The sequence below is a fragment of the Pseudaminobacter soli (ex Zhang et al. 2022) genome, assembly GCF_014595955.1.
Classification (GTDB): Bacteria; Pseudomonadota; Alphaproteobacteria; order Rhizobiales; family Rhizobiaceae; genus Kumtagia; species Kumtagia pseudosoli.
Map to the genome: position 1 here is coordinate 1 of NZ_JABVCF010000010.1, position 56,510 is coordinate 56,510.

The window sequence follows — 56,510 nt, forward strand, 5'->3', positions numbered from 1 at the left end:
GGCGCTCACCGTCGCCCTACAATAAGGGGGTCAAAATTGGACGCCGATCAGGGGTCAGTTTTGCGCGCCGATTGACACTCACGAAGTTGAACGAACACGTCGATCATGAGGGGAAACGCTGATCGACCAGAGAGTCAGTCTAGTGAGACCTGCGGCGGCCTTGGACAACCACTTTGCTCAGCAGTTCGTGCAGCCAATCATCAAGAGAGCGGTTCGCGGGGCGGTCGTCGATGGTCGCAATTGCCAGCCGGAGCGCGCTTTCCACCAGTTCGTCCGCTTCTTCCTGGTCATGGGTGATGACTGCGGCTGCCCGTCTCAGCTTCGGGATACACGTGTCAGCCTCGCCGGTGCTACGTTCATTGGATCTCCGCGTGCAAGCAGCCGGTTCGGCGTTTTCCATCGAGTCCGCGGGACGCAACTTCGCATCGAACAGAAGCACCGAGAAGCCCATGGCCAGCGCATGGGAGGCAACGAGCTCCGCAAGTTCTGCATCCGAAATCTCAGGTTCGGGTATCGAGCCGCGGATCTTTTTCACCGCTTGAGCCAAGGAGAGCGCCTGATCCCGGGAGGCTGCCTCCAAGAAGTTCAGATTGCATTGGCGGTCGTCGCGGTATTGATCATCTGCCCAATCTTTTTTCTTGATCTTAAGAAGATGGGGTCTTGCGGCAACAACATGGGTTATTTTTTCGAGTGGAGCATTGTTCCGATTGGGCCAATGGCGGAAACTTTCGAGTAGGACCGCTCTTGGCGCAACCACCACGACCCCAGTGATCGCCGGGCATGTCTGCTTCTAGGAAACGGCGCAACTGATTTCTACGGCCGCCAAGTGGGCGCAGAGCTGCCGCTCGCAACGCGGACCGGGAGGGCACCGATCGGTTAAACGCGTGAATACATTCTCACCAACCAAGCCGTCGCGCACTTAGATGGTAGCTGCGGGCTTGGCACCGGACGACGCGTATATGACCGTTTCGCAAATGCAGGTACAGCAAACACCAGCACGACTGCGGCCAAGGCAGGTTTGTTGCTTACGCGAAACTATCTCCCTCCTAGCAACACGACTCTATCGGGAACCCTTCAACACGCCCAATCGCGTCAGCTTCCCCTGTCGCCAGGGCAATGCCGTCGAAAAACCGAAATTTGGCTGACGCCATGCCGGCGAGGACCGTGAAGGCCGTATGGGCGCCAACGAAAGGCAATTCGCAGCGCTGCAGCCAGCAGGTGCTGCCGCCTGAGCCCCATAGCCGCGACATCAAATACGGGCCCAACGTTATCCTTCTTGCCTGACGGATCGCCTCTGGCGTCGAGGCGCCCCAATACAGAGCTCCATCGTTTCGAACGACAAGGATGCTCCCATCAAGGCCTGTGATCAATTTCCTGGCCCTCTGCTCCGCACCAATCGTAGATACTGAGCGCCATCACCTTGATGGCGGTGATGTAGTCATCGATGGACACGTATTCGTCGTTGGCGTGCATCACCGCCGTCGAGCCGGGTCCAAAGATCACCGTCGGTGTGTTGCCATAGCTGTTGAGGAAGCGCGTGTCGGCAGCACCCTGGCGACCGCTGATCACCGGCTGGCGGCCTGTGATCTCGGTAAGGTTCTTCCCCACAAGATCCACAATGGCATGGTCGCGCGGGATCTCGGACGCTTCGGCGTCATAGCCGACGAAGCGCACCACCGGCGGATGATCCTTCATCCACTCGTCCTTCGCCGCGACCTCGGCGATCTTGGCGACTAGGCTCTGCTTGACGCCTTCATGGTCCTCGCCCGGAACCGTGCCGATCGAGCCCTTGAGCACGGCGCTCGCCGGGAAGGCGCTCGGATAGTTGCCGGCCTGGAAGCTGCCGATGATGCAGGGCAGCGAGTCGAGCGCATTCGGATAGAGCGGGTGCTTCACCGTCGCAACGCGATGGTCCTCGAGTTCCTGGACCGCCTTGACGATCTTGTTGCCCAGTTCGATGGCGCTGATGCCGAGGTAGCGCTGCTGGATGCCGGCCGGCTTGCCCTGTACGTCGATTTGGAACCAGATGCGGCCGATGCAGGCCGGCTGCACATGCAGGTCGCTGGTCTCGCCCGAAATCCCGGCATCGGCCTTGTAGCCGCGGATCACGGTGTCCAGCGTGCCGTGACCGGACACCTCCTCGTCGATGACGACGTTGATATAGACGTCGCCCTTGAGCTTGACGCCAGCCGTCTTCAGGAACTCGACCGCCAAGATGTGGCTGGCTACCCCGCTCTTCATGTCGCAGGAGCCGCGGCCATAGATGCGACCGTTCTCGATCTTGGCCGACCACGGGTTGTCGCTCCAGCCCTCGCCGTTGCCGACCGGGATCACGTCGGTGTGGCCGTTGAGCAGCAGCGAGCGGCCGCCGCCGGTGCCCTTGGCCGTAGCCACGATGTTGGGTCGGCCCTCGTAGCCGCGGTCGACCGGGCGATAACCGGGATGCTTCTTCAACCCCTCCCAGTCGGTCTCCCACATGTCGACCTCAAGCCCGATGCCGTTCATGTAGTCGGCGACAAAGGCCTGAATCGCCGCCTCGTCGCCGGTCACGCTCGGGATCGACACCATTTTCTGCAGAAACTCGATCGCCTTCTCGCGGTTCTGGTCGATCGTATCCAGGATGGCCTGGCGCTGGTTGGTCATTCGAGAACTCCAAAATGAAAGCTGGCTGGAGCGCGGCCGCGCGGCAATGGACGCGGCCGTGCAGGATCATTTCATCTGGTTGGGAAGCCAGAGAACGACGTCGGGGAACGCAATCATCAGCCCCATCAGAAGAATGTTGATGAGGATGAACGGCACCGCGGCCCGATAGATGTCGCCCATGGTCGTGTTGGCTGGTGCGATGCCCTTCATGACAAAGAGCGACAGACCGAATGGCGGCGTGATCGTCGCCATCTCGAGGTTCACCATCATGATGATGCCGAACCAGATCGGGTCCCACTGCATCTGATGAACGATCGGCAGGAAGATCGGGATGGTGACCAGAACGATCGACGTCTGTTCGATGAACATGCCGAGGAACATCACGATCAACTGCATCATGACGAGCAGCAGCAACGGGTGCACCGGCATCTCGTTTGCCAGGCTGGTGATCGCCGCGGTCGCACCTGAGTAGCTCAGCAGTTGGCTAAAGGCGGCGGAGCCCGTCAGGATGATGAGGATCATCACCGACAGTTGCGTCGCGGAGCTCACGCCCTTGACCAGCACGCGCCAGTTGAGCTTGCGGTAGAGGAACGCCAGCACGAAAGTCAGGAAGGTGCCGATGGCGGCCGCTTCGGTCGGCGTCGCCGTTCCGAAGAAGATCAGTCCGATGATCATAACGACGATGCATACCGGCGGCACCAGATATAGCGCAGCGTCGCGCAGCCGCCGAGCAATCGGAACGCGCGGTGCGTAATAGGCCGGCGCCTCGTCCGGCCGCAGCTTCGCCCTGATGATGATGTAGCCGATGCACAGGACGGCGAGCATGAGGCCGGGCACGATGATACCGATCAGGATCTTCGCTACCGAAAAGCCGCCCAGGCTCGCCAATACGATGGCCAGCGTGCTCGGCGGAATGAGGATTGCGAGCCCGCCGCTAGCCAGGATCGGACCAATCGACATCGACTTCGCGTATCCGTGGCGTTCCATCTCGGGCGTCAGGGTCGAGCCCAGCATCGCGACCGATCCCATGGCCATGCCGGTTAGCGTGCCCAGTACGGCGCCGGCGCCGATCGCCAGCACGGAAAGGCGGCCTGCCACGAAGCCAAGCCATTGATCGAGCACCTCGATCATGCGCTGCGCGATGCCAGAGTAGAACATGATCGATCCCATGAGGATGAACATGGGAACCGGGACAAGGACGAAGGTCGAGATCGAGCTATCGATGCTCAGGATAAGCTGGTTGAAACCGGAAACACCGCCCCAGAGATAGAAGACACCGGCCAGGTTCACGAGCAGGAAGGCAATGGCGACCGGCAGCCCGATCACCATGAGCACCGCGAGGCCGACAAAGAACGATAGAAGAAATTGCCACCACTCCATGGCTCAAGCCTCCATGCGGGGAGTGTCGGATTGAACGGCCTCGCCTTGCCAGAAACGGGCGGCGCGCCGCAGGAATTCGATGCCGAGCAGGAAGCAGCCGAGCGGAATGACCCAGAGATTTACCGCGCGCGGGATTTCCAACTCCGCCGCCACAACGATCCCACGATGCAGCGAGAGCATCACACCCTTGGTCCCGAACCATGTGAGGACGAAGCAGATCGCAGCGCCGAGGAGTGAACTGGTGGTCATGACGAGGCGCCGGCTCGCCGGCCGCAGATTACTAGTCACGATGTCAACGGAGACGTGCCCGTCCTGGCGCAGCACCCAGGCCGCGCCGAAGAAGGTGAGGTAGACCATCATCGTGCCGCTGATCTGGTCTATTCCCAGAATGCCGTGGTTGAAGAACGCGCGCAGCGCGACCTTGACCACTGTGGCAAGCATCATGGCCACGAGAATGACGCCCGCCAGAATGGCGCCAGCATCAAGGAGTCGGTCGAGAAGCCGTCCGATCGATTTCATATTGTCCGCCAGTGCATGACTGAGTGAAAAGCCCTGCGGACGGAGCCCGCAGGGCTCTTTCGATTATTTTGATTCGAACAGCGCCTTGATCTCGCCGATGTGCTTGGCATCCAGCGCCGTCTCGTAATAGGCCCACAGCGAATCCCTGGCGACGGCGTCCCAGCGCTTGGCCTCCTCATCGGAGAGCTTGACGATTTCCATGCCGGCCTCGACCATAATCTTCTGCTGCTCCTCCTGGTTCTTCTGGAACCAGTCCAGAGCGAAGCGCTGGGTTTCGGCTATGGCCTTGAGCAGGATGTCCTGCACCTCCGGCGACAGGCTTTCCCATTTGTCGAGATTCATGGCCACGCTGCCGCCACTGCGGTACATGGGCTGTTCGATCATGTATTTAGTGACGTTCTGCCATCCGTAGCGAGTGAAGGCATCGGCGACCGGCCAGGAAAAGCCCTCAACTGTGCCACGATCCATAGCAAGGAAGATTTCGGACGGCGGCAGGGTGACCGATTCCGCACCGGCGGCTTGGACAAAATGGCGGGTCAGCGGCGCGACGCGCAGCTTCTTCCCCTTCAGGTCATCCACGGATTTGACCGGGAAATTGGTCGAGACGTAATGGGCACCTTCGCCTGGATCGCCGGCGGCATGGCCGAGATGGCGCACGCCCTTGGCGGCGTAGAGTTGGACCATGTAGTCGTATAGGGGCGAACCCGGCCCGCCGTCGGGAATGGTGAGGGGCGAAAGCTCGGTGATGTCCCCGCCCGGCACAATGCCCGCCCAGTAGTTCGGAGCCCCGTACCATACGTCGAAAACGCCATTGACCAAGGCTTCAGGCTGATCAAAGGGCGGCAGAACGTCGTCAGCGCCGACGTATTGCACCTTGACCTTGCCTTCACCGAGACGGTTCACATTCTCCATGAAGTTCTTGCCGACCTCGGCGGTCGGCGAAAATCCATGGGCCCATGCACCCACCATCTTCAGCGTCACGACATCGTCGGCGTGAGCTGCGACGCTACCCAGCATCGCAAGTCCGAATGCTGCCGCGCCCCAAATTTGGGCAAAACTTTTCATTGGAATTCCTCCTCGGCGGTCCGCGCGAAACGCATTTGCGCGACCCCGCTCTCCCCTGTTGCCGGCAATTCTCCTCAGCCAGCGCCGATCTCACATAATGCGCCAATCCCAGATTTGTCTACAATTTTTTTTCCATTGCATACAAGACTTACGTGGCATAGCCTTCGGCGCGGGATTAGGCTGAAACAATCCGGCAGGCGCAGCGGCTTCTTGCGGATTTTCAGGATCCTAGTCGATTGTTAAGGGGAACCGATGAGGCCAGCGACATTCGAGTACCATCGCGCTACTTCGCTTGAGCACGCGCTGCAGTTGCTCGGCGAGTTCGGCGAGGAAGCCCGCCCGATCGCAGGTGGGCAAAGCCTGGTTCCAATGATGAATTTCCGGCTCGCCAGACCCGGTCATCTCGTCGACATCAATCGACTTCCGCTCAATGCGATTGAGATCGTCGGTTCCATGCTCAGGATCGGAGCGCTGACGCGCCACGGCGCCTATTTCGACCACCCGCTAATCGCAAGGCACTTTCCTGCCTTTCTCGATGCGGTGCACTACATCGGCCACCCCACTATCCGGCGCAACGGTTCCATCGGCGGCAGCATCTCGCATGCGGACCCGACCGCGGAACTGCCGGCCGTCGCGGTGCTCCACGATGCCGACATCGTCGTCCGTTCGGCGGCGGAAGAGCGCCGCATCAAGGCGAGCGAGTTCTTCGTCAGCGCCTACGTCACGGCTCTCGAGCCAGGCGAAATGGTCGTGGCAGTGGAATTTCCGATCCCGCCGGCGGCATCGGCCGGGAGCTTCGTAGAGATGAGCGAGCGCAGCGGCGACTTCGCGACCGCGTCGGTCGGTATCGTGCTCGAGCACGAGGGCGGCCGGATTGCCAAGGCGGCGATGGTGTGCTCGGGCGCAGGCCTAGTGCCAATCCGAGCGCCCGATGTGGAAAGCCATCTGCTCAACCGAGCGCTCAATGACCCGCATGCGGAAGAGGCCGGCCGGATTTTCGCGGCCTCGATAGATCCCGTCGACGACCATATCGCATCCGCGGCGTACCGGCGCAGCCTCATCGCAGAGCTGACGCGCCGCGCAATCGAGACTGCCTGCTCCAGAGCACTGGGAAGATCATGATCGAGATCACGCTTGAGGTGAACGGTGTCACCAAGACGCTGAGCGTCGAACCGCGTCGACTGCTGGCCGACGTGCTTCGGCAGGAGTTCAATCTTTGCGGTGTCCACATCGGATGCGCGCACGGGGCCTGCGGGTGCTGCACTGTCCACCAGGACGGCACGCCCAGGCTCTCCTGCCTGACGTTCGCCGTCCAGTGCGATGGAGCTTCGATAAGGACTGTCGAGTCGCTCGGAGGTCCGACCGCGGAGCATTCTCTCCAGCAAGCATTCCGCAGCGAACATGGCCTGCAATGCGGTTATTGCACGCCGGGATTCCTGATGACCCTCGTGCCCTTCGTGGATGAGATGGTGGAAATCGGACGCAGGCCTGACGACGAGGAGATCAGGGAAGCGATGAGCGGAAATATCTGCCGCTGCACAGGATACCACGGCATCGTGGCGGCCGTTCGCAAGGCCATCGACGACGGTCTCGGTGAAGGGAGCGTGGCATGAAGGCGGGTCGACCCAGACATATTGGCGCGCGGGTCCAGCGCTTCGAGGACATCCGCCTCCTCTCCGGCTCGGCGCGCTATATTGACGACGTCCGCCTGCCTGACATGCTGCACCTCATGTTCGTGCGATCGGACACGGCTCACGCCCGCATCCGTTCGGTCGACACCTCCGCCCTGTCGGATCTCGAGTTTCCGACATGGGTGTTCACTGGCAAGGACACGGCCGGGCTGTCGATGAAAGCGCATCAGGACTATCCGGAGATGCAGTATTCGGAGCAGCCGCTGCTCGCCGAAGACAGAGTGCGCTTCGTCGGCGAGCCGGTCGCAGTCGTTCTCGCAGAGGACGCCTACAAGGCGGAGGACGCAGCAGAGCACATTTTCGTCGACTACGAGCCGCTACCGGTCGTCGGCACCATGGAACAGGCGCGCGATGCTGCGATCCCGCCTTTGTTCGACGGGTGGAAGAGCAACGTCATCGTCCAGCGGCAAATGAAGGGGGGCGACCTGGAAGCAGCCAAGGCGGCCGCCGCCCATGTCGTCAAGCGCACCTATCGGACGCAGCGCCAGGCCGGTGTTCCGATGGAAGGCCGCGGGGTGGTCGCTCGCTACGACCATTCCGACCGGGTCCTGACCGTATGGTCGTCAACCCAGATGCCGCACCTCGTGCGCACCTACATTTCGGAGGAGCTTGGTCTTCCTGAATCCCGTATCCGCGTGGTCGCGCCCGACGTCGGCGGTGGTTTCGGCGTGAAGGGCCAGGTTTATGCCGACGAAGTGCTGATTGCGTGGGTGGCGATGAAGACCGGCCGCCCAGTGAAGTGGATCGAGGACCGGCGCGAGCACCTGATCGCCAGCATCCATGCCCGCGATCACGAACACACACTCGAGGCCTATGTCTCGGCCGACGGCCGCCTGCTCGGCCTGAAGGCCGACATCACGGTGGACAACGGCGCCTACTCTACCTTCCCGTTCACCTCGGCCGGCGAGCCGGGCATGGTCGGCAAGGTGCTTCCCGGCCCTTATGACTTCCATGCCTACGAGGCCACCTTCAGGGCGGTTGCCACAAACAAATGCGCGATCGGCACCTATCGCGGCGTGGCCCGCCCGTCCGCGGTCTTCTCGCAGGAACGGCTGATGGACGACATCGCCACCGAGTTGGGGATGGACCCTTTCGAATTCCGGCTAAAGAACATCATCCGCGAGTTCCCTTACCGCAACGTGCTCGGCTTTACCTACGATGCCGGCTCCTATGCGGAATCCCTGGAAAGAATGCGCAAGCTTCTGGCCGAAGACGTAGCCCAGGCTGCCGCCTCGCACGGCTCCCGCACCAAGCGCATCGGCGTCGGGATAGCCTGCTTCATCGAGCAGACGGCCCACGGCACGCCGGACTTTACGCGCCGCCGCGTGCCCATTGAAACAGGCTACATCGCGGCTCGGGTCGAGATGTCGCCGGATGGCGAGGTCACCATCGATCTCGGCCTGCAGAACCACGGCCAGGGCCTCGAGACAACGATGGCGCAGGTCGCAGCCGACGCGCTAGGGGTGCAGCCGGAAAACGTATACGTGCGCCACGGCGACACGCTGACGACGCCCTATTCAGTCGGCACCTGGGGCAGCCGTGGCGGTCCGCTCGGAGGCGGCGCCGTTCATATCGCGGCGAGCCGCATTGCCGACAAGCTGCGTGCGATCGCCGCGCATTTGCTTCAGGCCAGGCCCGACGAGATCGAGTTGGCGGACGGCCTCGCCTCGGTGCGCGACAATCCCGGGAGGCACATCAAGATCTCGAGGCTCGCGCGCATCGCGCTGCGCAATGTCGACCAGCTTCCGGAAGGAATGGCGCCGGGACTGGAGGCCCAGTTCAGCCTCGACGGACCGCGGGACGGCACCTACTCAAACGCGGTGCATGCGGCTGTGGTGGAGATTGATGTGCCTACGGGCAAGATGAAGCTTCGCCGCTTCGTGGTGATCGAGGATTGCGGCACGATCCTGAATCCGCTCGTCGTCGACGGTCAGGTGCGGGGCGGCGTGGTGCAAGGCATCGGTTCGGCCATGTTCGAGCACTTCATCTACGACGGTGAGTGCCAGCCGCTCACCACCAGCTTCGCCGACTACCTCATGCCGTTGGCGCCGGAAATCCCCAATATCGAGGTGCATCATATCGAGACGCCAACCCCGCTGACGCCGCTCGGAGCCAAGGGCCTTGGCGAAGGCGGAGCCATCGGGCCCGCGGCGGCCATCGCCAATGCGGTTTCGAATGCACTTGGCGTCAACGTGAGTGCCACTCCGCTCAACGGCAACGCAATCTGGAACCTGTCCCGGCATCTTCGCGACGCATCCTGAGACCAAGACCGGAGCGCTCACGAAGCGGCGCCCCGGAATATCGCAAACGGAAAGGCCGGCGAAGCCACAGCTTCGCCGGCCTTTCTATATCCGCGGGCATCTTCAATTCAGATGACCGGCGCAAAAAAGTGCTGGTGCCCTCCCCTTGGAGGACGCCAGCACGAAAAACGTTTGTTCAGGTAGTCGTCATCAGACGCTTACGCATGCATCGCGGCGGGCAGCGGTCTTCCATGCAGGAGCGCTTCATAGACATCGGGATCGGTGGCGCCTTCGGTACCGATGAGCAACACGCGCGAGGCGGCGTCGAGGCCGAGGGTAGCGCGGAGCGTGCTGTCGCCGGTCGCGGCCAGAAGCCCCGCTAGTCCCGCGGCGCCGGACTCACCAATGCGCAGTTCCGGGTCGCCGGACAGCGGGCGCGCCAGGCGCTGCAAAGCCTCCACGGCGGTCTCATCTGGCACGTCGATATAGAAGTCGGCGGCCTTTTCCAGGATCTCCCAGGCTGTCAGCGACGGCTCGTAGCATTCCAGCATTGCCATCACAGTGGCCTCTCCGGCGGCGATCGCGGTCCGGCGCCCCGTCTCGGCGCTGACCTGCAGGCAGTTCGCTCTGTCGGGCTCGACCACGACCAGCTTCGGGCGCGAAGCCCCGTGCCGGTCCAGAAGATGGCCCGCGACCGCCGCGGCCAGCCCGCCGACACCACCCTGAACGAAGACATGCGTATAGGGCCGCTGCGCCTGGGCGAAAATCTCGTCGAGCATCAGCGTGTAGCCCTGCATGACCAGGCTGGGAATCTCGGTATAGCCTTCCGAGGCGAAATCCGAGACGACGGTCCATCCCTCCCGGCGCCCGGTCTCGCTCGCTTCCGCGACCGACTGGTCGTAATTGCCGGCGGTCCGCCTGATCTCGGCTCCGAAAGCGGCGATCGCCTTCTCGCGACCGGCAGAAACGCCGCTGTGGAGGAAGATTACGCAGCGGCATCCGAACATCTGGGCACCAGACGCAACAGAGCGTCCGTGATTACCGTCCGTCGCACAGCAGACCGTGAGGTCGGCCGCCAGCTTCCGTACCTCGTCACTCAGCAGCTCTGACGGGTCAATGGGGCGGCCGAGCCTAGGCTCGCAGTGCTCGCGCACGAGCCGCGCGACCGCATAGGCGCCGCCGAGGGCCTTGAAGGAGCCGAGCCCGTAGCGACGGCTTTCGTCCTTGATGTCTATCCCCGCAATCCCAAGGCTTGCCGCAAGCGAGGGAAGGCTTGTGAGCGGCGTCGGTTCATAGGTTGGGAAGGCGGGCAGGAACTCGCGTACGGTCTCCGATGCCTTGGCGCCAGCAATCGCAGCCTCCGCCATGCTCAGGGAGGCGTTCCGCTTCGATGAGCGGTTTTCGACTAGTTTCATCTCTTGGACCTCGCTTGCTCGCGCCGGTCGCAGTAGCGCCGGCCGCAGGATAATCGTCTCCCATCCCGGCGGAGACTCGCGCCGCCGGGCAAAGTTCACCTCGAAAAGGTCGAACCTATTCCCTGTTCTCGGTTTCCAGCGACAGCAGAACGTCGGCGGCCGCCCCCGCCACCAGGTCGACGTGCTCGCGCATCAGTCTGGCAGCAAGGTCCTCTTCACCGGCAGAGATCGCTTCGACGATCCGGCCATGCTCGACCACCGACTTCGCCATCTTGCGCGGTGTCGTGATGTGGCGGCGATAAACATTGAGCCGATTACGCAGCTTTCGGCTTTCCGTTTGCAGGAACGTACTGCGCGAGCCTCGGAAGATCGCGTCGTGGAGTTCGTTGTTGGCCGCGTAGAAGCCTTCCTGATCCCCCGCTTCAGCACACTTGGAGCACTCCTCGTGCCACTTGCGCATTTCGGCAGTTTCCTCTCGCGTCATGCGCCGGGCGGACAGACGCGCCGAAAGACCCTCGTACTCCGCCATCACCTGGAACATTTCGATGAGTTCGGCAGTGGTGAGGCGCCGCACCGTGGCGCCCTGGTTCTTGCGGATCTCGACTAGCCCGCTGGAGGCCAGATGGCGAAGCGCCTCGCGCACAGGGGTGCGCGAGACTTCGAAACGGCGCGCCAGCGACTGCTCGTCAAGTCGGTCTCCCGGCTTCAGGATGCTGTTGAGGATGTCATCCTCGAGAACGCGCACCAGATTGTCTGCCGACAATCTGGTTTCCTTCTCCTGGTCCATGACTTCGCTCACCGAACACCCCTAGAACAGTCGCATCCGATGTTAGATGCATCCTTGCCCAATTTGATGCAAGCACCCGCTGTACGTGCTTATTGCTGAACGGTGATCACGAGGCAGGCGCTCTCTTCCTCGCCTTCGTTGATCGTGTAGTGCGGATCGCGCGGCTCGAACAGCACGGCTTCGCCCTGCTTTAGAGTGAAGCGTTCCTTGCCGGTATCGAAGGTCATCTCGCCCTTCACGACGTAGAAGACCTGCGACCAGTCGTCGTGGTGGTGCAACTCACCGCCACCGCCCTTCGGCGCCTTGGAGAGCTGGACGGAAAAGTTGCTGCCACGAAACGGCACGATATCCAGCACGTTCAACCCGCCAAAGTGGTTCGGCGGTGTAACTCCGGTCGCCGCACCGTTCTTCCAGATGTTCATGTCGCTCTCTCTCGATCCTGCAGCGCCCACTAGGAGATGTAGGCCATGTAAGGGCTGATAACGCTACGCACCGGCACCTGGATGATCGCCGGCTTGCCGCTGGCGATCGCATCGCCGAGCGCTTGCGCGATCTCGCGTTCATTGCGCGCGAGATATCCCTTTCCACCAAGTCCCTCGGCAACCTTGGTCCAGTCGCGGCGGGGCAGCTTCATTTCGTAAGTCTCGCCGAAGCTCTGCTGCTGCGGCAGCGCTATTGCCCCCCAGCTCTCGTCGTCGAGCACCACCACGATGAAGGCCCGACCATAGCGCTCCGCGGTATCCAGTTCCGAGACGTGGAAGCCGACACCGCCGTCGCCGACGAATACGATCACAGGCGCCTCGGGATCCGCAAAGCTCGCCCCGGCGCCATAAGGAAGCTCCGCGCCCAGCGCACCTGACTGACCAGCCCGCAGATAGCGGCCAGGCGCGAAGACGCGTAACCGAGCATCCGCCCAGAAGTCGATGTTGCCATGGGATGTCACGAAAATCGCGTTTTCCGGCGCGGCCGAACTGACCGCATCGATTGCAGCGACCGGGTGCATCCCGTTAGCGTCACCGTCGCCGAGTTGAGCCTTGCGTTCCTCGCTCCAGGCGGAGACGAGACCGTCGCACCAAGCGCGGTCTGCCTGTAGTGCCGGCATTCCTGCGAGCAATTCGATGAACGCGGCTGGCGAGGACGCAATGCCAAGCTCCACGCGCCGGTTGCGATGCAGCAGTTCCTGGTCCGAGCAGACCTGGATTATGCGGGCCTGCGAGCCCACGCTGTCGCCAAACTCTAGGTCGAACTCGAAATGATGGCCGAGCAGGAGGATGCAGTCCGCCTCCTTCATGGCCCGCCGAAGCGTTGCATTACAGGGAGCGTAGGCCGGTCCCATCCAGCGCTCATGGCGCTCATCGACGATGCCACGGGCAAGGCGCATGGTGGCAAAAGCAAGTCCGTGCTTCTCGACGGCCTCGACGATCTTTCCGGAGCGGCTCCAGAAGAGTTCGTCGCCGAGGATCAGCAGAGGACGAGCGGCGGCGGCAACAAGGGCGCGCGCGGCATCGGCATCGGCCGAGGCCAGCCCCGGGATCCCAGGATTTGCCGGCGCAACACTGGCGGGCCTGCCCTTCAGCGGAGCCGACAGGATGTCGGTCGGCACCTCGATGAAAACCGGACCGGGGCGGCCCGCCCACATCTTGCGCCACGCAATGTCGAGATACTCCTGCAGCCGATCCGGGTCCGTGCAGCGTGCAGCCCATTTGGTAACGTTCTTCATGATCGGCAGCACGTCGTAGGCCATGCCTGCACCGCGTTCGGCCGAACGCGTTGCGGCTTGTGCGCCGACGATGATGACCGGAGTGCCGGCAAGCATGGCGACAAGCCCCGGAGTCACGGCGTTGGTGACGCCGGGACCAAGAGTGACGACTGCCGCACCCGGCCTTCCGGTCACGCGCGACTGCGCTTCGGCCATGAAGCAGGCCGCGGCTTCGTGGCGAGCGTGAACCAGCCGCACCCCTTGATGCGCGCAGGCGCGATAGACCGAATTGATCGGCCCACCGGAGACGGAGAACACATTCCGTATACCGGCTTCCTTGAACCAGGCGACGATGGCTGCGCCGCCATCCATGGTCTGGGCGTCGGCACCTTCCTTAGTAGGCACGGGATTTTCCTCCGTCGAGTGCAATGGCAGTTCCGGTGATGAAGCCGGCGCGTTCGGATGCCAGCATGGCGACCATTGCTCCGAAGTCGCTCGGATCGCCGAATTTGCGCGCCGGCACCTCGTCCAGCCACAATTCCTCGGCCGCCGCCCGATCGAGCCCGTCGCGCTCCATGCTGGCCTTGATGAGGTCTTCCATGCGGTCCGTCGCGAACGGGCCCGGGCACAGGCAGTTGACCATGATGTTCTCGTGCGCAAACTCGATCGAGAGCGACTTCGCCAGCCCAACGACCGCAAGCCGCAGCGAATCCGATAGCACCATGTTCGGCTGAACGACCTTTACGCCCACCGTCGTGACGAAGACGATGCGCCCAAAGCCACCGGCCTGCATGTGCGGGAGCACGGCATGGGAGAGATCCACCAGCGGCAGCAGTATCTCGTTGAGCGCGCTCTCCCAACCCTCGCGCGGCACGCTGAGGAACGGGCCTGACGCCGGCCCGCCGGTGTTGCCGACGAATATGTCGAGCCCACCGAATTCGCGGGCGACCGCATCGACTCCGGACTTCAGGGTCGCCCGGTCGGAGAGGTCCATAGCCACGCCCATCGCGCCGGATGCGCCGGCCTGACGGAGCTCTGCGACGAGGCCCTCCATGGCGGCAACGTTACGCCCTGCGACCGCGACCTTGGCGCCCTCCGCCGCAAGCGCCAGTGCTGACGCCCTGCCCAAACCGCGGGAAGCGGCAGTCACCAGGGCGCGCTTCCCCTCCAGACCAAGCTTCATTGGGTATTACTCCGATGGGTCAATGTGCAGTCTGGCTACCAGCGTGTAAACACGATGTCAATTCATGTAGACAATCTTTTTTATTTTGCATACAACCTTGCCAGAACCGGCCAAAGAGACGGCATCAATGGAGCCCTACATGATCGAACGACCCCTCATCCCCATCGTCGTCGGCAACAAGGTCCTCAACGAGGGATCCGACGGAATCGGCCAGTCGTTCGACCCTGCAACCGGCGAGTTGGTTGCCCAGTTTGCGCGGGCGGGACAGGTGGAAGTCGAGATGGCCGTCGCCGCTGCGCGCGAGGCGTTCGACAATGGTCCGTGGCGTCGCATGCGGCCGTTCGAGCGGGGTCGCATCCTGCAGCGAATCGGCGAACTGATGCTGCAGCGGCGCGGCGAGATCGCGCGCAAGGAAAGCCGGGACAGCGGCAAGCCCCTGCGGGACTCCTATTGGGAGGTCGACTGCTCGGCGCGCTTTTTCGAGTTCTATGGCGGCGCCGCCGACAAGATGCACGGCAATTCGATCCCTCTCGGACCGGACTGGTCGGACTGGACCGTCAAGGAGGCGATCGGCGTCAGCCTCCACATCATCCCGTGGAATTATCCTTTCCAGCTGATCGCGCGCGGCGTTGCGCCCGCGCTTGCGGCCGGCTGCGCCGTGATCATCAAGCCCTCGGCCGACACGCCCGTCACGGCCTATGAATTCGTTAAGATCTGCCAGGAAGCCGGCCTGCCCGAAGGGTTGGTCAACCTCGTGAACGGCCGCGGCTCGCTCGCCGGTGACCTGCTCGCGCGGCACAAGGGCGTGGACCAGATCACCTTCACGGGATCCGTCGCCACCGGAGAACGCGTGCTGGTCGCCGCCGCCTCGCATGCAATTCCCTGCAACATGGAGCTTGGCGGCAAGTCACCGCAAATCCTGTTTGCAGACGCCGATCTCGACAGGTCGCTGCCGATCGTCGCCGGTGGCTTCCTTACCCATTGCGGGCAGGTCTGCAACGCAGGCACCCGCCTGTTCGTGGAACGCAAGATCCACGACCGCGTCGTCGAGCAACTGCACGCGCGCATCAGCAAGATGACCCTTGGCGCGGGCATCGACGATCCGGACATGGGGCCGCTCATCAGCAGGGCGCACAGGAGCGATGTGGAGCGCTACTATGACGTTGCCCGTGAAGATGGAGAGCTCCTCCTCGGCGCCGAGCTGCCGCAGGCACCCGAACTTGTCGATGGCGCCTTCGTTCGCCCCGGTCTCGTGGTCGGCGCGGGCAACAATACTCGAATCGCACGTGAGGAAATCTTTGGCCCGATCCTGACGGTGATACCGTTCGATACGGCCGAGGAGGCCATCTCCGGCGCCAACGACTCGCCCTTCGGGCTCGTCGCCGGCGTGCACACCACCAACATCGACAAGGCGCTTGGCGTCGGCGAGAAGCTGCGCGTCGGCCAGGTCTGGATCAACTCCTTCGGCGTCGGGCTCGATGTCGAGTTCCCCTTCGGCGGCTACAAGCTGTCCGGCTTCGGCCGCGAGAAGGGCCTAGAGGCGCTGGCCGCCTACCAGCAGATCAAGAACATCGCGATCCATCATCCGCTGCCGCGCTGATTCGGCGAGGCTGCCCCTCCGCCGGAAGCGCCGCATGATCGCGGGGCTTCCGGAGGGCGGCCCCGCGAAGCGCATCCCTCTCCCATCGCATCCAGTCGTTAGAAGGAACTCACATGTCATTGGTCATCGAGGGCGAGGAGCGCATCGCGGCGCCGATCGGCAGGGTTTGGGAAGCTATCAACGATCCTGAGATGTTGAGATCGTCGATCCCGGGGTGCACCGAGCTTGCCAAGACGTCGGACGACACCATGACCGCCACCGTGGTGCTGAAGATCGGTCCGATAAAGGCCACCTTCGCCGGGCAGGTCACCCTCTCCAACCTTCAGCCGCCGAGCGGACTCACCATCTCCGGTGAGGGAAAGGGTGGCATCGCGGGCTTTGCGAAAGGCGGCGCGGACGTCTCACTGAGCGAGGACGGCCCGGACACCACGATCCTCAAATACCAGGCGAAGGCCGATGTCGGCGGCAAGATCGCGCAGCTCGGCAGCCGGCTGATCGTGTCGACCTCGAAGAAGCTCGCTGAACAGTTCTTTTCGAACCTCAGCAAGGCGATCTCCTGACCTTCAGTCCCTTGCACCCTGAGGGTCGGGGTTTCGCACCGGGGCCTCGAGGTTCCGTAAGTGGCAATTTCGCCAGCCACGCGTCCCCTACCCTATCCGACAACCTGGACAACGACCGTTTTCCCTCTGGGCCGTCGTTGAAGGTTGGGCCTTACCAATCGGCTCTAAGAACCCCATGCTGCACGAGGCGCAGGAGGAATCACTTCACATTCGGAAGCGGCCCTCGACTGAGCGCTGTCTGGCGACGGGAAAGCCCGATGATCCACGCGCGCAGCTCCATGCCAAGCGGCTTTTCCAGAGCGGAGCGCTGCCACGCAAGAAAGTAGGTTTGCTTCAGCTGTAGGCGCAGATCGAAGGGGATTGCCAGCCGCCCAGCAACGAGGTCGTCATAGATCATGGAAAGCTGGGCGAGAACGAAGCCGCGTGTTGATCGCCGCATCGATCGCCGCGCTCGAGATCGAGAACATCAAATCTCCGGAGCGCCGCGGCGAAATCTCGCCGATGCTAGCCGCCCAATCGTTCCAGCTGGGAGGCTGCTGATAGCCGGATTCCCATTCGATTCCGAGCAAGGAACGCGCCAGGATGTCGCTGGGTCGGTGCACGGGGTTCGCAGCAAGGAACGCCGGTGAGCAGCAAGGCACGACCCAGTCGGTAAACAGCTCGGAATAAAGCTCGAAGGACCGGACCCGGTCTCCATAGGAAATGCGGAAGTCGATCGGATCGGCATTTGGCGCTGGTTCTGCACCTGTCGCCACAAGTCGGACGTTCGCTGCGGATTCAGCCTGCCAGTCGACGAGTTTCGGGCCGATCCACTTGCTCGCCAAGGATGGTAAGCAACTGACCGTCAGACTGCTCCGCTCCCTCATGCTGTGAAGTTCGTTCTGTGCCTCGCGAAGCTGGTCGAACGCCTTGGTGACGCGGGCATGATAGATGCGGCCCCAATGCGTGAGCGCAATGTTTCTGCCGTTTCGCTCCAGCAGCCGAATGCCGAGAATTTCCTCTGCCCGTTTGATCTGCTGGCTGACAGCGCCGCTCGTCACGCCAAGTTCGTCCGCGGTCGCACTGACGCTGCCGTTACGGCCGAGTGCCTCGAACGTCTGGATGGCACGCAATGGCGGAAGTTTTCTCAATCGGCTCCCCCCCCAGAATTCTCGCTTTAGCAGAACTAAACCAAATCGCAATTTCAATCATTTTGCTTCGGGCTGGCCCCTGGCTATGATTCGAATGTCCGGCCACCGTGGGAGCGGCTTAGGAAGCGAGTGCTTCGCCGGGCTGAACTGAAATACGGAAATTTGCAGGGGTGCCTCGTTGGCGGCCATTCGATGGCTTGACCAGTCGAAGTCGCTCGCCTGCGGCCATCGTGGCAAGGAGGGCATAAATGGTTGATGTTCGCAGGGTGCGAGGCGGTAGCGGTCTGGACGAGATCAATGACGAACTCGACCAGATCCTCGACTCCGTCGTCGAGAACACGCGGAATGCCACGGAGGCGTTCTTCGCATCGTATGACAAGAATCCAGATCCGCAGATCCTGGCTGACTGGCTGACGCCACGCGCCTGGCGCGAGATCGACTACGTGTTCCTGCTCAATGAACAAATTCGACGCTATGGCCTCGCCTTCGAGCGCAAGCACATCACGCTGCTGGCAAAGCAGTCCTTCCAGGAGGCCGAGCACTACGAGATGGTCGGACAGGCGATCGAGTCTCTCGGCGGCAAGGTCCCGACCTCGGCACCTCCGGAAGCTCGCCCCTGGAGCGAGTTTCTATGGGAGTGCCTGGAGCGCCATCCTCTGGCGGCGATCGCTGCATGGAATTGTTCGGAAACTTCTGCGTCCGGAAGCTTCGAGCCAACGTTCAGGGCGGGCGCCAGGCACGGCTTCGACGAAGTTGTCCGGATCTACAAGCAGATCGAGACCGACGAGAAATTCCACGTCGGCCTCGGACGGCAGGTGCTCGCGGCCTACGCCAAGACTGACAAGGATCGCGACGAGATCCTGCGGGCGATGCGCGGCATGCGCGACATAGCCTGGAAGACCTTTACGCCGGAATCCGTCTCCCAAGCACGCGCCGGCTGACCTCTGCCACCCGACGCCTCGGCTTCTTCTCCCAGCAGGGCAACGGCAATCAAGTGAATGACGCAGATCAGTAGCATGACGACATTCAATCCGCAGTCTGGCGGCAAGGCGAGCCAGTTGTTCGACATGACCGTTGCAGAACTGCGCTTGGTCGCCGATGGCGTGATCGCCATTGAGTTGGCAGCGCCGGACGGCGGTGACCTGCCCTCCTGGGAGCCTGGAGCACACATCGACGTACTGCTGCCGAATGGCTTGGTCAGGCAGTACTCACTGTGCGGCGATCCTTCCCTGCGCGATCGCTGGAGGATCGCCGTGTTGCGCGAACCTTCCAGCCGGGGTGGGTCGAGTTGGCTGCATGACCAACTGCAGGAAGGGCAGCGGATCGCCGTGGCCGCACCCCGCAACAATTTCAGGGTCGTGGAATCCGAACGTTATCTGTTCGTCGCCGGCGGGATCGGGATCACGCCGATACTTCCCATGGTCCGTTCAGTTGCTGCAAAGGGCAAACAATGGACGCTTCTCTATGGGGGGCGTAGCCGCCGGTCCATGGCCTTCCTCGAAGAGATCGAAGGCTTTCAAGGGGGCGCATCCCATATCATCCCACAGGACGAGTTCGGGCTGCTGGATCTCGACAGCTTCCTTGGAGAGCATCAGCCTGACACGGTCGTCTATTGCTGTGGCCCGACGCCCCTGATCGAAGCAGTGGAGCAGAGATGCCGCAACTGGCGACAGGGCGCTCTACACCTGGAACGCTTCGCGCCAAGCGAAAAGGCAAAGACTCGAGAGAAGGGTAGTTTCGAGGTCGAACTCGCCCGCTCCGGCCGGCGCATCGTGGTTCCGCCTCATCGCAGCATCCTCGATGTACTGGAGGAAAACGGCTGCAAAGTCACCAACTCATGCCGGGCCGGCATCTGCGGCACTTGCTTGGTGAAGGTCCTTTCCGGCGTTCCCGATCATCATGACGATGTGCTCAGTCTGGATGAGCAAGCGGCGGGAGACGCAATGCTCGTCTGCGTCTCACGCGCTAAGAGCGACCGTTTGGTGCTGGACCTCTAGGCCAGTTTGGAGGGCCTAAAGATCGTTTGGCGAGGAGTTGCCGAGAGGATGTAAGCAAGATCAGCATACGCGCCGGAGTTGCATACAAAATTACAACAATTGCATGCGCGAGACTTCTCTGTGATGCTGCGAGTGGGAAATCGCTTTGGGCGATGCCGTTTCGGGGATGTGTGCGCCACCGAATGGTTGTCCGGTCAATCGCGCACGATTGGGAGGGAAATGATGGTAGAAACCGACAAGGCGATGCAACGGCGCGTTGCTATCGCAAGCTTAATTGGCACCACCATCGAGTTCTATGATTTTTACATTTACGGAATTGCCGCGGCGCTTGTCTTCAATGGTATCTTCTTTCCGAGTCTCGATCCCGCGGTCGGTATGATCGCTGCGTTCGCGACGTTTGCGGTAGGCTTCGTTGCGCGCCCGCTTGGCGCGATAGTCTTTGGGCATTATGGTGACCGCATCGGCCGCAAGGCCATGCTGGTCGCCTCACTGTTGACGATGGGCGCAGCTACGGTGCTGATCGGCTTACTCCCCACCTATGAATCCATCGGCATTGCAGCCCCCATACTGCTTTGCCTCCTCCGGTTCTTGCAGGGTATCGGGCTCGGCGGAGAGTGGGGCGGAGCGGCCCTCGTTGCGACCGAATTCGCCCCGAAGAAGCGGCGGGGACTGTTCGGCTCTCTGCCTCAGTTGGGCAGCGCCCCAGGGTTCCTCCTCTCAAACGGAATCTTTCTCTGTCTCAGCCTTCTGCTGACGGATGAGCAATTTTCAGCCTGGGGCTGGCGCATTCCGTTCCTGCTCAGCACGGTCCTTATCATTTTTGGTCTATACATACGGTTGAGCATTGCCGAGACGCCGGTCTTCCAACGCGTTCTCGACAAGGAAACTCAGTCCAGCGTACCTATCGTTAGCGTCCTGAAATCGAACTCCCTTCAGGTCATCCTTGGGGGTATGTCTACGGCCATCACCTATGTTCTGTTCTTCACCACCGGAACGTTCGGACTGTCTTACGGAGTGAAGACACTGGGTATCGAACGCTCGCAAATGCTGTCGCTGACGATCGTGGCAGTCATTGCAATGGCGGTCTCCACACTCGTTTGCGGCATGCTCGGCGACCGCTTCGGGCGTCCTCGCGTAATCATGATCTCGGGCGTCGTGGCGATCATCTGGTCATTCTTCTTCTTCCCGATGCTCGATACGCGCGAACCGGTTCTGATCGCTGCGGCGTTCTCGATAACGCTCGCTGTGATGGGTGGCATCTACGGCCCCATGGGGGCGTTCCTGCCGGAGTTGTTCAAGCCGAGCGTTCGCTATACCGGCGCGGCTCTGGCCTACAGCCTTGGCGGCATCTTCGGCGGAGCATTGGCACCGATCATCGCGACCGATCTTGCGGCAACCTTCGGCTCCCATTCGATCGGCTACTATCTCGCGGCGATGGCCCTGGCCAGCATAGTGTGTGTCGTGATCCTGCGTGGACGCATGCCGACGAACTTCGCGGAGGAGGACTATTCTACCGAGACCGCAAGCAACCCGGCCGGCTCCGTTCGCGCCGCGCTACCTGCCAACTGATCTCCCCCTGCGGGCATCGGGTCTCGCTCTCCCGAGACCCGTCACTGCATAGGAGCCTCAGGACAGCAGCGCGACCCCCGCGCTGCTGTCAAACAGTGGAGCATAGGGGCGACCACTGACCGCATCACAATCTATAGGCTTGGCGCCGAAGCTCCTGCTGGCTCTGAATGGCTTCTCTACCAGCTCTGATGTTGAACCAGCAAATTGCGCCAAGAGCTGACGCCCTCGGGCGAGGTCGAACGCTACTATTTCCGCTCGCTCTATTTTCGCGAACCGGGCGGCAACCTGTTCGAAATCGCGAGCGACACCCCGGGGTTTGCGGTGGACGAGCCCTTTGAGACCATGGGCGAGGCCCTGTCGCTGCCGCCGTTCCTGGAATCGCGTCGCGCGCAAATCGAGGCCGGTCTGAAGCCGCTGGACTGATCGCCTGACAAGGGGCCGCCGAAGCTAGCGGCCTTTTGCCAACTGGTTCGAGCCGCCCGGGGGCCTTTGGATGACCGCGAATAGCGGTGCAGCGGGGCCCGCGACATGACACTGGAAACCGTCAGCCAGATGAGCGATGATCCCTCATCAGCCTGCCAGCCGCGGCGCGCTGAACTGCCGGCCCAAGGCCGGAGAGCACGGCGACCGAAGCCGTCAGCTACATCACCCCTGAGACGCGTCCGGTACTGACCAATGTCGAAGGACAATCCGATGCCAATATCAGCCAACCCAGATCCCAGGAGCTTTCCCGCGCCCCGCGAGGGGTTTGTGGTCACGCACCTGCTCATAGTCGCCGACCAAGACCGATCGCGCGAGTTCTACCGCGCCGTGCTGGGTGCCGAGGTGGTCCGCGAGCGCGACCCGGTCGCGCTGCGCTTGAGCAACACCTGGCTCATCCTCAACGTCGGCGGCGGTCCGACCGACGACAAGCCGGACGTCATTGCTGCGCCGCCCCAGAGCGCGCACGTACTCACGAGCGCTCTAAACATCCGCGTCGCGGACATCCAGGCTGTCTACCGCGAGTGGAAAGCGCGCGGCGCCGAGTTCCTTACCGAGCCCAAGGACCGCGGGTCCGAGATCCGCTGCTACATGAAGGACCCCGACGGTCACATCATCGAAGTCGGGCAGTCCACCGGAATTCTCCGCCAGCAGGCATAGACCAGCTTGTTGAAACACCGTGACGATGTTGCTGGACTGGTTTGTTCGACGGTCGAATCCAGCATTCTCGACCTGATCGTGCCGCTCGAGCGTCAGCGCGGATTGACCCGATCAAACACAGTTGCGAAACGGCCGGTGGCTTCCGCCGTGCGCAGCGCCTTCACCCGCTCGACCAGGATTTCGGCCGCCTCCGGGTCCGCTGCCAGCAGGGTCATGCTTTCGCGGATGAAATCCTCGAGCGGCATCGCGCGCGGGTTGTCGCGCTGGCCGGCCGTCAGGTCGGTGGCCACCGCCACCTCAATGACCGGCACAGCGGTGTCCCGGAGTTGGTGGCGCAGCGAGATGCTGTAGGAATGGATCGCAGCCTTCGTCGCCGAATAGGTCGGCGTATCCGCGCGCGGCACGAAGGCGAGGCCGGAGGAAACATTCACCACCGCGGCCTGCGGTTGGGCCAGAAGGTAGGGCAACAGAAGGACTGCAACTCCCGTACCGCCCTTGACATTATTAGCGGCCCGACCGTTTCGATCGCGTTTTCTTGCAGCATGCAGGCCAGGCTCTCGTCGAACACCGCCGCGATCGGGCGCAACGTAGGAGAGGCACGCTGCCCCGTTAGCCCGTTGTTCATCCCCCGACCCGATGCATGCGAACCCCACTTCTACGCCGTTACGCGAGTTGCGCAATCGCTGGCAGTTACTCGCACTGTCTGCGGGGCCCGCCGCTATAAGGCTGATAGCTGTTGTCCTCAGGACGGTACGAGCGATACCGGGCGAAGCACGATTCGATGTGATCGGAAGAGATTTCGCTGCCGCTCTCAGCGATGCCGCCGGTCACAGAGGCTTCGAGGTAACCACCGACCTCTTCAGAGCTCCCCGAATATGGCGAAATGCACTCGCGCCGTGCTCCGCTGTAGGAGGTATAGGTATTGTCCTCAGGCCGGTAGGAGCGATAGCGATGCGAACACCACTCGCCATGCCCGGTCTGCATTTGCGCCTCCTGATCTGATTTCGGCTGCTCCTGCTCAGAAGCCTTGGGCACCGCGGCTGTCGCCATTGGGTCGACGAACTCCGGGTCTGGGTCGGAAACAAAATCGTTTCGGAACTCCGCTGGAGAAGTATCGGTGAGCGCCTCGACCAAATGATCTTGCTGACGCCCCCTTCCATTGCTCGATAATCTCGATGCGGCACGTGCCGGAACACGCTTCAAGTCCGCAGGATGGGGCTTCACGGTGATTGGGCGGTCAGTCCACAGCTCGGATGTCTGAAGATCGAGTTTCCGGTCCTGGACAGGCTCAGAGGCCAGTAAAAAGACGGCGGTGAGCGCGCCCCCAACAAATGTAACGAGCATGGCAGCCATCCCGCTCAGTGCCGCCAAGAATACCCTCATCCTTCCGCTCCCAGGTCTCACCCCTCCTAGTCAGAATGCTAAGAGGCCCGAGCAGTTCCGAGGTAGACGCTTGAGCGCCCTAGTTGGATGCCTGCCAAGTGGGAATGACCGCCGCGTGACGCATAGTCACCATCCGCGGGCATGGTTTCGGGGCGGGACAGAATCAACTGCCACATCCGGTGAACATGTGATGGGCCATGTTGGCGCTAATGCTCTTCTGCGGCGCGCTCGCCCTCATGTTGGTGTTCGGCTGGAGGCGTCTCTGATGTGCAATCTCTATAACGTTAGCACCAACCATCAGGCGATCATCGAATTCGCCGACTTCGGGGACGCCATGACACCGGAACTCATCGAGCGCGAGGAGCAATTGCGCGAGAGAGTCTCCCACCGATAAGGGCTCCAACGGATTGGTTTTTGCCTCGACGGATACAAGCGCCTCCCACTCCCTGGGATCGGCGACGTCTTGGCAAAGGTCGATCGGCGGGTGGATGGGACCGGATGATGCGGTAGGTGGCGGCAAGCGGGCGTCGCACCGACAGCCCGTTCAATCGCCGCGCCGCGACCAGCATAAGGATCAGGGCCTCTGCTTGTCCGCAATCGAAAGCCGACCGACTCAACGATCTTGCCGACTGAGAAGTAAGGCCGCCTCGATGCGGCCTTACTCTGTCGTTTGGATTCAGGTTCGATTGATCGACACGCCACCATCGGCAAGAACGGCGGCGCCAGTCATGAAACTCGCTGCTGGGGAGACGAGAAAGAGGGCCGCTTGGGCAATCTCTTCTGGCCGAGCAAGTCGCTTCAGAGCATGAAGTCCCTCGATAAAGCCTCGCGTTTCGGAGGCCGCGCCGGGCAAGTTCGCCGCGTTCGATGGGGTGTCCGTCCCGCCAGGCAACAAGGCGTTGGCGCGTACGCCTCGTGACCCAAACTCTGCGGCAATTGTCTGGACAAGACCCACAAGTCCCGCCTTCGCTGCGGCATACGCTGCCATGCCCGGAAATCCGACGGTGTTGCCCACGAACGAAGACGTGAACACCAAGGCTCCTCCGCCGCGATTGATCAATGCGGGCAATTGATGCTTCGCGCTCAGGAACGCGCTGGTGAGATTCGTGCGCAATGTGTCGTCCCAGCCGTCGAGCGTCAGGTCAGTGACCGCCCCCATCGCGCCGGATGAGCCGACATTGTTGAACGCGATGTCGAGGCCGCCGAATTCTTCAATTGCCGTCTCGACAAGTTTCTTTGCATGGGATTCAGCCCGGACGTCACCAGTTACGGAGACTGCACTTCCTCCGGCCCCTTTGATCTCGGCGACAACATCGGCGAGTTCTTCGCTGCGCCGACCGGACAGCACGACTGAAGCGCCTGCTTGCGAGAAGAGCTTTGCGGCCGCCTTTCCAATCCCCGAACTGGCGCCGGTGATAATGGCCACTTTATCTGTGAGAATCGTCATCGGTCAGAAGCTCCTTCGTGGTTGAGGAGCCTGCTAATCAAAACAATTGAAGCCGCCGGCCACCCGTTTCCTGCTTGAGCACGCGAGGCCGAGCTTCCCACCCGATCCAGTCATACGGAAATCGGTTTCCGTTACGTTCGGGCCGCAAACGGACTGCCGGCTTAGGTCGTCGGATCTCAAAAGCAGACCTCCACGTCGGGGCGGAGATCGTAGTGGCGTGCCCCTTGGCAGAGATTGCGTTTGAACGTCTCTCCGTTGCGGAGGGTGAAGCAGTGGCATCGGCCAGTCGCTTCACGGCCTGGGTGTTGTCACGGTTCCTCGGCAGCTTCGGCGAGCGCCTTCCTCCCTTCGCTAGCGCCCCTGCAGCATGGTTGCTGTCCCTGGCCAGGTTTCCATAATCCCAAAAATTCGAGTGCTTCTGGAATAGGGGACACCTTCAGCCGGCCTTGTTTTGCTTATCTTTTTGGATCGAGTGTTCCACCGTCTAAGGGCCTCACCGCCGCTTAGCATGCTCATTGATCTTCCGGTGCTGACCTCGTTCTGGCTGGCGACCTTGGCCGTCTCCGATCGAGAGTTGCAAACTCTTCGTCTTTGCCTGCTGCGGGAAGCCGCCAATAGAGAAGGGGCTTAGCGCCTACACTCACCGTAAGGGATAGCCATGCTTTCCGTACTGGATGCACGCGGTTTGCCTCTCCCGAGGTGGATGGATTGCTCTTCTATCGCCCCGGAGTCGTGCCTTTCGCCGGGCGCGGTCTGCGCGCCATTTCGGAATGTCTTTCCACGGAACACTCCGAAGCCGAAAATATTAGGGCCGCACGCTCCAATAGCGCCTCATCTGATTGGAAGGAGAGTGCAATGAAACACAGCATCATAGCGGCTACAGCGCTTGCGCTGTGCCTTGGCACGCCAGTCCTCGCTCAGACCTCTGGGGGTGGTGGCGGCGGTGGCCATGGTGGCACCACGGGTCACGCGACTACGCCCGGCGGTGGAGCTACGAAGGGGGCCGGCACCGCCGGCTCCTCGTCCATGTCCGGGACGTCTGGTGCCACGGCGGGTATGCCAAGCGGATGGAGCGGTGACATCGCAAATGCCCTTTTCAGCGATCCGTCTCACGCCACCCTGCGCTCACCCGACGAGATCCGCGCGCACTGGCAGAACCTGTCCAGTCAACAGCAGGCTCAAGTCCGGCAGGGCTGCAGCAACATGATGGCCAGCAACGCCGATGGCGGCACAAACAGGATGGCACAGGGCTCGACCGGCCAATCGAGCGGAAGCTCCACGATGGGCTCGTCCGGCGGGCAGAGCGCGGGCGGTAATGCCGAAAACCTGACCACAGGTAGCACCAAGCGGTTCCAAGGCGCTTCCCCAAGCAGCGAACCAGGCGGTAGTTCGGCAGGCGGCAACTCGATGGAGGGCTCTGGGCAAAACGAGAGCAGCGGCGCCATGGGTAGCGCTTCGGGTGAAACGGCAGGCGGCGGTAACTCCCCCGCACAGATGGCGTCGTTGCATCAACTATGCTCGACCATCCAGGGCATGTGAGCAAAGCTTGGGGAGTTCGGTGCGGGCTCCGTGCCGAGTCGGCCCAACCCTGGCGGAGTATCCGAGATCTGCCCCGGTGCCCGGTGGCCGTCTCAACGCGGAGGGGAGATGCGCCTCCCCTCCGATATCTAATAGACCCTTCAACGCCCGATCAGTCCTCGCCCTCGTGCTGCTTCCGCGATCGGCGATTTTTGCGACGCATCGGCACGCCGGCCCATTAGAGCGGAGAGTGCGTCAGCCGCCCAGGATCACGAGACCGTGCCGCCGGTTGACCGATTGATGGTGGAGCTCGAACCGGTCGCGCCTCCGCCCACGCCGTGCCCGGTCGTCGGACTGGCCGCTGAGCCCTGAGCCGGCGTATCGCTCGGGTTTGCTACGGGCGGCGGAGCAGTGGTGGCCGTGGCGGCTCCTCCCTGGATGCTGCCGGTCGTCGGGTTAGTCGAGGATTTCTCAGAATTCGAGCAGCGCACCGCCTATTTCAACGGCGACCACGTGAGCGCGACCCGCAAGGGGGTGCACCTGCCGGACCGGCCGAACCAGGTCGCGATGATGGCGCAGATGCAGAACATGATCGACTTCCCGCCCACGCCGAAACTCGACCCGCTCAACCGCCTCGACCCGAGCAAGGCAAGTTTAGTGGAACTAAAGGGCGAGCAGATTTTCATGGGCAAGAGCCGCTGCGCCGAATGCCACATCCCAACGCTGTCCTTCATAGACAACAACGTGCACGACCTGAAGCTGGAGCGCTTCTACAAGGTCGGCCAGACCTTCAATGACATGGTCACCATACCTGACGGGCCGATCAAAACATTCACGTTGCGCGGCATCAAGGACTCCCCACCCTATCTGCACGACGGCCGCCTGATGACGCTCGCCGATACGGTGGAGTTCTTCAACCTCGTGCTCGGGACCAAGCTCGACCAGCAGGAGAAGGATGCGCTGGTGGCGTACCTGCTCACCCTCTGAACCGAGTTGCGCCAACGAGGCCGCCATGCGTGCAGTTGCCATTACATTCGGCCTGATCCTCATGTGGGCGCCGGCTTCAGCCAGATCGGCAATCCTGCCGGACTGGCGCCGAATACCGTCATAGAGCAGCCGGGTGTCCCGGCACCCGGACAATCCAACTATCAGGACAATCTCTTTGCGCAGTTGGCTCTGCCGGAGGAACTGCCGAAATCGAGTTCGGCAAGCTCGCTGCCGAGAAGACTGGCGATGATGCGGTAAGACGTTTTGCCGACCGCATGGTCACCGATCATCGTCAAGCCAGCGACCAGCTGACCGAAATAGCCGGCAACAGCAATATTTCGCTCCCGAGCATGCTTGATCCGGATCACCAGCGGATCCGGACTGAGCTCGAGCATCTCGACGGCGCGCAGTTCGACCACGTGTATATCGCATCGCAGATTGTCGACCATCAGAAGACAGCACAGTTGCTCGCCTGGGAGATCGGCTTTGGACAGAATGCCGAGTTCCAGCGCTTTGCCGCCCAGGTCTTACCGACCGTGCTTGAGCATCTCGCAATGGCCACAAGGACTCAGGCCGAACTGGCGAGCAAAGGCGCGCCAAGGCATCCGCCAAACTAGCTAATCATGTCTAATCGCCTGCCCGCTCAAACGGCAGCGAGACGCCGATCGAACGGGACCTCCTTTCCGGAGAAGTTCGGCGGCTTGCCGAATTTTCAGCGTTTTGCGTTCACGCCCGCGTCCTCGCGCATGAGATAGGCTTTGGTCGTCTCGGGGATTCTCTCGGCCAGCCACGCGGCCATCGCCTCTTCCTCGCGGCAGATCGGTCCTTGCCTGCATACTGAATGACGTCAGAGTACGCCCGCGTCCCGCGTTTCAGGCCAGCACGAAGCGAAGCGCGCGCTGAATCTCGAAGAAATCCGTTGCCGCGAAAGCGATTGCGCGCGGACCATGCGAACGCGCGCCCGGATACCAGGAGGCCCGATACGCGTCGGACGGATTGCAGAATTCCACGACAACCTCGTAGGCCTCGGCCGGCGGCGGAACCAGTCCGGAGAGGTCGCGGGAAAGAGCCGCCTCGACCCCCTGCCGGATCAGCGCCCGGGATCGGGCCGGCGAGAGCGAGTTGGCGGCGCGCCCTGCCCCTTCCAAGGTCGCCACCGTGGCGATGCCCGGGATCATGGCGCGGGCATCGGCACAGATCCCTGCATCACCGGCCAGAAAGGCAGACGGTACTCCGTAGCGGGCGGCGCAGAGCGCGTTCACGGTGAACTCGGAGGCGACCTCTCCATTGAGCAAAAGCCGTGAGACGGTGGTCGTCGTGGTATGGGCGAGCGGATTCGCCTCCGTTCCCGCCTTGGAATGGTAGCCGACATAGATCGCCGCGGCAAAATCGGCGGCGATGCCGAACATCATGGCGTCGGGATGGCCGGACCAGCCGCGGACGATGCGCACATAGTCGGGCAGCAGGTCGAGGACGAGATTGCGGCCGCTGTCATGCGCGTCCTTGACGACGACTTCTTCGGCACCGGCGGCACGCGCACCCTCGCAGGCGGCCACCACCTCCGCCGTCATCAGCGTCCGGAACTCGCGGTGATCCGGATGGCTGCGATCGGCTTCGTCCCAGTGAGCGATTCCGGCCGTTCCTTCGATGTCCGCGCTGAGGAAGATCTTCACGGCAGCGGGTTCTCCTTCAGCCATTCCGCGAGCGCGGGAAACCGTCGGCCAGTGCGTCCTGTCGTGGCCGGCGCGGCACAAAGCGCGCTCAGCACCGCCTCCTGCGTCGCCTCGGCGGCGGCGCGGAACGGCATGTCGATCCGGTCCTCGGCAAGCTGCCGGACCGGCTGGAAGGCTGCCCGCGATTCATGCACAACCGGATCGGCCGTGGTGAAGCACAGGGCGATGTCGCCGCTGCCATTGCCCCAGAAAGCGCCCAGGCGAGCCAGCCCAGCCCCCGCCCGTCGCGCAACGCGGCGGAGTTGGCGGTCGCCGAGCGGCAGATCCGTGGCGAGAATGATGATGACGGAACCCTTTTCCGCCTCCGCCGTCCGGCGCGGGTCGGGCCGGCGGCCGTCCGGCAGCACGAGGTCTCCTGCCCGCCCGAAATTCGCCAGCACGAGGGCCCCCAGCACATAGTCATGCCCGTCGATCCGCATAAGCCGCGAAGCGGAACCGATGCCGGCCTTGAAGCCGAAGCTTGTCATCCCGGTGCCTGCCCCTACCGCGCCCTGCAGCACCGGGCCGCCCTTGGCGTCTTCGAGCGCCGCCTCGGCGTCGGCCGCCGTCACCGCCATGGCCTGGATGTCGTTGATCGGGCCATCATTGCATTCGAAGACCAGCGGATTGACGGTAGAGGTCTCGCGCCCGATGTCCGGATTGGCTGCGATCGCCCGGCGCACCAGTGCTTCGGCACAGGGTGCGACGGAGAAGGTGTTGGTCAAAAGGATCGGTGTCTCGACGGTGCCGAGTTCGGCCACCTGCATCATGCCTACGGACTTTCCGAAGCCGTTGATCACCTCCACCCCGGCGCGAACCTTTTGGCGGAAAAGATCGCCCTGATGCGGCAGGATGGCGGTGACGCCGGTGGCCAGACCCTCGCCGGAAAGCGTGCGGTGGCCGACCGTCACGCCGCCGACATCGGTGATGGCGTTCAGCGGTCCTGGCGGCAGGATGCCCGAACCCAGGCCGAGATCGCGCGCTGATGGCATACCGGAACCCTTCATCGTGCCTCGGTCAGAGCCTGCCGGCCTTCTTCAGGCTGCGCAGGAAGGCCTGCGTACGCTCGCCCTTCGGATTGCCGAATATCTCCGCCGGCGGCCCCTGTTCATAGATCTTGCCGGCCTGAAGAAAGCAGATCCTGTTGGCGACTTCGCGGGCAAAGCCCATTTCGTGCGTGGCGAGCATCATGGTCATGCCCCGGGCCGCGAGGTCGCGGACGATGTCCAGCACCTCGGCCACCAGTTCGGGATCGAGAGCAGAGGTAATCTCGTCCAGCAGGAGCAGCATGGGATCCATCATCAGCGCGCGCACGATGGCCACGCGCTGCTGCTGACCGCCGGAAAGCCGGTCGGGATAGTCGCCCGCCTTGTGGGCCAGGCCGATGCGCTCGAGGAAGGCCATGGCCCGATCCTCGGCCTCGCGCCGCTTCATGCCGAGCACTTTCAGCGGCGCCAGCGTGGTGTTTTGCAGCACCGTCATGTGGGGAAACAGGTTGTATCCCTGGAAGACGATGCCGATGTCGCGCCGCAGCCGGTCGAGATCCACTCCAGGTCCGGTGATCCGGTCGCCATGGATGCGGATCTCGCCGAGCGAGATCTCCTCGAGCCGGTTGATGCAGCGCAGCAGCGTGGATTTTCCGCAGCCCGACGGACCGATCAGGCAGATCACCTCGTGCTCATCGACCGAGAGCGACAGGTTCGAAAGGACCTCGAGCGTGCCGTAGTGCTTGGTCACGCCGTCGATTTCGAGCAGCGCCATGCCTCAGCCCCCCGCCCGGATCCGGCGCCGGTCGCGCTCGACCAGCCGATCGACGAACCGCGCCTGCGGGATGGTGACGACGATGAACAGGATCGCGACGGTGGTCACCGCCGATAGATTAAAATTGTTGGCCGCGATGATCTTCGACTGGTTGAAGGCGTCGATGGTGCCGATGATGGCCACCAGCGCGGTGTCCTTCTGCAGGCTGATGCAGTTGTTCATCAGCGGCGGAATGATGTTGCGCACGGCCAGCGGCACGACCACGTAGCGCATGGTCTTGAAATGGCTGAGGCCGAGCGAACGGGCGGCTGCGACCTGGCTGTGATGCACGCCCTCGATTCCGGCGCGATAGACCTCGGAGGTGTAGGCCCCGTAGGTCAGGGTCAGTGCGATGATCGCATAGGCGGTAGAGGACAGGTCCGACAGCACCGGCAGGTTGGTCAGCGGCAAGCCGAAGCCGATCAGGTAGATGGTGATGATGGCGGGCAGGCCTCGGAACAGGTCGCCATAGGCGATGGCAAGGAAGCGCAGAGGCCGCCCGGCATCGCCAGGAAGGGTACGGGCAACGGCCACCAGCAGCGACCAGATCACGATCAGAACGGCCGAAACCGCGAAGATGACGATATTGGTGCCGAAGGCCCAAAGTACCTTGCTGGCAGAGTCGCGGATCAGCGCCAGGTCAAAGAAGGTACGGCTGACGGCGGCGTCGTTCACCACCATGAACCAGGCGCCGGCGGTCACGATGAGCAGCGCCCCGCACCACGACAGCGCCTGCCACGCCGCCATCGAGGCCTCCGCGCCAAGCGCGCGGGCGGCATAGACGTCGGCGCTGCGAGCGGAAGCGAGCGATTTCAGGAAAGCACGTGCCGCGATCACCAGCACCATTGCCGCAGCCAAGGCCGCAACGGCACCCAGTACCACCACCGCAATGGACGCGATGCCCTGCGAAACGGCGAAGGAACCGATGTGCTGAACCGACACCGCGACCGCCACGAAGGTCAGCACAGCCAGCGCAAGGGTCAGGGCTGCGCGGCCGCGATGCGTACGCGTGACGGCCCGAGCGCGCCATGCGGCGGCGCGCCCGTCCTCTTCCGATGCCATAAGGTGATCGGGTGCCGCCATCGGCTCAGAACTTCCAGGTCGGAACGTCGGCCGGCGTCTTGCCACCCCATGCAGGGGCCAGATACTGCGCCTCGAGATCCTTGAGCGTGCCGTCTTCCTGCATGTCGGCGATGATCTTGTCGATCACCGACTTTGACGACGATCCCTTGGGATAGATGCCTGCGGTCTCGCCACCGATCTCGTACTGGCCGACCACCTCGAGCTTGCCGTTCGAAGCCGCGACCTGACCCAGCACGATCGACAGTTCGGTCATGACAACGTCGACGTTGCCTGCGGCGACGGCTGTAAACATCGCGCCAGTGTCGTCGAAGACCGAGAGGTTGTTCACTTTCAGCGTATCCTGCGCCCACGACACCATGGTGGTGCCGGCCTGGGTGCCGAACTTGGCGTCACGCACATTGTCTTCCGTGACGTTCGAGCCGGCCTTGGCCGCCAAGCCATAGGAGCCGAAGGAATAGGGCGTCGAGAAATCGACTACCTTCTTGCGCGGCTCCGTCACCGAGATCAGCGCCAGGGCGATGTCGAAATCCTTGTTCTGGCCCGCGACGATGGAATCGAAGGAGGCGTTTTTCAGCACGACCTTGTCGAGACCGAGGCGGTAGGCGATGTTGACCGCCATGCAGAATTCGCGGCCGCTGGTGACCGTCTCCGGCGTGTCTCCGTTGAATTCGCCGACCGCCGGCAGGTTGATGATGGCAGTGAACTGCCCGGGAACCGCCGGCGTGATCTGCTCGGTGCCCTGCTTGCCGTAGAGCTTGCATTCGCCGTAGCCCTCGGCTGCCGAGGCAGCGGTGGCGGCGAGCGCCATCATCGAGCCGGCGGCAAGGCCGGCCACTTTGTTGCTGAATTTCATCTGGTTCTCCTCAGGGTGGTTTGGATGGTGTTCCGTTCGTGGTTATCCAGGCAAGGCCGGCACGGAACCGAGCGCGGCCTCGATGTAATAGGATTGCAGGCGCCGGGTCAGCGGGCCGGGTCGGCCGTCCCCGATTGCAACGTCGCCGATCCTGACCACGGGGGTGACGAAGGACGAGGCGCTGGTGACGAAGGCCTCGACCGCCGCTTGCGCTTCTGCCGGCGAGAAAGCGCGCTCGTCAAGGCGCAGGCCGTGGGTTTGGCAGAGGCGAAGTACCGCATGGCGCGTACAACCGGGCAAGGTCGAGCGTGAATTGGGCCGCGTCACGACGCGGTTGTCGGCGGTGATGATGAAGGCGGTAGAGGAAGAGCCTTCCGTAACCAGGCCGTCCTGAACCATCCAGACGTCGTCATATCCGTCGGTGCGGGCCTGGCGCTTGGCCAATACCTGGCCGAGCAGCATAGCGGTCTTGATGTCGCGCCTGGCCCAGCGCAGATCCTCGGTGAGGTCGACGGAGATGCCGTTCCGTTGCGCCGGCGTGTCAGCGAGCTTTTTCGCTTGGGTGAAGGCGACGAAGTTCGGCTTGAGCCCTTCGGGATAGAGAAAATCACGATCGGCCTCGCCGCGGGAAACTTGCAGGTAGATAATGCCCTCTGCGAGTTCATTGCGCGCCATCAGTTCGGCCTGGATCTGCTCCAGTTCGGCACGAGACACCGGCATCGGAATCGAGAGGGCAGCCAGCGACCGCTCGAGCCGGTCAAGGTGGAGGTCGTTGTCGATCAGCCGCCCGGCGAGGACAGCCGTGACCTCGTAGATCGCATCACCGAACAGGAAGCCGCGGTCGAAGATACTGATACGTGCATCTTCCTCCGGCGTGAAAACACCGTTGCAATAGACAATTCTTCCCACGGCGGCTGCGTCCCCTCGTCCCTCGCAATGTCAGCGAGATGCCGGGCCACCCTGCAATGGCACGCGCCGGTCGCGCCAATTCATTTTCAACAACAGGCCATTCCGATTTTGCATAACCTCGTTGTATCAACCTTCTATCGTGGCGACTTCCGCCATATTCGGCAACACCGCGCTGGGCATCGGCAAATGGAACTGAAATGGCTGGAGGACTTCGTAGCCGTGGCAGAGACGTTCAGTTTCTCACGCGCGGCCGACACCCGGCACGTCACCCAGTCGGCGCTGAGCCGGAGAATCAAGCAACTCGAGGCCTGGCTCGGCGCCACCCTGATCAGCCGTGCGACGGTGCCGGCGGAACTCACGCCTGCCGGTAATAATTTTCTGCCGGTGGCGCGGGAGGCGATCCGCACATTCTACACCTCAAGGGAAATGCTGCAGCCTGTAGCCGAACAAGGCATGATACGGCTTGCGGCACTGCACACGCTGACGGTCACCTTCTTTCCGAACTGGCTTCGTTGCCTGGAAGTGGAGATATCCGGTCTACGGACCTCGCTTATCCCCGACCGCGGCGGCATCGAAGCCAATCTGACTGCGCTGATCGATGGCGAGGCTGACTTCTTCCTGACCTACGCGCATCGCGACGTGGCCTTCCACCTCGATCGCGAGCGTTTTGATTTCCTGACGATCGGCAGCGACAAAGTGATCCCGGTGAGCGCTCCCGAGCTTCGCATCCGCGGACAAGCCGTTCCGGGCACCGGCCTGCTCGAACGCGCGATGGCGGAACGGTTGACGGTGCCGTATCTCAGCTACGGGTTCAGTTCGTTCTTTGGCGTGGCGCTGCAGCGCTTGTTCGCAGCGCGGCCGTCCTTCCTGCGCCGCACCGTGCACGAGAACACGATCAGCGCCGGATTGAAGACACTGGCCCTGACCGGCTCGGGTCTGTGCTGGCTTCCCGAGAGCCTGGTGGAGAACGAGCTTCGCAGCGGGTCGCTCGTGCAGGCGGCACGGGCGGACGACTGGACGCTCGACCTGCAGATCAGGCTGTACCGGGCGCTCGAAAACAGCAGTTCGGCCACCGACACTTTCTGGCGGGCGGCACAGGCGGTCGCTGCACGAAGTCGCCAAGCCGGTGATCAGCCGTCCTGAGGTTGCCGGCTAACTCGGCGGAGGACAACGGGGTCTGTGATGCGAAGCCATCGCCCCTGATCAGCCCAGCGCCGAGGCAAGTGCCCACGCGCTCAAAATCAGGAGCAGTAGATCCCTCTCTCGTGGAGATGGCGGCCGTGGCCTCCAGCTTCTTGTGTCCGGAGACTTGACCCGGCGCAGACGCAATCCCATCTCGGCGCTAACCCGTGCGGCTCGGGCAGTTTCGCAAGACCGAACTCGGCAAACGACTTACCATCGACGTGCCCGACGGCGCAGCGCACCGGGCCGATATTCTCCTCCAGCACGAAAATTGCCGGCGAGTTACTGCCTGACAACTCGGCAAGCGCGATGGCAGTCCCTACGGTCGGATGTCCCGCAAACGGCATCTCGTAATCCGGGGTGAAGATGCGCACGCGGGCCTTGTGACGGGGATCCTGCGGCGGGAGTACGAAGGTCGATTCGGACAGGTTGAACTCGCGCGCGATCCTCTGCATCGCGTCGCCCTCGAGCCCTTCACAATCGAGCACGACAGCCAGCGGGTTGCCCGTCAGTACCTCACTGGTGAACACGTCGTAGATCACATAACGGCGCTTCATCTTTCATGATCCCTTCGCATGCCGATGGTGAGCCAGAGCCGACCCGATCCCGGTTCGTCAAGCAGGTAAGCACGGATGGCCAGGTCTTCCAACGCATCGCACAACCGTATTCACCCGGAAAAATGCCAGTCGATGATGGCCTTCATGTACGGCATGACGCCGTCCGGCAAGTTGTCACGCTCCCGGATGATGACAGGCCCTTCGATCTCCGGATCTGTCTCCCGCGCCACGAAGTCGCTGATCTTCGCGGCAATCAGGTCGGCAGGTTCGCCCATGTAGTAGCGCCTGAAGATGACCGTGATGCCGTCGCGCGAGAAAAGCTGGTACTCGTCGTCCCGGGGGAGCCGCAAAATGTCGAGGCCGGTCTCCTCCCGCACCTCGCGCGCCATGTTGCCCTCCACGTCGACCATGCCATCGACGAAGTCCATGGGCTCGAAGGATCCCGCTGCGAAGTAGACCTTCCCGGGATTGGCCGTGTGGGTACCCATCCTGATAGCGACCAGGGCGCCGTCGGACGACACCAGCGCCGCATGCGCATAGGCGTGCTCTGCACCCGCGGGCCGGGCCCGGCGCCAATAGAGCAACGTCGCGTAGCGGACGGAATGACAGCGCCCGATCACCCGCTTCTGCTCGTAACTGACCTGTGAGAGGAGGACCAGCCGGCCGTCGAACAGCGCCGGGTTGGCCTCGCGCTCGCGGCGCCAGTTCTCCTCGATCGCGAGTTGATGCTCCAGTTCGAAAGGGTGCGAGGTCGCGTCGAGCCGGACCTCCACGCTTGAAACCGGCACCACACGATCGCGGGGCAGTGAGAACGAAAGCTTGCTCATACGATGTCCAGGGTGACTGCAACCGGGCAGTGGTCGGATGCCTTGGGGCGATCCCACCCGGCCCTCGGAAACCGGTCGACCTCCTGTCCAGGCGGGAAAATGGTCCGCCAAGGCTGTCCAGCGCGGATGATGTCGGGCACGGCGGTAGAGTTCCGCCGTGCGAGTGCGGGCGAGACGAGGATGTAGTCGAGTTGGCAGAGGTGCCGCTCCTGCGGACCACGCGTATGGTAGAGCGTCCAGCGCTCGATCTTCGGCAGCCGCTCAACGAGATTCTCGGCGAAGCCATCCGCGAGCAGCGGATCAAGCGCGGATTCCGACTCGTTCACCACAGTGAAGGTGTAGCCTGCCAGGTCGTCGCCGCCCACGACGATACGCTGGCGATAGTCGTTGAAATCGCCGCAGATCATCCATCGTTTGGATGCAGCATGATCCTTGCCGAAGCGCGTCTCGATGATACGGCGGACGGCCCTCGCCTCCGCTTCGCGTATCAGCCTGGTGGCGGTTCGGCCATCCATGCCGTTCCTCGCGGCGCCCATGGACTTGAGGTGCACGGTATAGATCGTGAGCGGCAGGCCGCCCACCCTGACGTCTATCTCGAGGCAATCTCGCCGAAAGAGGCGCTCGTGCGGCGCGATCCCGAGCGCCGCCAACTCCGCAGTGTGCAGGTCGAGTTCGCCATAGGTGAGATGCGCGTGGCTGGTCATGCGCACGAATTCGATGGGCTGCCCGTCACGCGTCTCTTCGCGCATGATGACCGCGACGTCGATACCGCGGCTGTCGTTGCCGGCCGTGGTGTATTTGTGCCGGTAGCCGTAGCCGATCATCTTGAACCGATAGCCGTATTCGAACGCTTTCAGAGCTTCGATATTGTCGATCTCCTGCAGGCAGAGAATATCGGCGCGCGTCGCCGCTATCGCCAGCGCCGTGAGTTGGCGCGTGTCGTCGGTGTGTGCGATCGTGCGCGCCTGCTCCAATAGCCTGAATTCCGCCTCGTCCTTGATCTCGAACAATGCAAGGGCTCGATCTTGATGCAATTGGTTACGATAGCCCGAGAAGTCGAACCTGCTCATCAGGTTCTCGACGTTGAAAGTGGCGATCCGTAGCGACATCGGGTCCGCTTTTGCCTGTCGGCGAGGCCGAAGACAAGCGGGCCGGGTGCGCGTATCCGACGGCCGTACGAACACGGCATCCAATCAAGACCCAACCCCGGGCAAGACTCACCCCGGAACATCCCACACGCCGCAGAGTTCGACCGCCAAGCGGGAATGGCACTCATTCGGGTTCAAGGGAAGAAACGTCCTCAGAGCGGCAGGCATGACCACGCTTCTGGAGACTGACAATGACTACCCAATCTTTGAAGTTCTCATTTGCCGGCGTCGTCGCGCTGGCGGCTTGTGCAGGTGGCGCGGCTGCAGCACCACAGAGTCGGGTCCCCGAACCAGGGCACGCGGGCCCCGCTTCAGCGGGTCCTGCCCACCAGGCCTACGGTAACGATGCCTCCATCCTGCTGGTGGGCGGTGGCGGCGGCGGGGGCGGCGGCAATGGTGGGGGTGGAAATGGTGGGGGTGGAAACGGCGGCAATGGTGGCAACGGCGGCCACGGCGGCCACGGCGGCAACGGCGGCCACGGTAGCAGCGCTGGTCACGGCCACGGCCACGGACACGGGGCTGGCGCCAACGGCATGGGCTTTGGCCATGGCATCGGATTTGGCCATGGCATGGGATTTGGCCCCGGCATCGGATTTGGCCCCGGCATCGGGAGCTTCGGTGGCAACACCATGGGAGGCTTCGGCGACGAAGGCATGGGAGGCAACGGCGGTCATGGCAAGGGAGGCAAAGGTCACCATGGCATGGAAGGCAAAGGCGAACACGGCAAGGAAGGCAAAGGTCGCCATGGGATGGAAGGCCAAGGCCACCACGGCATGAAAGGCAAAGACGAACACGGCAAGGAGGGCAAAGGTCGAAACCATGGGATGGCAAGTAATGGGAAGCATGGCAAGGGAGGCAAAGGGCGCCATGGATTTGGCTCTAACAGCTTCGGTCAGAACGGCTTCAGCAATAGCGTCGGACAAAATTCCTTCGGTAGCGGTGATCCCGGAAACGTGGGCGGGATCGGCAGCGGCGGGCTTGGCGGCGACACTGGAGGATATGGGCTGAGTTTCCCCGGCTACTGGGCTCCTGGATGGAATGGAGGATACGGCATGAGCGCCCCCGGTCCCTGGGGCGAGCCGTATGGGATGGGCGCTCCCGGCTACGCCCCACGCGACTACTACGGCTACTGACTGCGCATTTGCGTGAGGCTGTAGCGGTCGGGCGCCGGCGACCATCCAGTGGCCGTCCGGCGCCCGTCCGGGGCTGGATTATTTTACCAACGGACGAGATTCCTTCCGTCCTTGATATTGAACAAGGCGGGCATGCGCTCCTGATGCGTTATTGGGGGTGGTCTGAAGGTTGGACCGATCATCAAGTTGACGACCTCGAAGGTAGCAAGCGACAGCAACTTTCATTCGAAGCTCAAGGCAACATCCAAGGGCGGCGGGCACCACCTCGCTTCTGGAGATGATCAATGATCAGGCAATCTTCGAAACTCGCAGGCGCAATCGCACTCGGCTCGCTGGCAGTCTTTGCAGGGACTGCGGATGCTGCACCGCTGAGCCCCATTCCCGATTTGACACATGCATCGGATCTGAGGTCGACAGGCCGCCCTAGCCACGCGTTCGGAAGCGACGCTGCCGTCATAAAGGTGCAAGGTGTCGGGCTGGGCTATGGTGGCACGACCGGTGGCCTTTGGCTGAGGCTACCCGGACTGAATTGGAACGCGCCGCCAGCAGGCTATTGCGGACCTTACGGATTCAGCGCCCCCGGATGGTACAGTTGCCGCTGGATGAGGGCCAGCACCGCCGGAGGCCGCCGCTGGTACACGCACATGTATTGGGGACACGGTTATGAACGGGCGCCCACCGACGGATATTGATGTCGCGTCCCGGTGAGGCAATACCGACGGAGCCCAGTCCCAACGCTGGGCTCTGTCCGCACGCTGCCTCGCGTCAACCCTCGCCGTGCTCAATTCGACCTTGTCTTTGATCTCGAGCAAAGCAAGCCTGTGTGGCTGGTGCAATTGATTGTGACAGGGCGAAGTGTCGAACTGCCCGGCAATCGCTCGACAGGAAGGTGGCGAGACGCAGAAAAAACCGGCTCCGCTACCGACGCGAACAATGTTCGGCGTTGAACCGGCCTTGATCCTGTGTCCCAGGAGCAGGCTCCCGCAGTAATCCGGATCTCAAGAATCCGTGGATGGGGGGTGGCTCGCCTATGGAGACCGACAATGATCAAGAAACCCTCGAAGTCTATCAGGACTGGCCTGATCGCACTTGGCGTGTTGACCGCCTTTGCTGGCAGTTCGTTCGCGGCGCCTCTGGCCCGGCCCTCGATCCCGCGTCCTGCGGCGGATTTGCCTTTAGGCGGCCACGCGGCGCAGGCATTCGGCGGTGAAGCGGGGATCATACTGGTCCGCGGCGGTGGCGGCCGCGGCGGCGGCGGTGGCGGTCGCTTCATGGGTGGCGGTCGCGGCGGTTGGGGTGGCGGCCACTTCATGGGCGGCAGAGGCGGTTGGGGCGGGAGGCACTTCGCCGGCGGCGGCTGGGGAATGCGCGGAAATCCTCGCTGGATTCGCGGCGGCTGGGGAGGACGCGGCTGGAGGGGCGGCACTTGGGGCGGACGCCATTTCGTTGGAGCTAACACCTGGCGCGGTGGCGGCTGGAGGGGCGGCACTTGGGGCGGTCGCGGCTGGCGCAATGCAGCCTGGAACGGAAACTGGGGCGGTCGCGGCTGGCGGGGTCGTGGATGGCGCGCTGCAGCCTGGAACAACGGGTGGCGAGGTCGTGGCTGGCGTAATGCAGCCTGGAATAACAGGTGGAACAACAATTGGTGGGGAAACGGCGGTGACAACTTCTTCCTCGGCCTGGGATGGCCGGCGGTCTGGCCCGGTTACGGGTGGGGAGACTACTACGGTGCCTATGGGCTCTCGAGTCCCTATTACGGGGGCTACGGCAGCTATGGCCTCTCTCCCGTCTCCTACGGAGTAAGCGATCCCGTTGCATGGTGCACGAGACGTTATCGTACCTACCGAGTCTCGGACAACACCTTCGTGAATGTGCGAGGCCGCAGGGTCGTGTGCGTCGCCCCATTCTGATACGCACTCCAAAAAGTCGAGCCGGCGCAGTCCCCTGGCTGCGCCGGCTCTATGTGCCGCCGCTGGCGCCCCCCGGAACCAGCCAGCGACACGTCCCCAGGCAGCCTATCGGCTGCCCTCCCTCCCCGCTTCAGTCACCCGACCGTTCACTAGAGCCACGCGTCCCCAAAGCGCGGCCAGTCATTCGAAGGTGACGCCGAGCGCATTCATGCTGCGCCAGCGCACGATCGCAGTGCGGGAATAGTCTTCGTCGGTGATGAGGAGTTCGAAGCGGCCCGGCACAGCCGTGGAATCGCCGAAGCTCAGCCGCGCCCCACAATCGGACATGTTGCGCACGACGCATTCGAACACCGCGTAGCCCCTATTGAAGCTGAGCCGCGCTCCCTTCAGGACGCGCCGGCGTGTGGTCTCGCGACGATCGGGAAAGACCCGTCCGTCCAGCCCGATGGCGTTTTCGGTGAGCGCTGTCATGGCACAATCTCCTCTGTCGAAGGACGAAGCAAGGATCAGGCCAGATGCCACATGTTCCGCAATGGGACAGGACAAAAGCAAGCGGCCCCGTCCGGGGACGGGGCCGCAATGTGGCTGCGACTAACTGGCTAGGATTTTTTCTTCGTCTGTCCAGCAGCTCTTTTTTATGATCTGCCCCCCGCGCCCTCAGGGCAAAACCCGAGGACCGGCAGAGGCAGAAGCGTGGATCGCCGATCAGTTCTTGGCCTTGTCGACCAGCTTGTTCTTTGAGATCCACGGCATCATGCCGCGCAGTTTCTCGCCGACCTCTTCGATCTGATGGCTGTCGTTGAGGCGTCGGATTGCCTTGAAGCGCGCCGCGCCCGAACGGTACTCCTGCATCCATTCGGAGGTGAACTTGCCGGTCTGGATGTCCTTCAGAACGCGCCTCATCTCGGCCTTGGTCTCGTCGGTGATGATGCGCGGGCCGGTGACATACTCGCCCCACTCTGCGGTGTTGGAGATCGAGTAGTTCATGTTGGCGATGCCGCCCTCGTAGATGAGGTCGACGATCAGTTTTACTTCGTGCAGGCACTCGAAATAGGCCATCTCCGGCGCGTAGCCAGCCTCGACCAGCGTCTCGAAGCCGGCGCGGATGAGTTCGACCAGACCACCGCAGAGCACGACCTGCTCGCCGAAGAGATCGGTTTCGCACTCTTCCTTGAAGTTGGTCTCGATGATGCCCGAACGCCCGCCGCCGACGCCGCAGGCATAGGACAGGGCGAGGTCGAGCGCATTGCCGGAGGCATCGTGGTGAACCGCGACCAGGCACGGCACGCCGCCGCCCTTCTGGTATTCACCGCGCACCGTGTGGCCCGGACCCTTCGGCGCGATCATCACGACGTCGACGGTCGCCTTCGGCTCGATCAGGCCGAAATGCACGTTGAGACCATGCGCGAAGGCGATCGCGGCGCCGTCGCGGATGTTGGGCGCGATCTCGTTCTTGTAGATGTCGGCCTGCAACTCGTCGGGCGTGGCCATCATCATCAGGTCGGCCCACTTCGCGGCTTCCGCCACGCTCATAACCTTGAGGCCATCGGCCTCGACCTTCTTGGCCGTGGGCGATCCGGCCTTGAGGCCGATGGCGATCTCCTTGGCGCCGGAGTCCTTCAGGTTCAGCGCGTGCGCCCTGCCCTGGCTGCCGTAGCCGATTATGGCGACCTTCTTGCCCTTGATCAGGTTCAGATCGGCATCGCGATCGTAATAGACACGCATCTCATTTTCCCTTTCGTCAGTTGCGTGGGTGGTGTGATTGATCTTGCGTCGTTCGCGGACGCTCCATCATGCGTTCGTGCTCCCGCCAAAAAGGGCCAGGAACTGCGACGTCGCGCGCTCCGCATCGCGCGCGATCTCGGCTCGGGTCAGCGTGAGTTCATCGCCTAGCAAGAGGCGAATCTGGACGTCGCGGCCGACCAACCCGAAAAAGGTGCGGAATGCGGTTTCAGTGTCCTCGAAGTCGAGCAGCCCGGCTTTGCGCCCGGCCTCGAGAAGCGGCTTCAGGCGCTCGCCGATTGCGAAACGGCCATTCGCCAGCACGATCTGCCCGAGATTGCTCTTGCCGGATGCCGCATGGCTCACGGCGACACGATTGAGCGCGATCGAGGTGCTCGATGAAATCACGGTCAGCCAGTTCGCGCCGAAATTCTGCAGGCTTTCCCGCAGCGCGGCCGTATCCAGATGCTGGCTGTAGTAGTTGCCGGCGCGGACCTTCGAGGCCTGCCAGCGGACCGTTGCCGCCAGCAGCCCGTCGCGGTCGCCGAACCATTTGTACAGCGTTTCCTTGGAACAGCTGGCGCGCCGCGCGACGTCGGTCATGGAGAACTCGCCGCCCTGCTCCACCATAAGCGCGAGCACAGCATCGAGGACGTCCTGCTGACGCTCGGTCAGAGCCTCGTTCCAGGCACATTCGTGTTGGGGCTCAGACTGTAGCACTCGCCTTCCCGCTGCGGCTCAAGCCGTACCGTACGTTACGGTTCGGTTCTATGCACGCAGGAGTTCTTACATTCAAGCCGATATTGTCGGCCGGGCGCAAAATAGAGTGAACGAAGTCGCATAGGGGCCCAAGTTGAGCGGCAGCCCCTGCGACCGGCCTTCCTCTTCACCGTCGATCGGAGAAGAGGTGGTCGGCGAAGCCGACCGGAGTGGTCGAACCCAAATGCGATAGCACAGGGAAATGAGGGGAGGCCCGGGCCTCCCCTCATTTGCGGTCAGCCCTCGACTAAATGACGACGAAGTCAGCGTTGGTCACGATAGGCTTAGTGGTGAGGGTTGCGAAGTGGATGCCGGCCGCCGAACCAGTGCCGTCGGCGTCGTAGAACAACTTGCCCGTGTCGGTTTCGTAGATGATGCGGTCGCTGCTGTCGCCAGCCAGTCCAGTGGTGTTGGCCCGGAAGGCAGCGGCCGTCAGTGTTCCGGTAGCGGTCAACGCTTTGAATATCGCGTTCTCCAATTGGATCGTGTCATCTGCAACAACGAAGTCGGCGATCGTATCGACATTGCTGGTTCCGAGCGCATTCGCGAAGCGGAAGTTGTCGAGTCCGGCTCCTCCGGTCAGCTTGTCGTTACCGGCACCGCCATTGAGTATATCATTGCCGGCACCGCCATTGAGGGTATCGTTGCCGTTGCCGCCACTGAGCGAGTTGTTGCCGGCATTTCCGGTTATGACGTTGTTGAGGTTGTTGCCCGTCCCGTTGATCGCAGCGCTGCCGGTAAGTGTCAGGTTCTCGACGTTGCCGAATACGACTGATGTATTCGCGAGGCTGAAAGTGATGGAGGATCGGACTGTGTCGGTCCCATTCGCCGAGTCAGTACCGGGATCTTCATTAACTCGGTCCCCGGCATTATCCACGACATAGGTGTCGTTGCCCCGACCGCCCCACATATCGTCGGCGCCACCGCGGCCGTCCAGGAAGTCGTTGCCGTCATATCCGCGAAGGCGATTGGCAACACTGCTGCCCGTAAGGGAATCAGCCTTCAACGTGCCTCGGACGTTCTCGATGTTGATCAGGGTATCCTGCTTGCCGAAGCCGTCGATCGCCACGCCGGTCGTCAGGTTCACCGTGACCCCGTCCATCCCTCCCCTGCGATCGTCGCGATCATAGCGTACTTCATCGATGCCACCCTTGCCGTCGATCACGTCGCGGCCGCCCATTCCGATGAACGACTCGTTGAGTGCAGACCCATTTATCGTGTCAGCGAAATGCGAGCCACGATAGGCTTCGAACCCCACGAAAGTCTCGTTGTTGCCCCAGGGATCCGTCACTGTCCCTGCCTGTGCATCCAACACGATCCCACGTCGCGCCGTAGGATCAAAGTAGGTGTCGTCGAAGCTCAGTTGATCAAATCCGGCCCCGCCGTCATAAGAGTCCTTTCCCGCGCCACCCTGAACGTAGTCGTCACCGGCATTTCCTTTCAGGATGTCATTTCCGGCATGACCGAACATGTCGTCATCGCCTGAAGATCCATTGACCGTGTCGTTGCCGTTCATCAGCCACTGATTCATTCCCCAGGCATTGAACCCATCATCGTAGCTGAAGGCATCGACGGTGTCGTAGACATCAATCATCGGCAAGTTCAGGCCCGTGACGGCCTGAAGGACCGTTGTACCGTTTGCAAGGAACAGTTGCAGACCGGTCAGCGTGCCCGCAGTGGGGAAGCCGTCTGCGTCAAAGGCAAAGCCCGTCCCGTTCAGTCTCAGAACAAGACCATTCTGTAGTTGGTATTCGATCCTCGTCCCGGTCGGGGTACCCCGCGGGGTCGCATTTGCGAGGTTGATCAATTCGCCGAGAGAGGGATTGTAATCGTAACCGGGAAGATAAGCCCCTCCCGGGAAAGACATAGTCACGGTTGCCATTTTAGCACCTCCCCTTGCTCCCCTGTCTAACGCTCCAGAATATTGCGATACTCTGACTCGCTTCGATCATTCCGGGCAATACATCTTCTCGGAAAGGTTTACACAGTCAATCTCTCCCCACACGGAATTCTTGGCCGCCTAGGCACATTTTATCTCTGAAAAACATCAACTATAAACGTCGATGCTCAGCCGGGTAGATATTGCTTCAGCCCCGGGTATCTTTGGTCGAATCGCGCCGCCCAGCGCCTCAGCCTGTGCCGACCCCGTTCCCACTGGCCGGGGAAGCGCAGGTCGAGATAGCCGAGACAGGCGCGCAGCGCGATATGGCCCGCATGGGCTCTCTTGCCGAGGCGGGGCGGCTGGGCATTCAGCCTGTCCAGCGACCGCAGCGCCTTTGACCACTGCAGGTCGAGCCAGGGCTGATGCACCTTCTCGGGCGGCCTCATCCGGCGTTCATAGACATGAGCGAGCAGGCAGTCGCAGATGCCGTCGGCCAGCGCCTCGAGCAGTTCTGCTTCCAGTCGCTTGCCGGCTGTTCTGGGGAACAATGCTCCCTTGGACATCCGGTTCAGGCACTGGGTGATGGCGCGGCTGTCGAAAACGGCGTTGCCGTTGTCCAGGACCATAGAGGGCACCTGGCCAAGCGGGTTGACCGAGGTGAGTTCCTCGGGCTGCGGCCCGGTCTCGACCGTCACCGGCTCCAGGTCGATGCCGGCGACAGCTGCCGCCATGAGCACCTTGGAGCTATAAGGAGACGTAGAAGCATATAGTACTTTCGGCATAGCAAGCGATCCCCCCATCGACTACACACGCAAGCTATTTCGCCTGTGGATGGGAAGCAATCTCCAGACAGCTCCAAGTCGCCATGGATTGAAGCTATCCCCCGATGCCTCTCTTCTGCTTAGGCTACGCGGCGCTGCTCGCCAGCGAAAGAACTGAAGCCGAGCCACTTCTGGATTGCGCTTGCGACGGGGCGCTCGCCCTCAAGCCTCAAATTGCCTGCTGCGACTTCATTCGGTATTTTCAGCAGGCCCATCCAGACCGCTGTCATCGTGTGCAGAGAACTGCGGACGAGCAGATTGATTTCGTATCCGGGATCGAAGCCGCACAGATCGACCTCGCCGTTCTCGATGACCAGCCACCAATTCCTCTGCGGCTCGGGCAATTCGGGGTACTGAAACTGAATCGTGCAGCGGCCGTCAGGAAGCGGCCGCGGATCGAGCCTGCGGCGGATGTCCCACATCAGCAGCGAAGGGTCGAGATTCTTGAGCGACAGGCGGGATTCGACCCAGCGATGACCCCACATGCCCATCGTTTCGATCAGCGGCTTCAACTCTTCCCCAGCGCTGGAGAGTGCATATTCCACATTGCCGCTCTCTCCGGGAACGGCGGCGATTACGCCGGCTTTCTCCAGTTCTTTCAAACGCTTGGACAGAAGCGCCGGCGACATGCGTGGCACCCCTCGGCGCAGATCGTTGAAGCGGCGCGATCCGCAAAGCAGTTCACGCACGATCAGGATCGTCCAACGCGTGCACAGGACCTCGGCCGCCATCGCAACCGGACAAAACTGCCCGTACCCGCCGCGCTCCTCCATCTCGTCACCCTTCACTGAGCCTACGCACCGACAATAGTACCGGAGCGCCGAACTGCCAATAATCGGGATATCCATGCGCCGACAATGCTTTGCGACGCTCGTTCTGGTACAGTTCCTGAACTTGTTCCTTCTTGCGATCTGCTGACTTTGGCGACCTGTCAAAACAGACAAGCCACAGGAGAATGGACAATGACCATCAGAGTGGATCCGACCGCCGAAGCACACAGATCGGATGTGATTGCGGCCGCCCGGGAACTTGGACCGATGTTGGCGTCGCGCGCGGCAGAGGTGGACGCAAACGACCAGTTCGTCGCGGAGAACTACGAGGCCCTCAAGGCGGCGGGACTGATCGAGGCGGGCGTGCCGGCCGAATTCGGCGGCGGCGGCGCAGAGATTTCCGAATTGGCCGAGATGCTGCGCGAGCTTGCACACCATTGCAGTTCCACAGCGCTTGCGTTCGCCATGCACACCCATCAGGTTGCCATCCCCGCGTGGCGCTGGCGGCACCAGAAGGTAGCGGCGGTCGAGCCCCTGCTCAGGCGCGTCGCGAGTGAGCGGATCGTGCTCCTTTCGAGCGGCGGCTCGGACTGGATCGCAGGCTCCGGAGAGGCGGTGCGTGTGGATGGCGGCTACCGGATCAACGCGCGAAAGGTGTTCACCTCGGGCGCAGCGGCGGGCAACCTGCTGATGACGGGTGCCCTGGTGAAATCGGAAGGAGAGCCGGACACCGTCATCCATTTCGGCGTGCCGATGGCCTCGCCGGCCGTGAAGATTGCCGACACCTGGCGGGTGCTCGGAATGCGCGGCAGCGGCTCGAACGACGTGCTGATCGACGGCCTATTCGTTCCGGACGCCAGCGTAGCCGCGTCACGCCGGAGCGGCGAGTGGCATCCGCTGTTCCAGATCATCGCGACCGTCGCATTCCCGCTGATCTACGCAGTCTATCTTGGCGTGGCCGAGAGCGCCCGCGACATCGCCGTCGGGCTCGCAAAGTCGAGGAAGCCGACGCAACATACGGTCCAGCTTGCCGGCGAGATGGAGACGGCGCTGCGTTCGGCCCAACTCGCGCATCGCTGGATGGTCGAGATCGCCGAGCAAAACACGCCATCCGCCGAGTCCGTGAACGAGATCATGATCGGTCGTCAGTTGGTCGGAAAGAACTCGATTCGGACCGTCGAACTCGCGATGGAGGCGGCCGGCGGCGCGAGCTTCTATCGCAGCAATGGATTGGAGCGCCGATTCCGCGACGTCCAGGGCGCGCGCTTCCACCCCATGCAGGCTGGTCCGCAGGCGGAATATGCGGGCGCCATAGCGCTCGGGCTGCCGACCGGCACGATCTTCTGATTGGTCGGCTTCTGCCCGGAACGGGCGATGCCGCGTCCTTTTCAGTCAGGCGCGGCATCGCCGTTCTCGATAAGCTAACCACCCCGCACCGGCGGCATCACCACCTTGTCGGCCCGGCAGGCGCGGCGATCGACCTCCGGGCAGGCTCGGAATTCGAGTTGCTTGGTCATGCAGATGCGCACTTCGCTAAGAAAGCGCTTGTCGCAGGTGACGGCCATGTCCTCGGGCTCTAGGCCGGGATTAGCCTTGAGGAAAGAAGCCTCTGCCGCGCCGGGGGCGACAACCTGATAGTCCTCTAGCCGCCTGAACTCCGGCGGGATCACGACGCGCTCGCGAGCCTGCCGCAACACGCGGAAATACTCTTCCTGCGAGAGACCCGAACATGTCCCGTGCTTGCGCCATTCGTGCCGGATCAGCCCGGCCGAAGGCATGATGTCGTAGAGGCTGCGCAACGTTTCGCGGTCGACTTCGCGGTCGCCGTCACAGTTTTCCGGATAGCCGCGCTCGAACTGCGGCCAGAGACCGTGGACGACAAATGCATAGGGACGGCCGTCCAAACACTGCTGCCGGTTGGCGTCTTCGCCCTTCGCCTCGCAATAGCTCGGCGACCATGACAGGGAGAGCACGTAGAAGTCGAAGCCCCTCCCAAGCGGCACTTCTGCGGATGCTGCCGAAGTCTGTTCGCTGGGTGTGGACGGATGGTTAGGAGGAGTGCCCGCCTGCTGTTCGCACGCCGAAAAGAGCAGCAGGCCGGCAAATAGCAGCAACCGGCCACCGCGGGGCGGCCGGAGCCGGCGGGTCATGGCGCTATTCCCGGAGGACGCGGCAGCGCCCGTTGTAGACGTACCAGCGATCGAAGCCGGAGACGCAGAACTCGACATTGTTGCCGACGCCCGCGAACCCCATGCCGTACTCGACCAGGTACCACATGTCGCGGATGTCGCCGTCGGAAAGAACCACGGTCGCGCCGCAATAGAGCCTCGGGATCGGCCAATCCGTAGAATCGCCCTCGTAGCGGCGCTCGTGGATGTCGCGGAATTCCAGGATCGATACATCAGGGAGCCCAGGAACATGCCTGACCTGATACCGGAAACGATTGTAGATCTGGTTGAGGAAACGCTGTTCCGCACAGGGTCCATTATAGACGTAGGTGCCGACCGACACATCTGCAGCCTGCGCGGACGAGTTCCACCCGAGCGCGGAGGATATCAGTCCGACAATGGCAAGCGCCTTCGCGACATAGGTCATGGGGGCTCCGCATTTCAGAGAGTCTGACTGCGACACTCTGCTTCAAAGCTCCATTCAGGGTCAAGCGGCGGTTGCCTCGGTAGACAGCCATTCGAGCGACCACCTGGCGGCTGGAGCCTCGGCGAGAGCCTTCTGCAAGGCTGGCATGATCGTCTTCAGTTCGGCCGCAAGAGTATAGGGCGGGTTGACCACGATCATGCCGGATCCATCGAGCCGCGGCTCAGCCGAAGGCGGCCTCACCTCCTGCCGGATCGCCAGGATCTTCAGAATGCCGAGTTCTCGCAACTCCTGCTCGAAGGCAGCGACCGCGGGCCGGTCCTTGATGGGATACCACAGAGCGTAAATCCCGCCCGGCCATCGACGATGTGCCTTCTTAAGCCCCTCGATCATGCGGGCGAATTCGCCCAACTGTTCGAAGGGCGGATCGACCAGCACCAGGCCGCGCTTCTCTTTGGGCGGCAGGTGGGCGCCTAGCGCCAGCCAGCCATCGAGCTCGATGACCCGAACCTGATGATCGCCGGCGAAGTTCGCCGCCAGGTCACGCGCGTCCTCGGGGTGCAATTCGATCGCTGTCAGCCGGTCCTGCCGGCGCAGAAGTTGGCGCACAATCATGGGCGAGCCGGGATAATAGCGGAGGCGATCGCCTTCGTTCAGGTCGGAAACCGCCTCGAGATAGGGCGCGATCAGGGCGCGCACTGCATCCGGAAGCGTGCTCTCCCGGAGCCGGCCTATGCCGCCGAGCCACTCGCCTGTCCGTGCGGCCCGCTCGCCCTCGAGATCGTAGAGGCCGACCCCGGCATGGGTGTCGATGACGCGGAACGCCTTATCCTTGAGCTTCAGGTACTCGAGGATTCGCATCAGGACGACGTGCTTGAGGACGTCGGCGAAGTTTCCGGCATGGAAGGAGTGGCGGTAGTTCACGGCCGGTCCGGCGCTCCCCTGCCCCGCTGCAAACCATAGGGCGCCGATACGAACAGTATCCGACCCAAACCAGGCCAGATCTCCCGACTGGGGCAATCGCCAAGCAGTGACAGCCCTTGGGTCACGCCTTGCGCTCCCAGCGCCGGTCATCCGTCTGCTGCCAGTAGGTCACGCTGTGGCCGGCCTTCTTGTTGGTGGACCAGTGGGCGCGCGCGGCCTCGACCTGGCTGTTGTCGTGGCCATCGAACATGAACACCATCCGCTCATAGCCGTCCGCTGGCGGCGGATCGGCGCCGTCCACAACGAAGCGCACCGCTGCGCCGTTCGGATTGTCCTGGCTGACAGTGAGCATGATCGGCTGCGCCGCGGCGTGAAGGTCGAGATCGGTTCCGTGCGCGAGAAACGAATCGTCGCGATAGACCCAGAGGTGCGCATCAAGGCTGTCGCGCCGCTCCTCGCTGCCCGTCTGCACCACCGCCTTCCAGCCGCGCTGGAGGGTCCGCTCCAGGAGGGCAGGCAGCGCCTCTTCCAGAGTAGACAGTGTCAGGTGGTAGAACAGGACCTCGGCCATGCCGGACCGGTGTCAGTTCTCGTAGTGGTCGCGCACCAGCCGGTCCAGGAGGCGCACGCCGAAGCCCGTGCCCCAGGACTGGTTGATCTCGTTGGCGGGCGATCCCATTGCCGTGCCGGCGATGTCCAGGTGCGCCCAGGGCGTATCCTTGACGAAGCGTTGCAGGAACTGGGCGGCTGTGATGGCGCCGCCATGGCGGCCGCCGGTGTTCTTCATATCGGCGTTCTTGGTGTCGATGATCTTGTCGTACTCGCTGCCGAGCGGCATGCGCCAGACCCGCTCCTGGGTGGCTCGTCCTGCCGCGGTCAGCCTCTCCGAGAGTTCATCGTTGTTGGAGAAAAGCCCAGCATAGTGGTGGCCGAGGCTTACGATGATCGCGCCCGTCAAGGTCGCGAGATCAATCATGAAGGCGGGCTGGAAGCGATCGTTACAGTACCAGAGCGCGTCCGCCAGGATCAGCCGCCCCTCCGCATCGGTATTGATGACCTCGATCGTCTGCCCCGACATCGAGGTCACGATGTCGCCGGGGCGCTGCGCATTGCCGTCGACCATGTTCTCCACGCAGGCGATGACGCCGATCACGTTCGCCTTCGCCTTGCGGGCGGCGAGAGCCCGCATGAGGCCGGTAACGGCCGCCGCGCCGCCCATGTCGCCCTTCATGTCCTCCATGCCGGCCGCGGGCTTGATCGAAACGCCGCCCGAATCGAACACCACACCCTTGCCAACGAAGGCCACCGGCTTGTGCTTGGCGTTGCCGCCATTCCACTGCATCACGATCATACGCGGGGGGCGCACCGAGCCCTGCGCCACGCCGAGCAGCGCGCCCATGCCGAGCTTGCGCATCTCCTTTTCGGTGAGGATGTCGACCTTCACGCCGAGTTCTGACAACTCCGCCGCCTTGGCGGCGAATTCGACGGGACCAAGCACGTTGGCCGGCTCATTGACGAGATCGCGTGCCATGAACACGCCGTCCACCACCGCTTCTAGGGAGGCGAACGCCTTCTTCGCGGCGCTGGGATTGTCGCACTGGATGGTGATGCGCGCCGGCTTGTCCGGCTGGGAATTGTTGTTGTTCTCGTCCTTCTTGGTCTTGTACCGGTCGAAGCTATAGCTCCGCATCAGCAAGCCCGCCGCTAGTGCCGCCGCCTCTTCGCCGCCGATGGACGCGCCGGCAAGGTCGGCGACCACTGTAAGGTCCCTCGCCTTCTTCATGTTGGCGGCGATGGTGCCGCCGAGCTTCCACCAGGCGTATTCATCCAGCGCCGAGGGCTTGCCTACGCCCACGGCGAGCAGCCGGTCGAGCGGCGACTTCTCCGGTGCGATCACATCGACGACGCCGCCGAACTTGCCCTTGAAGTCCGCCACCGAGAAGGCGCGGCCGAGCACATCACCCGGGTCGCAGGCGTGAGCCGCCGCGCCGAGATCGCCGTCCTCGGCGGAGAGCACGACCGCCACCCCCTTTTTTGGGGCGGCGAACTTGGCAAACGCGATCTCCGGCCTGTGCTTCATCATTCGTCCTCTTTTCGGTGCGGGACATGCCCCCTCGCGCGAGCTTTGGTGGTTTTCCCGCCCATTTGCAAGCGAGCCGGCTCGGCGGGCAATTCCGCGCACTCGGTACTTCGCCAGTTTTGCGTTCGCTCGGACCTGTACGACGCAAAGGCCTTCACGACACTTTCACCATGATTGTTGACGAATTCTTTGCCAGGAATGGCGACAAATGGACGTATCAAGGGATCATCGGAAGGGCGGTCATCAAACCGGCCGGATTGTGCTGCGCATGCTGGACGGGTAGTTTCGCGCGCTGCTTCGGAAACAGGATGTCGCCACATCGATGATGGTCATTGAACGCTACATCCTGAAACGGACGGTGGAGGTCTTCCTCGCCGCGCTGTTCTGGACCCTGGCGATCGTCTGGACGACGCAGGTGCTCACCAAGATCGACGTGGTCACCGACAGCGGCCAGTCGGCGCTTACCTTCTTCGAGATCGCCGCGCTCATCCTGCCGTCGATGATTCCAATCGTGGTGCCCTTCGCGCTCGTCATCGCCGTAGCGCAGACGCTGAGCGCCATGAACGCGGATTCGGAGTTGGCCGTGATCAACGCGGCGGGAAGCTCCCGCATGGCCGTCATACGGCCGATCCTGGTGCTTGCGGCAATTGCCAGCGTCTTCTGCTTCGTCGTGGACAACGGCGTGGAGCCCTCTGCGCGCGAACGCACTCGGCAGCTTGTGGCTGCGGCCCGGGCGGACCTGCTCTCGCTGCTGGTGCAGGAGGGGACGTTCAGGAAGATCGAGGACGGGGTGTTCGTCCAGATCGGCGAAAGGCTGCCCGATGGCCAACTCGGCGGCATCTTCGTGGCTGATTCGCGCCAGGAGGGCACCGATCTTGCCTACTACGCCAAGACCGGCGCGGTCGTGAAGGATGAAGAGGGCAAGGACCTGCTGGTCATGAGGGACGGGCAGGTCCACCGCAAGACGCCGTCCGGCGATGTCTCGGTTGTGCGTTTCTCTTCGTATGCCCTTGATCTGTCGGCTTTTTCCAAGGCATCCGACAAGATCAAGCTGTATCCCAAGGACCGCACGCTCAACTATCTCTTCGATCCCGATCCGAACGATCCGGAGTTCCAGGACGATCCGCGGTCGTTCACCGTCGAACTCCATCGCCGCTTCAGCGAGTGGCTGTATCCCCTTATCTTCGCGGTGATCTGCGTCGCAGTTGCGGGGGACCCCAGATCGCACCGTGAAGGGCGCGTGCACCCGCTGATCAGCGCAATCGCCATCTGCCTGCTCGTCCGCTGGCTGGGCTTCTTCGCCACGGACCAGAGCGAAAGCTCCCCATGGCTCACCTTCGGGATCTATCTCGTGCCGGCGGGAAGCACTGCGATCGCCGCATGGTTCATCTTCAACAACAGGACCATGGAACTGCCGATGTCCTGGTTCGAGTCGCTGCAGGATGCTGCCCGCAAGGTTCGTAGCGTGGCGGCGAGGTTGTGGGCGCGGGTGACCAACCGTCGCGCCATGGGAGGCCGGGCATGATCGGCTTCACCCTCGGACGCTACTTCTTCATGCGCTACGCGGTGATCACGACCTGGATCCTGCTTGGCATGCTCGGCCTTATCTTCCTGATCGATTTCACCGAGTTCTCGAGCCGCACTTCAGGCATGCCCGGCTTCTCCTTCTCGTCGGCGCTTGCGGTCTCCGCGCTCCGGATCCCGATGATTCTCCTGCAGACCGTGCCGTTCGTCGCCCTGTTCTCGGCGATGGCGACGCTGGTTTCGCTCAACCGCAGCTACGAGCTTGTGATCGCCCGGTCGGCAGGGATCTCGGCCTGGCAATTCCTGCTGCCGCCCTGCCTCGGCGCTTTCGTGTTCGGCGTGCTCGTGATCCTCTTGCTCAATCCGCTGGCAGCGCACGGCTACTCATATTCCGAGGTCATCGAGGCACAGGTCCGCTCCAAGAACTCCAACAAGGTATCGGCCTTTTCGGCACCGTGGATCCGCCAGAAGACAGGCGACACGGACACGATCATCGGGGCTCGTGCCATCCTCAACCGAGGCATGGAACTCGCCGACACGGCATTCTTCTCCCTCGATTCCGATGGCGAGATTGTCGAACGCCGAGACGCCAGGCGGGCAGTCCTGCGCGACGGCTATTGGGAACTGACGGATGTCCGTCGCTTCAAGGACGGCGAGAAGGTCGAAGCGATCGCCGAGGATCGGGTTCCAACGAACCTGAAGCCTGAATTCGTGCAGGAGCGCCTGGCCAGGCCGGAAACGATTCCCTTCTTCGAACTGCCGTCCAAGATCGAGGTGGCGCGGTCCTTCGGCCTTCGGGCAAGCGCGTTCGCAATGCAGTTCCACTCGCTCGCGGCCCTGCCCGCCCTGCTTGTGGCCATGACGCTGATTGCCGCCACCGTGTCGATGCGTTTCGCACGGCTTGGTCAATCCGCCACCATGATTCTGGGTGGCATCGTGGCCGGCTTTCTGCTTTATGTGGTATCCGTTCTCGTGAAGGCGTTCGGCAACGCCGGAATCGTGCCGGCCTATATAGCGGCGTGGCTACCGGCGGTTGTTGCAATGTTTTTCGGTGTTACTTTTCTACTTTATAAGGAAGACGGCTAGTGAGGGGACCGTCGTCACAGCCTAGGACTGTGTCGGGGAGAATCGCCCGCCTTTGCGCCACGACTGCGCTGGGCTGCATTCTCGCGGGCGGAGTGGCGTTGGAGCACGCCGCTGCGCAGGACGTCAGTGACCTGACCGAAAGGGTTGCCGCCTCAGTCCCTTCCGATTCGCAGATGCTGCTGGAAGCAGACACCCTCGTCTATGACGTCGACAAGGACACGGTGACCGCGGTCGGCGGCGTGCGAATCGACTATGCCGGGAACAAACTCGTCGCCCAGCGCGTGAGCTACAACCGCAAGAGCCGCCGTCTCATGGCGAGCGGCGGAGTCGAGATCGTCAACAGCGACGGCACCAAAGTCTTCTCGGACGAGGTCGACATCACCGAGGATTTTGCTGACGGCTTCGTTAACGCCCTACGGGTCGAGACGGTGGACAAGACCTACTTCGCGGCCGAAAGCGCCGAGCGGGTGGGCGGCATCACCACGATCTTCAACAATGGCGTCTACACCGCCTGCGCCCCTTGCGAGGAGAAGCCGGACCGCGCTCCTGTCTGGCGCATCAAGGCGCAGAAGATCATCTGGAACGGGAAGGCAAAGACCGTTCGCTTCGAACGCTCGCGATTCGAGTTCTTCGGGTTCCCCATCGCCACGCTGCCTGCGTTCGAGATCGCGGACCCGACCGTCAAGCGCAAGAGTGGCTTCCTCTTTCCCAGAATCGCGGGCGGTTCCGATCTCGGCGTCGGCGTCGCCGTTCCGTATTATTTCGCGCTCTCGCCGACCTACGATCTCACCGTCACGGGAACCGGCTTCACCAAGCAAGGCTTCCTGGGCGAGGCCGAATGGCGGCAGCGCTTCAACAATGGCGGATACAACCTGAAGATCGCGGGCATCTATCAGGCTGACCCCGGAGCCTTCGACAAGAACAGCGTCAACTCAGGCCCCGAAGGCGATCCGAATCGCTGGAGAGGGATGATCGGTTCGAAGGGCAACTTCAAAATCAATCCACGGTGGCAGTTCGGCTGGAATATTCTCGCTCAGGGCGACAAGAATTTCTCGCGGACCTACGAGATCGAGGGCTTCAGCGATTATGTCCATCGCTCGGAGATTTATCTGACCGGCCTGAACAATCGTAACTACTTCGATCTGCGCGGCATGAAGTTCGACGTCCAGGAGGACATCCTGAACTCGGACCCGCGGTCAACAAACGACGACCAGCCGTGGGTGCTGCCGAGCTTCGATTACAGCTATATCCCGGACGAGCCGCTGGCAGGCGGCGAACTCCAA

At 62.6% G+C, this 56,510-nt stretch carries 55 protein-coding genes and 4 pseudogenes (1 of these 59 running past the window's edge); 22 read left to right on the forward strand and 37 right to left on the reverse strand.

The window, feature by feature from the left end:
* Positions 1-139 precede the first annotated feature (139 nt).
* The 5 genes from HUI96_RS18270 to dctP all read right to left on the reverse strand — a co-directional run bounded on the left by HUI96_RS18270 (position 140) and on the right by dctP (position 5,607).
* Entirely contained in the window at positions 140-760 is a 621-nt protein-coding gene (locus HUI96_RS18270) for a hypothetical protein (protein ID WP_188256132.1), read from the reverse strand.
* A gap of 593 nt (positions 761-1,353) precedes the next feature.
* A complete protein-coding gene (locus tag HUI96_RS18275; protein WP_188256133.1) occupies positions 1,354-2,643 on the reverse strand; it encodes an ArgE/DapE family deacylase in 1,290 nt (429 codons plus the stop codon).
* Between the two features lie 66 nt (positions 2,644-2,709).
* The gene (locus HUI96_RS18280) at positions 2,710-4,023 is read right to left on the reverse strand and encodes a TRAP transporter large permease (protein ID WP_188256134.1); all 1,314 of its coding nucleotides are present in this window, start codon (positions 4,021-4,023) and stop codon (positions 2,710-2,712) included.
* Between the two features lie 3 nt (positions 4,024-4,026).
* Positions 4,027-4,542 carry a TRAP transporter small permease gene (locus tag HUI96_RS18285; RefSeq protein WP_188256135.1) on the reverse strand — a complete coding sequence of 172 codons (516 nt, stop codon included), beginning with the start codon at positions 4,540-4,542 and terminating at the stop codon, positions 4,027-4,029.
* A 63-nt stretch (positions 4,543-4,605) separates the two neighbouring features.
* Positions 4,606-5,607 carry a TRAP transporter substrate-binding protein DctP gene (gene dctP / locus HUI96_RS18290; RefSeq protein ID WP_188256136.1) on the reverse strand — a complete coding sequence of 334 codons (1,002 nt, stop codon included), beginning with the start codon at positions 5,605-5,607 and terminating at the stop codon, positions 4,606-4,608.
* A 252-nt stretch (positions 5,608-5,859) separates the two neighbouring features.
* Here dctP and HUI96_RS18295 point away from each other — a divergent pair, with 252 nt between their 5' ends.
* The 3 genes from HUI96_RS18295 to HUI96_RS18305 are packed head-to-tail and all read left to right on the forward strand — an operon-like array spanning position 5,860 to position 9,559.
* On the forward strand, positions 5,860-6,729 hold the full coding sequence (locus HUI96_RS18295) for an FAD binding domain-containing protein (RefSeq protein ID WP_188256137.1): 870 nt from the start codon (positions 5,860-5,862) through the stop codon (positions 6,727-6,729).
* On the forward strand, positions 6,726-7,220 hold the full coding sequence (locus tag HUI96_RS18300) for a (2Fe-2S)-binding protein (protein ID WP_188256138.1): 495 nt from the start codon (positions 6,726-6,728) through the stop codon (positions 7,218-7,220). The genes HUI96_RS18295 and HUI96_RS18300 overlap by 4 nt, the downstream gene beginning before the upstream one ends.
* Positions 7,217-9,559 carry a xanthine dehydrogenase family protein molybdopterin-binding subunit gene (locus tag HUI96_RS18305; protein WP_188256139.1) on the forward strand — a complete coding sequence of 781 codons (2,343 nt, stop codon included), beginning with the start codon at positions 7,217-7,219 and terminating at the stop codon, positions 9,557-9,559. The genes HUI96_RS18300 and HUI96_RS18305 overlap by 4 nt, the downstream gene beginning before the upstream one ends.
* A 197-nt stretch (positions 9,560-9,756) precedes the next feature.
* Here the strand turns inward: HUI96_RS18305 and HUI96_RS18310 are convergent, their stop codons facing one another.
* The 5 genes from HUI96_RS18310 to HUI96_RS18330 all read right to left on the reverse strand — a co-directional run bounded on the left by HUI96_RS18310 (position 9,757) and on the right by HUI96_RS18330 (position 14,622).
* Complete coding sequence (locus HUI96_RS18310; protein WP_188256140.1) at positions 9,757-10,953, reverse strand: diaminopropionate ammonia-lyase; 1,197 nt, start codon at positions 10,951-10,953, stop codon at positions 9,757-9,759.
* A gap of 115 nt (positions 10,954-11,068) precedes the next feature.
* Positions 11,069-11,752, reverse strand: coding sequence for a GntR family transcriptional regulator (locus HUI96_RS18315; RefSeq protein WP_210320231.1), 684 nt, complete (start codon positions 11,750-11,752; stop codon positions 11,069-11,071).
* Positions 11,753-11,829: 77 nt separating this feature from the next.
* Positions 11,830-12,162 (reverse strand): cupin domain-containing protein, encoded by a 333-nt coding sequence (locus HUI96_RS18320; protein WP_188256141.1) that lies wholly within the window; start codon positions 12,160-12,162, stop codon positions 11,830-11,832.
* 29 nt (positions 12,163-12,191) lie between these two features.
* A complete protein-coding gene (locus tag HUI96_RS18325; RefSeq protein ID WP_188256142.1) occupies positions 12,192-13,844 on the reverse strand; it encodes a thiamine pyrophosphate-binding protein in 1,653 nt (550 codons plus the stop codon).
* Positions 13,834-14,622, reverse strand: coding sequence for an SDR family oxidoreductase (locus HUI96_RS18330; RefSeq protein ID WP_188256143.1), 789 nt, complete (start codon positions 14,620-14,622; stop codon positions 13,834-13,836). Before HUI96_RS18330 ends, HUI96_RS18325 begins: the two co-directional genes overlap by 11 nt.
* Before the next feature lie 139 nt (positions 14,623-14,761).
* On the opposite strand from HUI96_RS18330, the gene HUI96_RS18335 reads away from it, so the two are divergent.
* Complete coding sequence (locus HUI96_RS18335) at positions 14,762-16,222, forward strand: aldehyde dehydrogenase family protein (protein ID WP_188256144.1); 1,461 nt, start codon at positions 14,762-14,764, stop codon at positions 16,220-16,222.
* 113 nt (positions 16,223-16,335) lie between these two features.
* Positions 16,336-16,782: a CoxG family protein gene (locus HUI96_RS18340; RefSeq protein WP_188256145.1), complete on the forward strand. Its 447-nt coding sequence runs from the start codon at positions 16,336-16,338 to the stop codon at positions 16,780-16,782.
* Between the two features lie 199 nt (positions 16,783-16,981).
* Here the strand turns inward: HUI96_RS18340 and HUI96_RS29445 are convergent, their stop codons facing one another.
* Positions 16,982-17,179, reverse strand: a complete 198-nt coding sequence (locus tag HUI96_RS29445; RefSeq protein ID WP_237684211.1) for a transcriptional regulator — start codon at positions 17,177-17,179, stop codon at positions 16,982-16,984.
* Positions 17,169-17,912 carry a LysR family transcriptional regulator gene (locus HUI96_RS18345; protein WP_237684212.1) on the reverse strand — a complete coding sequence of 248 codons (744 nt, stop codon included), beginning with the start codon at positions 17,910-17,912 and terminating at the stop codon, positions 17,169-17,171. The genes HUI96_RS29445 and HUI96_RS18345 overlap by 11 nt, the downstream gene beginning before the upstream one ends.
* A 248-nt stretch (positions 17,913-18,160) precedes the next feature.
* Between HUI96_RS18345 and HUI96_RS18350 the strand changes: the two genes are divergently transcribed.
* The 5 genes and pseudogenes from HUI96_RS18350 (at position 18,161) to HUI96_RS18370 (ending at position 22,618) form a co-directional block, all read left to right on the forward strand.
* Positions 18,161-18,853, forward strand: a complete 693-nt coding sequence (locus HUI96_RS18350) for a hypothetical protein (RefSeq protein ID WP_188256146.1) — start codon at positions 18,161-18,163, stop codon at positions 18,851-18,853.
* A gap of 126 nt (positions 18,854-18,979) precedes the next feature.
* Entirely contained in the window at positions 18,980-19,909 is a 930-nt protein-coding gene (locus tag HUI96_RS18355; protein WP_237684232.1) for a PDR/VanB family oxidoreductase, read from the forward strand.
* Between the two features lie 219 nt (positions 19,910-20,128).
* The gene (locus tag HUI96_RS18360) at positions 20,129-21,478 is read left to right on the forward strand and encodes an MFS transporter (protein ID WP_237684213.1); all 1,350 of its coding nucleotides are present in this window, start codon (positions 20,129-20,131) and stop codon (positions 21,476-21,478) included.
* A 216-nt stretch (positions 21,479-21,694) separates the two neighbouring features.
* Positions 21,695-21,901: pseudogene (locus HUI96_RS18365) on the forward strand (ring-cleaving dioxygenase); the annotation flags it as partial.
* A 270-nt stretch (positions 21,902-22,171) separates the two neighbouring features.
* Complete coding sequence (locus HUI96_RS18370) at positions 22,172-22,618, forward strand: VOC family protein (RefSeq protein WP_188256147.1); 447 nt, start codon at positions 22,172-22,174, stop codon at positions 22,616-22,618.
* A gap of 92 nt (positions 22,619-22,710) precedes the next feature.
* Here HUI96_RS18370 and HUI96_RS29915 read toward each other — a convergent pair whose 3' ends face one another.
* Together HUI96_RS29915 and HUI96_RS18380 are read right to left on the reverse strand one after the other, a co-directional pair.
* Positions 22,711-23,271, reverse strand: a complete 561-nt coding sequence (locus HUI96_RS29915) for an SDR family NAD(P)-dependent oxidoreductase (protein ID WP_337918453.1) — start codon at positions 23,269-23,271, stop codon at positions 22,711-22,713.
* Between the two features lie 37 nt (positions 23,272-23,308).
* Positions 23,309-23,989, reverse strand: a complete 681-nt coding sequence (locus HUI96_RS18380) for a BA14K family protein (RefSeq protein WP_188256148.1) — start codon at positions 23,987-23,989, stop codon at positions 23,309-23,311.
* 277 nt (positions 23,990-24,266) lie between these two features.
* On the opposite strand from HUI96_RS18380, the gene HUI96_RS29920 reads away from it, so the two are divergent.
* Positions 24,267-24,395 (forward strand): hypothetical protein, encoded by a 129-nt coding sequence (locus tag HUI96_RS29920; protein WP_273033195.1) that lies wholly within the window; start codon positions 24,267-24,269, stop codon positions 24,393-24,395.
* On the opposite strand, the pseudogene HUI96_RS30285 reads toward HUI96_RS29920, so the two are convergent.
* Positions 24,381-24,570, reverse strand: a pseudogene (locus HUI96_RS30285) (hypothetical protein); the annotation flags it as partial. The gene HUI96_RS29920 and the pseudogene HUI96_RS30285 overlap by 15 nt on opposite strands.
* Before the next feature lie 107 nt (positions 24,571-24,677).
* Positions 24,678-25,448 carry an SDR family oxidoreductase gene (locus HUI96_RS18385; RefSeq protein WP_188256149.1) on the reverse strand — a complete coding sequence of 257 codons (771 nt, stop codon included), beginning with the start codon at positions 25,446-25,448 and terminating at the stop codon, positions 24,678-24,680.
* A gap of 855 nt (positions 25,449-26,303) precedes the next feature.
* Between HUI96_RS18385 and HUI96_RS18390 the strand changes: the two genes are divergently transcribed.
* The 4 genes and pseudogenes from HUI96_RS18390 to HUI96_RS29460 all read left to right on the forward strand — a co-directional run bounded on the left by HUI96_RS18390 (position 26,304) and on the right by HUI96_RS29460 (position 28,570).
* Positions 26,304-26,987 carry a hypothetical protein gene (locus tag HUI96_RS18390; RefSeq protein WP_188256150.1) on the forward strand — a complete coding sequence of 228 codons (684 nt, stop codon included), beginning with the start codon at positions 26,304-26,306 and terminating at the stop codon, positions 26,985-26,987.
* A gap of 438 nt (positions 26,988-27,425) precedes the next feature.
* A pseudogene (locus HUI96_RS18395) lies at positions 27,426-27,953 on the forward strand (cytochrome B6); the annotation flags it as partial.
* A 63-nt stretch (positions 27,954-28,016) separates the two neighbouring features.
* Positions 28,017-28,211 carry a hypothetical protein gene (locus HUI96_RS29455; protein ID WP_237684215.1) on the forward strand — a complete coding sequence of 65 codons (195 nt, stop codon included), beginning with the start codon at positions 28,017-28,019 and terminating at the stop codon, positions 28,209-28,211.
* Positions 28,163-28,570: a DUF4142 domain-containing protein gene (locus HUI96_RS29460; RefSeq protein ID WP_337918481.1), complete on the forward strand. Its 408-nt coding sequence runs from the start codon at positions 28,163-28,165 to the stop codon at positions 28,568-28,570. Before HUI96_RS29455 ends, HUI96_RS29460 begins: the two co-directional genes overlap by 49 nt.
* Before the next feature lie 255 nt (positions 28,571-28,825).
* Here HUI96_RS29460 and HUI96_RS18405 read toward each other — a convergent pair whose 3' ends face one another.
* Genes HUI96_RS18405 through HUI96_RS18430 form a run of 6 tightly spaced genes read right to left on the reverse strand, consistent with a single transcriptional unit; the run spans position 28,826 to position 34,310 of the window.
* Positions 28,826-29,626 (reverse strand): M55 family metallopeptidase, encoded by an 801-nt coding sequence (locus HUI96_RS18405; RefSeq protein ID WP_188256151.1) that lies wholly within the window; start codon positions 29,624-29,626, stop codon positions 28,826-28,828.
* Positions 29,623-30,657, reverse strand: a complete 1,035-nt coding sequence (locus tag HUI96_RS18410; protein WP_188256349.1) for a P1 family peptidase — start codon at positions 30,655-30,657, stop codon at positions 29,623-29,625. The genes HUI96_RS18405 and HUI96_RS18410 overlap by 4 nt, the downstream gene beginning before the upstream one ends.
* A 25-nt stretch (positions 30,658-30,682) precedes the next feature.
* Complete coding sequence (locus tag HUI96_RS18415) at positions 30,683-31,426, reverse strand: amino acid ABC transporter ATP-binding protein (protein ID WP_188256152.1); 744 nt, start codon at positions 31,424-31,426, stop codon at positions 30,683-30,685.
* 3 nt (positions 31,427-31,429) lie between these two features.
* Positions 31,430-32,548, reverse strand: coding sequence for an amino acid ABC transporter permease (locus HUI96_RS18420; RefSeq protein ID WP_237684216.1), 1,119 nt, complete (start codon positions 32,546-32,548; stop codon positions 31,430-31,432).
* Between the two features lie 4 nt (positions 32,549-32,552).
* A complete protein-coding gene (locus HUI96_RS18425) occupies positions 32,553-33,401 on the reverse strand; it encodes an ABC transporter substrate-binding protein (RefSeq protein WP_188256153.1) in 849 nt (282 codons plus the stop codon).
* Positions 33,402-33,443: 42 nt separating this feature from the next.
* Positions 33,444-34,310, reverse strand: coding sequence for a D-amino-acid transaminase (locus HUI96_RS18430; RefSeq protein WP_188256154.1), 867 nt, complete (start codon positions 34,308-34,310; stop codon positions 33,444-33,446).
* A gap of 186 nt (positions 34,311-34,496) precedes the next feature.
* Between HUI96_RS18430 and HUI96_RS18435 the strand changes: the two genes are divergently transcribed.
* Entirely contained in the window at positions 34,497-35,453 is a 957-nt protein-coding gene (locus HUI96_RS18435) for a LysR family transcriptional regulator (RefSeq protein WP_188256351.1), read from the forward strand.
* Positions 35,454-35,596: 143 nt separating this feature from the next.
* Here the strand turns inward: HUI96_RS18435 and HUI96_RS18440 are convergent.
* The 4 genes and pseudogenes from HUI96_RS18440 to HUI96_RS18455 all read right to left on the reverse strand — a co-directional run.
* Positions 35,597-36,049 (reverse strand): annotated as a pseudogene (locus tag HUI96_RS18440) (PhzF family phenazine biosynthesis protein); the annotation flags it as partial.
* 110 nt (positions 36,050-36,159) lie between these two features.
* On the reverse strand, positions 36,160-36,876 hold the full coding sequence (locus tag HUI96_RS18445; RefSeq protein ID WP_188256156.1) for an NUDIX hydrolase: 717 nt from the start codon (positions 36,874-36,876) through the stop codon (positions 36,160-36,162).
* Positions 36,873-37,985: an endonuclease/exonuclease/phosphatase family protein gene (locus HUI96_RS18450; RefSeq protein ID WP_188256157.1), complete on the reverse strand. Its 1,113-nt coding sequence runs from the start codon at positions 37,983-37,985 to the stop codon at positions 36,873-36,875. The genes HUI96_RS18445 and HUI96_RS18450 overlap by 4 nt, the downstream gene beginning before the upstream one ends.
* Before the next feature lie 350 nt (positions 37,986-38,335).
* Complete coding sequence (locus HUI96_RS18455) at positions 38,336-38,947, reverse strand: hypothetical protein (protein ID WP_188256158.1); 612 nt, start codon at positions 38,945-38,947, stop codon at positions 38,336-38,338.
* A 30-nt stretch (positions 38,948-38,977) separates the two neighbouring features.
* Here HUI96_RS18455 and HUI96_RS18460 point away from each other — a divergent pair, with 30 nt between their 5' ends.
* The gene (locus HUI96_RS18460; RefSeq protein ID WP_188256159.1) at positions 38,978-39,157 is read left to right on the forward strand and encodes a hypothetical protein; all 180 of its coding nucleotides are present in this window, start codon (positions 38,978-38,980) and stop codon (positions 39,155-39,157) included.
* Between the two features lie 1,043 nt (positions 39,158-40,200).
* On the forward strand, positions 40,201-41,067 hold the full coding sequence (locus HUI96_RS29925) for a BA14K family protein (protein ID WP_188256160.1): 867 nt from the start codon (positions 40,201-40,203) through the stop codon (positions 41,065-41,067).
* 180 nt (positions 41,068-41,247) lie between these two features.
* On the opposite strand, the gene HUI96_RS18470 is transcribed toward HUI96_RS29925, so the two are convergent.
* The 6 genes from HUI96_RS18470 to HUI96_RS18495 form a co-directional block, all read right to left on the reverse strand.
* The gene (locus HUI96_RS18470) at positions 41,248-41,538 is read right to left on the reverse strand and encodes a PilZ domain-containing protein (protein ID WP_188256161.1); all 291 of its coding nucleotides are present in this window, start codon (positions 41,536-41,538) and stop codon (positions 41,248-41,250) included.
* 234 nt (positions 41,539-41,772) lie between these two features.
* Positions 41,773-42,792 (reverse strand): ketol-acid reductoisomerase, encoded by a 1,020-nt coding sequence (gene ilvC, locus HUI96_RS18475; RefSeq protein ID WP_188256162.1) that lies wholly within the window; start codon positions 42,790-42,792, stop codon positions 41,773-41,775.
* Positions 42,793-42,858: 66 nt separating this feature from the next.
* On the reverse strand, positions 42,859-43,509 hold the full coding sequence (locus HUI96_RS18480; RefSeq protein WP_337918457.1) for a TetR/AcrR family transcriptional regulator C-terminal domain-containing protein: 651 nt from the start codon (positions 43,507-43,509) through the stop codon (positions 42,859-42,861).
* A gap of 286 nt (positions 43,510-43,795) precedes the next feature.
* Positions 43,796-45,430: a calcium-binding protein gene (locus HUI96_RS18485; protein WP_188256163.1), complete on the reverse strand. Its 1,635-nt coding sequence runs from the start codon at positions 45,428-45,430 to the stop codon at positions 43,796-43,798.
* Positions 45,431-45,615: 185 nt separating this feature from the next.
* On the reverse strand, positions 45,616-46,212 hold the full coding sequence (locus tag HUI96_RS18490) for a glutathione S-transferase family protein (RefSeq protein ID WP_188256164.1): 597 nt from the start codon (positions 46,210-46,212) through the stop codon (positions 45,616-45,618).
* A 119-nt stretch (positions 46,213-46,331) separates the two neighbouring features.
* Positions 46,332-47,024, reverse strand: a complete 693-nt coding sequence (locus tag HUI96_RS18495; protein ID WP_188256353.1) for a winged helix-turn-helix transcriptional regulator — start codon at positions 47,022-47,024, stop codon at positions 46,332-46,334.
* A 189-nt stretch (positions 47,025-47,213) separates the two neighbouring features.
* Between HUI96_RS18495 and HUI96_RS18500 the strand changes: the two genes are divergently transcribed.
* A complete protein-coding gene (locus HUI96_RS18500; RefSeq protein ID WP_188256165.1) occupies positions 47,214-48,368 on the forward strand; it encodes an acyl-CoA dehydrogenase family protein in 1,155 nt (384 codons plus the stop codon).
* Positions 48,369-48,442: 74 nt separating this feature from the next.
* Here the strand turns inward: HUI96_RS18500 and HUI96_RS18505 are convergent, their stop codons facing one another.
* The 5 genes from HUI96_RS18505 to HUI96_RS18525 all read right to left on the reverse strand — a co-directional run bounded on the left by HUI96_RS18505 (position 48,443) and on the right by HUI96_RS18525 (position 52,617).
* On the reverse strand, positions 48,443-49,171 hold the full coding sequence (locus HUI96_RS18505) for a ribonuclease T2 family protein (RefSeq protein ID WP_188256166.1): 729 nt from the start codon (positions 49,169-49,171) through the stop codon (positions 48,443-48,445).
* A gap of 4 nt (positions 49,172-49,175) precedes the next feature.
* A complete protein-coding gene (locus HUI96_RS18510) occupies positions 49,176-49,616 on the reverse strand; it encodes a hypothetical protein (RefSeq protein WP_188256167.1) in 441 nt (146 codons plus the stop codon).
* A gap of 60 nt (positions 49,617-49,676) precedes the next feature.
* Positions 49,677-50,537: a 23S rRNA (adenine(2030)-N(6))-methyltransferase RlmJ gene (locus tag HUI96_RS18515; protein WP_188256168.1), complete on the reverse strand. Its 861-nt coding sequence runs from the start codon at positions 50,535-50,537 to the stop codon at positions 49,677-49,679.
* Positions 50,538-50,658: 121 nt separating this feature from the next.
* A complete protein-coding gene (locus tag HUI96_RS18520; RefSeq protein ID WP_188256169.1) occupies positions 50,659-51,108 on the reverse strand; it encodes a DNA polymerase III subunit chi in 450 nt (149 codons plus the stop codon).
* A gap of 12 nt (positions 51,109-51,120) precedes the next feature.
* Complete coding sequence (locus HUI96_RS18525) at positions 51,121-52,617, reverse strand: leucyl aminopeptidase (protein WP_188256354.1); 1,497 nt, start codon at positions 52,615-52,617, stop codon at positions 51,121-51,123.
* 322 nt (positions 52,618-52,939) lie between these two features.
* Here HUI96_RS18525 and lptF point away from each other — a divergent pair, with 322 nt between their 5' ends.
* From lptF to HUI96_RS18540, 3 genes are all read left to right on the forward strand, one after another.
* A complete protein-coding gene (lptF, locus tag HUI96_RS18530) occupies positions 52,940-54,142 on the forward strand; it encodes an LPS export ABC transporter permease LptF (RefSeq protein ID WP_188256170.1) in 1,203 nt (400 codons plus the stop codon).
* Positions 54,139-55,227, forward strand: a complete 1,089-nt coding sequence (gene lptG, locus HUI96_RS18535; RefSeq protein WP_188256171.1) for an LPS export ABC transporter permease LptG — start codon at positions 54,139-54,141, stop codon at positions 55,225-55,227. The genes lptF and lptG overlap by 4 nt, the downstream gene beginning before the upstream one ends.
* Positions 55,228-55,400: 173 nt before the next feature.
* Positions 55,401-56,510, forward strand: the beginning of a protein-coding gene (locus tag HUI96_RS18540; protein WP_237684217.1) for an LPS-assembly protein LptD. The gene runs 1,143 nt beyond the window's last position; only the first 1,110 of its 2,253 coding nucleotides appear in the window; the start codon lies at positions 55,401-55,403; the stop codon falls past the right edge of the window.

Coding starts and splice junctions, on each gene's coding strand:
- HUI96_RS29920 (WP_273033195.1), top strand. CDS start 24,267: ATGTGCAATCTCTATAACGTTAGCACCAACCATCAGGCGATCATCGAA.
- HUI96_RS18510 (WP_188256167.1), bottom strand. CDS start 49,616: ATGACCTATGTCGCGAAGGCGCTTGCCATTGTCGGACTGATATCCTCC.
- HUI96_RS29445 (WP_237684211.1), bottom strand. CDS start 17,179: ATGATCTATGACGACCTCGTTGCTGGGCGGCTGGCAATCCCCTTCGAT.
- HUI96_RS18505 (WP_188256166.1), bottom strand. CDS start 49,171: ATGACCCGCCGGCTCCGGCCGCCCCGCGGTGGCCGGTTGCTGCTATTT.
- HUI96_RS18390 (WP_188256150.1), top strand. CDS start 26,304: ATGAAACACAGCATCATAGCGGCTACAGCGCTTGCGCTGTGCCTTGGC.
- ilvC (WP_188256162.1), bottom strand. CDS start 42,792: ATGCGTGTCTATTACGATCGCGATGCCGATCTGAACCTGATCAAGGGC.
- lptF (WP_188256170.1), top strand. CDS start 52,940: ATGATGGTCATTGAACGCTACATCCTGAAACGGACGGTGGAGGTCTTC.
- dctP (WP_188256136.1), bottom strand. CDS start 5,607: ATGAAAAGTTTTGCCCAAATTTGGGGCGCGGCAGCATTCGGACTTGCG.
- HUI96_RS18275 (WP_188256133.1), bottom strand. CDS start 2,643: ATGACCAACCAGCGCCAGGCCATCCTGGATACGATCGACCAGAACCGC.
- HUI96_RS18470 (WP_188256161.1), bottom strand. CDS start 41,538: ATGACAGCGCTCACCGAAAACGCCATCGGGCTGGACGGACGGGTCTTT.
- HUI96_RS18485 (WP_188256163.1), bottom strand. CDS start 45,430: ATGGCAACCGTGACTATGTCTTTCCCGGGAGGGGCTTATCTTCCCGGT.
- HUI96_RS18350 (WP_188256146.1), top strand. CDS start 18,161: ATGGTTGATGTTCGCAGGGTGCGAGGCGGTAGCGGTCTGGACGAGATC.
- lptG (WP_188256171.1), top strand. CDS start 54,139: ATGATCGGCTTCACCCTCGGACGCTACTTCTTCATGCGCTACGCGGTG.
- HUI96_RS18335 (WP_188256144.1), top strand. CDS start 14,762: ATGATCGAACGACCCCTCATCCCCATCGTCGTCGGCAACAAGGTCCTC.
- HUI96_RS18420 (WP_237684216.1), bottom strand. CDS start 32,548: ATGGCGGCACCCGATCACCTTATGGCATCGGAAGAGGACGGGCGCGCC.
- HUI96_RS18285 (WP_188256135.1), bottom strand. CDS start 4,542: ATGAAATCGATCGGACGGCTTCTCGACCGACTCCTTGATGCTGGCGCC.
- HUI96_RS18490 (WP_188256164.1), bottom strand. CDS start 46,212: ATGCCGAAAGTACTATATGCTTCTACGTCTCCTTATAGCTCCAAGGTG.
- HUI96_RS18500 (WP_188256165.1), top strand. CDS start 47,214: ATGACCATCAGAGTGGATCCGACCGCCGAAGCACACAGATCGGATGTG.
- HUI96_RS18295 (WP_188256137.1), top strand. CDS start 5,860: ATGAGGCCAGCGACATTCGAGTACCATCGCGCTACTTCGCTTGAGCAC.
- HUI96_RS18355 (WP_237684232.1), top strand. CDS start 18,980: ATGACCGTTGCAGAACTGCGCTTGGTCGCCGATGGCGTGATCGCCATT.
- HUI96_RS18415 (WP_188256152.1), bottom strand. CDS start 31,426: ATGGCGCTGCTCGAAATCGACGGCGTGACCAAGCACTACGGCACGCTC.
- HUI96_RS18385 (WP_188256149.1), bottom strand. CDS start 25,448: ATGACGATTCTCACAGATAAAGTGGCCATTATCACCGGCGCCAGTTCG.
- HUI96_RS18320 (WP_188256141.1), bottom strand. CDS start 12,162: ATGAACATCTGGAAGAACGGTGCGGCGACCGGAGTTACACCGCCGAAC.
- HUI96_RS18425 (WP_188256153.1), bottom strand. CDS start 33,401: ATGAAATTCAGCAACAAAGTGGCCGGCCTTGCCGCCGGCTCGATGATG.
- HUI96_RS18330 (WP_188256143.1), bottom strand. CDS start 14,622: ATGAAGCTTGGTCTGGAGGGGAAGCGCGCCCTGGTGACTGCCGCTTCC.
- HUI96_RS18300 (WP_188256138.1), top strand. CDS start 6,726: ATGATCGAGATCACGCTTGAGGTGAACGGTGTCACCAAGACGCTGAGC.
- HUI96_RS18450 (WP_188256157.1), bottom strand. CDS start 37,985: ATGTCGCTACGGATCGCCACTTTCAACGTCGAGAACCTGATGAGCAGG.
- HUI96_RS18495 (WP_188256353.1), bottom strand. CDS start 47,024: ATGGAGGAGCGCGGCGGGTACGGGCAGTTTTGTCCGGTTGCGATGGCG.
- HUI96_RS18280 (WP_188256134.1), bottom strand. CDS start 4,023: ATGGAGTGGTGGCAATTTCTTCTATCGTTCTTTGTCGGCCTCGCGGTG.
- HUI96_RS18305 (WP_188256139.1), top strand. CDS start 7,217: ATGAAGGCGGGTCGACCCAGACATATTGGCGCGCGGGTCCAGCGCTTC.
- HUI96_RS18370 (WP_188256147.1), top strand. CDS start 22,172: ATGCCAATATCAGCCAACCCAGATCCCAGGAGCTTTCCCGCGCCCCGC.
- HUI96_RS18410 (WP_188256349.1), bottom strand. CDS start 30,657: ATGCCATCAGCGCGCGATCTCGGCCTGGGTTCGGGCATCCTGCCGCCA.
- HUI96_RS18360 (WP_237684213.1), top strand. CDS start 20,129: ATGATGGTAGAAACCGACAAGGCGATGCAACGGCGCGTTGCTATCGCA.
- HUI96_RS18340 (WP_188256145.1), top strand. CDS start 16,336: ATGTCATTGGTCATCGAGGGCGAGGAGCGCATCGCGGCGCCGATCGGC.
- HUI96_RS18525 (WP_188256354.1), bottom strand. CDS start 52,617: ATGAAGCACAGGCCGGAGATCGCGTTTGCCAAGTTCGCCGCCCCAAAA.
- HUI96_RS18520 (WP_188256169.1), bottom strand. CDS start 51,108: ATGGCCGAGGTCCTGTTCTACCACCTGACACTGTCTACTCTGGAAGAG.
- HUI96_RS18445 (WP_188256156.1), bottom strand. CDS start 36,876: ATGAGCAAGCTTTCGTTCTCACTGCCCCGCGATCGTGTGGTGCCGGTT.
- HUI96_RS29925 (WP_188256160.1), top strand. CDS start 40,201: ATGATCAAGAAACCCTCGAAGTCTATCAGGACTGGCCTGATCGCACTT.
- HUI96_RS18435 (WP_188256351.1), top strand. CDS start 34,497: ATGGAACTGAAATGGCTGGAGGACTTCGTAGCCGTGGCAGAGACGTTC.
- HUI96_RS18310 (WP_188256140.1), bottom strand. CDS start 10,953: ATGAAACTAGTCGAAAACCGCTCATCGAAGCGGAACGCCTCCCTGAGC.